41 protein-coding genes, 9 tRNA genes and 1 pseudogene are annotated in these 50,133 nt (G+C 61.2%); 38 read left to right on the top strand and 13 right to left on the bottom strand.

Going from position 1 to position 50,133, the window contains the following annotated elements:
• On the bottom strand, positions 1-227 hold a 227-nt coding region (locus ASC85_RS33220; protein ID WP_236712381.1), incomplete at its 3' end, for a hypothetical protein.
• Between ASC85_RS33220 and ASC85_RS20750 the strand changes: the two genes are divergently transcribed.
• The gene (locus tag ASC85_RS20750; RefSeq protein WP_057451111.1) at positions 226-1,905 is read left to right on the top strand and encodes a methyl-accepting chemotaxis protein; all 1,680 of its coding nucleotides are present in this window, start codon (positions 226-228) and stop codon (positions 1,903-1,905) included. The genes ASC85_RS33220 and ASC85_RS20750 overlap by 2 nt on opposite strands.
• A gap of 317 nt (positions 1,906-2,222) precedes the next feature.
• Here ASC85_RS20750 and trhP read toward each other — a convergent pair whose 3' ends face one another.
• A complete protein-coding gene (trhP, locus tag ASC85_RS20745; RefSeq protein WP_057451112.1) occupies positions 2,223-3,560 on the bottom strand; it encodes a prephenate-dependent tRNA uridine(34) hydroxylase TrhP in 1,338 nt (445 codons plus the stop codon).
• Positions 3,561-3,708: 148 nt separating this feature from the next.
• Here trhP and ASC85_RS20740 point away from each other — a divergent pair, with 148 nt between their 5' ends.
• On the top strand, positions 3,709-4,770 hold the full coding sequence (locus tag ASC85_RS20740; RefSeq protein WP_057451110.1) for an AI-2E family transporter: 1,062 nt from the start codon (positions 3,709-3,711) through the stop codon (positions 4,768-4,770).
• Here ASC85_RS20740 and ASC85_RS20735 read toward each other — a convergent pair.
• The 3 genes from ASC85_RS20735 to pdxR all read right to left on the bottom strand — a co-directional run bounded on the left by ASC85_RS20735 (position 4,767) and on the right by pdxR (position 6,976).
• Positions 4,767-4,949, bottom strand: coding sequence for a hypothetical protein (locus ASC85_RS20735; RefSeq protein WP_003203898.1), 183 nt, complete (start codon positions 4,947-4,949; stop codon positions 4,767-4,769). The genes ASC85_RS20740 and ASC85_RS20735 overlap by 4 nt on opposite strands.
• A gap of 89 nt (positions 4,950-5,038) precedes the next feature.
• Positions 5,039-5,233 carry a hypothetical protein gene (locus tag ASC85_RS20730; RefSeq protein ID WP_003203896.1) on the bottom strand — a complete coding sequence of 65 codons (195 nt, stop codon included), beginning with the start codon at positions 5,231-5,233 and terminating at the stop codon, positions 5,039-5,041.
• A 243-nt stretch (positions 5,234-5,476) separates the two neighbouring features.
• Positions 5,477-6,976: a MocR-like pyridoxine biosynthesis transcription factor PdxR gene (gene pdxR / locus ASC85_RS20725; RefSeq protein ID WP_057451109.1), complete on the bottom strand. Its 1,500-nt coding sequence runs from the start codon at positions 6,974-6,976 to the stop codon at positions 5,477-5,479.
• A 97-nt stretch (positions 6,977-7,073) separates the two neighbouring features.
• Here pdxR and ASC85_RS20720 point away from each other — a divergent pair, with 97 nt between their 5' ends.
• Together ASC85_RS20720 and glyA are read left to right on the top strand one after the other, a co-directional pair.
• Positions 7,074-7,895, top strand: coding sequence for a YggS family pyridoxal phosphate-dependent enzyme (locus ASC85_RS20720; protein WP_057451108.1), 822 nt, complete (start codon positions 7,074-7,076; stop codon positions 7,893-7,895).
• Between the two features lie 96 nt (positions 7,896-7,991).
• Positions 7,992-9,263 carry a serine hydroxymethyltransferase gene (gene glyA / locus ASC85_RS20715; protein ID WP_057451107.1) on the top strand — a complete coding sequence of 424 codons (1,272 nt, stop codon included), beginning with the start codon at positions 7,992-7,994 and terminating at the stop codon, positions 9,261-9,263.
• Between the two features lie 74 nt (positions 9,264-9,337).
• On the opposite strand, the gene ASC85_RS20710 is transcribed toward glyA, so the two are convergent.
• Positions 9,338-9,413: transfer RNA gene (locus ASC85_RS20710), tRNA-Asn, on the bottom strand.
• A 235-nt stretch (positions 9,414-9,648) separates the two neighbouring features.
• Here ASC85_RS20710 and ASC85_RS20705 point away from each other — a divergent pair.
• On the top strand, positions 9,649-9,876 hold the full coding sequence (locus ASC85_RS20705; RefSeq protein ID WP_018612405.1) for a hypothetical protein: 228 nt from the start codon (positions 9,649-9,651) through the stop codon (positions 9,874-9,876).
• A 120-nt stretch (positions 9,877-9,996) separates the two neighbouring features.
• Here the strand turns inward: ASC85_RS20705 and ASC85_RS20700 are convergent, their stop codons facing one another.
• On the bottom strand, positions 9,997-11,193 hold the full coding sequence (locus tag ASC85_RS20700) for an amino acid aminotransferase (RefSeq protein ID WP_003203885.1): 1,197 nt from the start codon (positions 11,191-11,193) through the stop codon (positions 9,997-9,999).
• Between the two features lie 331 nt (positions 11,194-11,524).
• Between ASC85_RS20700 and uvrB the strand changes: the two genes are divergently transcribed.
• From uvrB to ASC85_RS20645, 11 genes are all read left to right on the top strand, one after another.
• A complete protein-coding gene (gene uvrB / locus ASC85_RS20695; protein WP_003203884.1) occupies positions 11,525-13,540 on the top strand; it encodes an excinuclease ABC subunit UvrB in 2,016 nt (671 codons plus the stop codon).
• Between the two features lie 230 nt (positions 13,541-13,770).
• Complete coding sequence (gltX, locus tag ASC85_RS20690; protein ID WP_014337445.1) at positions 13,771-15,252, top strand: glutamate--tRNA ligase; 1,482 nt, start codon at positions 13,771-13,773, stop codon at positions 15,250-15,252.
• Between the two features lie 281 nt (positions 15,253-15,533).
• Positions 15,534-15,609: transfer RNA gene (locus ASC85_RS20685), tRNA-Ala, on the top strand.
• A gap of 79 nt (positions 15,610-15,688) precedes the next feature.
• Positions 15,689-15,764, top strand: a tRNA-Glu gene (locus tag ASC85_RS20680).
• 53 nt (positions 15,765-15,817) lie between these two features.
• A tRNA-Ala gene (locus ASC85_RS20675) sits at positions 15,818-15,893 on the top strand.
• Positions 15,894-15,968: 75 nt separating this feature from the next.
• Positions 15,969-16,044: transfer RNA gene (locus tag ASC85_RS20670), tRNA-Glu, on the top strand.
• A 181-nt stretch (positions 16,045-16,225) separates the two neighbouring features.
• Positions 16,226-16,765 (top strand): TetR/AcrR family transcriptional regulator, encoded by a 540-nt coding sequence (locus ASC85_RS20665; RefSeq protein ID WP_003203880.1) that lies wholly within the window; start codon positions 16,226-16,228, stop codon positions 16,763-16,765.
• Between the two features lie 28 nt (positions 16,766-16,793).
• On the top strand, positions 16,794-17,627 hold the full coding sequence (locus ASC85_RS20660) for an alpha/beta fold hydrolase (RefSeq protein WP_003203878.1): 834 nt from the start codon (positions 16,794-16,796) through the stop codon (positions 17,625-17,627).
• A gap of 45 nt (positions 17,628-17,672) precedes the next feature.
• Positions 17,673-18,122 carry an acyl-CoA thioesterase gene (locus ASC85_RS20655; RefSeq protein WP_003203876.1) on the top strand — a complete coding sequence of 150 codons (450 nt, stop codon included), beginning with the start codon at positions 17,673-17,675 and terminating at the stop codon, positions 18,120-18,122.
• Positions 18,123-18,370: 248 nt separating this feature from the next.
• Positions 18,371-19,330, top strand: a complete 960-nt coding sequence (locus ASC85_RS20650; protein ID WP_057451106.1) for a tRNA dihydrouridine synthase — start codon at positions 18,371-18,373, stop codon at positions 19,328-19,330.
• A gap of 119 nt (positions 19,331-19,449) precedes the next feature.
• Positions 19,450-19,902 (top strand): Hsp20 family protein, encoded by a 453-nt coding sequence (locus tag ASC85_RS20645; RefSeq protein ID WP_003203872.1) that lies wholly within the window; start codon positions 19,450-19,452, stop codon positions 19,900-19,902.
• A gap of 296 nt (positions 19,903-20,198) precedes the next feature.
• Here ASC85_RS20645 and ASC85_RS20640 read toward each other — a convergent pair whose 3' ends face one another.
• On the bottom strand, positions 20,199-23,477 hold the full coding sequence (locus ASC85_RS20640) for an EAL domain-containing protein (RefSeq protein WP_057451105.1): 3,279 nt from the start codon (positions 23,475-23,477) through the stop codon (positions 20,199-20,201).
• 69 nt (positions 23,478-23,546) lie between these two features.
• Positions 23,547-24,437 (bottom strand): LysR family transcriptional regulator, encoded by an 891-nt coding sequence (locus ASC85_RS20635; RefSeq protein WP_003203868.1) that lies wholly within the window; start codon positions 24,435-24,437, stop codon positions 23,547-23,549.
• A gap of 157 nt (positions 24,438-24,594) precedes the next feature.
• Between ASC85_RS20635 and leuC the strand changes: the two genes are divergently transcribed.
• The 19 genes from leuC to ASC85_RS20540 all read left to right on the top strand — a co-directional run bounded on the left by leuC (position 24,595) and on the right by ASC85_RS20540 (position 45,072).
• Positions 24,595-26,013 (top strand): 3-isopropylmalate dehydratase large subunit, encoded by a 1,419-nt coding sequence (gene leuC, locus ASC85_RS20630; protein ID WP_057451104.1) that lies wholly within the window; start codon positions 24,595-24,597, stop codon positions 26,011-26,013.
• An 11-nt stretch (positions 26,014-26,024) separates the two neighbouring features.
• The gene (leuD, locus tag ASC85_RS20625; RefSeq protein ID WP_003203864.1) at positions 26,025-26,669 is read left to right on the top strand and encodes a 3-isopropylmalate dehydratase small subunit; all 645 of its coding nucleotides are present in this window, start codon (positions 26,025-26,027) and stop codon (positions 26,667-26,669) included.
• 144 nt (positions 26,670-26,813) lie between these two features.
• A complete protein-coding gene (locus ASC85_RS20620; protein ID WP_057451103.1) occupies positions 26,814-27,578 on the top strand; it encodes a class I SAM-dependent methyltransferase in 765 nt (254 codons plus the stop codon).
• Positions 27,579-27,644: 66 nt separating this feature from the next.
• On the top strand, positions 27,645-28,727 hold the full coding sequence (leuB, locus tag ASC85_RS20615; protein WP_057451102.1) for a 3-isopropylmalate dehydrogenase: 1,083 nt from the start codon (positions 27,645-27,647) through the stop codon (positions 28,725-28,727).
• Between the two features lie 54 nt (positions 28,728-28,781).
• The gene (gene asd, locus ASC85_RS20610) at positions 28,782-29,894 is read left to right on the top strand and encodes an aspartate-semialdehyde dehydrogenase (RefSeq protein ID WP_003203857.1); all 1,113 of its coding nucleotides are present in this window, start codon (positions 28,782-28,784) and stop codon (positions 29,892-29,894) included.
• A 253-nt stretch (positions 29,895-30,147) separates the two neighbouring features.
• Positions 30,148-31,158: an aspartate-semialdehyde dehydrogenase gene (locus tag ASC85_RS20605; protein WP_053189459.1), complete on the top strand. Its 1,011-nt coding sequence runs from the start codon at positions 30,148-30,150 to the stop codon at positions 31,156-31,158.
• Between the two features lie 210 nt (positions 31,159-31,368).
• Entirely contained in the window at positions 31,369-33,963 is a 2,595-nt protein-coding gene (locus ASC85_RS20600; RefSeq protein WP_057451101.1) for a FimV/HubP family polar landmark protein, read from the top strand.
• Positions 33,964-35,699: 1,736 nt separating this feature from the next.
• Positions 35,700-36,524 (top strand): tRNA pseudouridine(38-40) synthase TruA, encoded by an 825-nt coding sequence (gene truA / locus ASC85_RS20595; protein WP_018610821.1) that lies wholly within the window; start codon positions 35,700-35,702, stop codon positions 36,522-36,524.
• A gap of 63 nt (positions 36,525-36,587) precedes the next feature.
• Positions 36,588-37,220: a phosphoribosylanthranilate isomerase gene (locus ASC85_RS20590; RefSeq protein WP_057451100.1), complete on the top strand. Its 633-nt coding sequence runs from the start codon at positions 36,588-36,590 to the stop codon at positions 37,218-37,220.
• A gap of 252 nt (positions 37,221-37,472) precedes the next feature.
• Positions 37,473-38,393: an acetyl-CoA carboxylase, carboxyltransferase subunit beta gene (gene accD / locus ASC85_RS20585; RefSeq protein WP_003203847.1), complete on the top strand. Its 921-nt coding sequence runs from the start codon at positions 37,473-37,475 to the stop codon at positions 38,391-38,393.
• Positions 38,390-39,697, top strand: a complete 1,308-nt coding sequence (folC, locus tag ASC85_RS20580) for a bifunctional tetrahydrofolate synthase/dihydrofolate synthase (protein WP_057451099.1) — start codon at positions 38,390-38,392, stop codon at positions 39,695-39,697. Before accD ends, folC begins: the two co-directional genes overlap by 4 nt.
• Positions 39,681-40,355, top strand: a complete 675-nt coding sequence (locus tag ASC85_RS20575) for an SPOR domain-containing protein (RefSeq protein ID WP_057451098.1) — start codon at positions 39,681-39,683, stop codon at positions 40,353-40,355. The genes folC and ASC85_RS20575 overlap by 17 nt, the downstream gene beginning before the upstream one ends.
• Positions 40,356-40,444: 89 nt before the next feature.
• The gene (locus ASC85_RS20570) at positions 40,445-41,005 is read left to right on the top strand and encodes a CvpA family protein (RefSeq protein WP_003179770.1); all 561 of its coding nucleotides are present in this window, start codon (positions 40,445-40,447) and stop codon (positions 41,003-41,005) included.
• A 41-nt stretch (positions 41,006-41,046) separates the two neighbouring features.
• Complete coding sequence (purF, locus tag ASC85_RS20565) at positions 41,047-42,552, top strand: amidophosphoribosyltransferase (protein ID WP_003203840.1); 1,506 nt, start codon at positions 41,047-41,049, stop codon at positions 42,550-42,552.
• 58 nt (positions 42,553-42,610) lie between these two features.
• The gene (locus ASC85_RS20560; RefSeq protein ID WP_057451097.1) at positions 42,611-43,822 is read left to right on the top strand and encodes an O-succinylhomoserine sulfhydrylase; all 1,212 of its coding nucleotides are present in this window, start codon (positions 42,611-42,613) and stop codon (positions 43,820-43,822) included.
• On the top strand, positions 43,819-44,592 hold the full coding sequence (locus tag ASC85_RS20555) for an SDR family oxidoreductase (protein WP_003203835.1): 774 nt from the start codon (positions 43,819-43,821) through the stop codon (positions 44,590-44,592). The genes ASC85_RS20560 and ASC85_RS20555 overlap by 4 nt, the downstream gene beginning before the upstream one ends.
• A gap of 103 nt (positions 44,593-44,695) precedes the next feature.
• A tRNA-Val gene (locus ASC85_RS20550) sits at positions 44,696-44,771 on the top strand.
• A 58-nt stretch (positions 44,772-44,829) separates the two neighbouring features.
• A tRNA-Asp gene (locus tag ASC85_RS20545) sits at positions 44,830-44,906 on the top strand.
• An 89-nt stretch (positions 44,907-44,995) separates the two neighbouring features.
• Positions 44,996-45,072, top strand: a tRNA-Asp gene (locus tag ASC85_RS20540).
• 230 nt (positions 45,073-45,302) lie between these two features.
• On the opposite strand, the gene ASC85_RS20535 is transcribed toward ASC85_RS20540, so the two are convergent.
• Complete coding sequence (locus ASC85_RS20535; protein WP_057451096.1) at positions 45,303-46,586, bottom strand: NAD(P)/FAD-dependent oxidoreductase; 1,284 nt, start codon at positions 46,584-46,586, stop codon at positions 45,303-45,305.
• A gap of 183 nt (positions 46,587-46,769) precedes the next feature.
• On the opposite strand from ASC85_RS20535, the gene ASC85_RS20530 reads away from it, so the two are divergent.
• Positions 46,770-46,846, top strand: a tRNA-Val gene (locus ASC85_RS20530).
• Positions 46,847-46,979: 133 nt separating this feature from the next.
• A complete protein-coding gene (locus tag ASC85_RS20525; protein WP_057451095.1) occupies positions 46,980-47,303 on the top strand; it encodes a DUF2388 domain-containing protein in 324 nt (107 codons plus the stop codon).
• Between the two features lie 263 nt (positions 47,304-47,566).
• Here the strand turns inward: ASC85_RS20525 and ASC85_RS20520 are convergent, their stop codons facing one another.
• Positions 47,567-48,427 carry an AraC family transcriptional regulator gene (locus ASC85_RS20520; RefSeq protein WP_430458885.1) on the bottom strand — a complete coding sequence of 287 codons (861 nt, stop codon included), beginning with the start codon at positions 48,425-48,427 and terminating at the stop codon, positions 47,567-47,569.
• A gap of 433 nt (positions 48,428-48,860) precedes the next feature.
• On the opposite strand from ASC85_RS20520, the gene ASC85_RS20515 reads away from it, so the two are divergent.
• Positions 48,861-49,133 (top strand): hypothetical protein, encoded by a 273-nt coding sequence (locus tag ASC85_RS20515; protein ID WP_003203821.1) that lies wholly within the window; start codon positions 48,861-48,863, stop codon positions 49,131-49,133.
• Positions 49,134-49,260: 127 nt separating this feature from the next.
• Here ASC85_RS20515 and ASC85_RS20510 read toward each other — a convergent pair whose 3' ends face one another.
• Both ASC85_RS20510 and ASC85_RS33215 read right to left on the bottom strand, forming a co-directional pair.
• Positions 49,261-49,569, bottom strand: a complete 309-nt coding sequence (locus ASC85_RS20510; RefSeq protein WP_038858737.1) for an addiction module antidote protein — start codon at positions 49,567-49,569, stop codon at positions 49,261-49,263.
• A gap of 2 nt (positions 49,570-49,571) precedes the next feature.
• Positions 49,572-49,864 (bottom strand): annotated as a pseudogene (locus ASC85_RS33215) (type II toxin-antitoxin system RelE/ParE family toxin).
• Between the last annotated feature and the right edge of the window lie 269 nt (positions 49,865-50,133).

Here is a 50,133-nt window from a genome sequence, read left to right as displayed (position 1 = left end):
CCTATACCCCACTCAGACGCCGGATAGATGAAAGCAAGCCAAACACGCATCAAGAACAGTATTGCAGAAAAGGGGGTAACCATAGATGTGGGAGCGAGCTTGCTCGCGATGAGGCCCTTGAATCCAGCGACCCTGCCGACGGACTGTTCACCTTGTCCTACAGTTTTACCGCGCGGTGCCGTTAATACAGCTAACCACGCCATAAAACCTACAAGAGTGAACAGCATGCGCCTGAGCCTGAAGGCTAAAGTCCTGTCCCTTGCGATACTGCCGGTATTGCTGTCCGCCGTGATCATCAGCCTGACCACGGCTTTCATCTTGAAGGAGCAAGCGAGCAAAGAGGTCCAGCAGACCCGCGAACGCCTGCTCAGCGAGGCCAAGGCCACGCTGCAGAACTACGTAGCGGTGGGCCTGACCGCCATCAAGCCGCTCTACGACGCCGCCGCGCCTGGCGATAACGAAGCGCGCGCCCAGGCGATCAAGCTGCTGTCAAACATCAGCTACGGCAAGGATGGCTATTTCTTTGGCTACGACTCCGAGACCATTCGTCTGTTCAAGGCCAACAGCCCCGATGGCGTGGGCAAGAGTTTCAAGGACAACCGCGACCCCAACGGTGTCTACGTCAACCGCGACCTGGTGAAAGTCGCCAAGGACGGGACGCATTACCTGGAATACAGCTCGCCGCTGCCCGGCAGCAAAGACCTGGTGCCCAAACTGGGCTACACCGAATACCTGTCCAAGTGGGACCTGGCAGTCGGTAGCTCGGTCAACCTGGACGGCATCGAAGCCCAGGTCGCGCTGGTGGAAACCAAGGTCCATGAACGTCTGCAAGGCGTGATCTTGAGCATCGTCGGGATCGCCGCGGTGGTATTGCTGGTGATTGCGGTGGTGGGCCTGGTGCTCGCCAACACGATCCTGCGTCCCCTGCACCTGATGAAAGACAACCTCGACGACATCGCTGCAGGTGAGGGTGACCTGACCCGTCGGCTGACCATCACCAGCCAGGACGAGCTCGGCCAACTGGCCGGTTCGTTCAACCGCTTCGTCGACAAGATCCACGGCCTGGTGCGGCAGATCACCGACATGACTTCGCAACTGACCGGGCTGGTGACGCAAGTCTCCGAGCAGGCCCAGCGCTCCGAGCAGGCCATGGAACGCCAGCGCCACGAAACCGATCAGGTCGCCACGGCGATCAACGAGATGTCCTCGGCGGCCCAGGAAGTCGCCCGCAGCGCCCAGGGCGCCGCCGTCGCAGCCCAGCAGACCGACGAGGAAGGGCAATCGGCCAAGCGCGTGGTGGCCGGCAGCATCCAGCAGATTCATGCGTTGGTGAACGATATCCGCAGCAGTGGCGTGTCCCTGGACAGCCTGCAACAGGACGTGGCTTCGATTGTCAGTGTGCTCGGGGTGATTCGTTCGATCGCCGAGCAGACCAACCTGCTGGCCCTCAACGCCGCCATCGAGGCTGCGCGTGCTGGCGAGGCGGGGCGTGGGTTTGCGGTGGTGGCCGATGAAGTGCGGGCCCTGGCCAGCCGGACCCAGCAGAGCACCCAGGAAATCCAGGGCATGATCGATCGCCTGCAATCAGGCACCCACGCGGCGGTGGAAGCGATGCGCCGTTCCAGTGAGGCCGGCGAGGGTACTTCGGAGCGGGCCAACGAGGCGGGCGCCTCGCTGGACACCATGGCGCAACTGATCGGCACCATCAACTCGATGAACGCGCAGATCGCCAGCGCTGCCGAAGAACAGACCGCGGTGGCCGAGGAAATCAACCGCAGCGTGCATCAGATCGCCGTGGCCGTGGACAGCGTCGCCGACGAAACCCAACTCGGCGCCCAGACCTCCCGCAGCCTGGCCGACCTGGGCCAGCGCCTGGGCAAGCTGGTCGGGCAGTTCCGGATCTGATCCCATCGCGGCAGGAGCTGCCGAAGGCTGCGATCTTTCGCTCTCGATCCAGATGTTTTTACCTGGGCAACCGGGTCTTATCGAGAAAGAAGGATCGCAGCCTTCGGCAGTTCCTGCCGGGCAAGTCGTTCCGCCAACTCAAGTCATACACGATTGTGGCGAGGGAGCTTGCTCCCGCTGGGCTCTGTAGGAGCTGTCGAGTGCAACGAGGCTGCGATCTTTCCACAGACACTTGAGTCTCAAGTGAAAGATCAAAAGATCGCAGGCTTCGCCAGCTCCTACAGAGCCCAACGGGGATAAATCCCCTCGCCACAGTTTCATGAACCGGCAGGCAACTCGCGCACATCGCGCATCAACAACCCAAACCGCAGATCCACCGCATCCGGAATCGGTACGTACACCACGTGCCCATCCCCCGGTGCCACCTCGATGCCCTGGCCCTTGGCGTTCTGCAACTGATGCAGGTCGAAGTGGAAATTACCCTTGGGGGTCATCAGTTCCAAATGGTCCCCCAGGCCAAAGCGGTTTTTCACCCGCACTTCGGCCAGGCGTTCGCGCCGTTCGCCGGTCAGTTCGCCGACGAACTGCTGGCGCTCCGATACCGAACTGCCGTTCTGGTAGTTCTGATACTCATCATGCACGTGGCGCCTTAGAAAACCTTCGGTGTAGCCGCGCTGGGCCAGGGACTCCAGGTCGGTCATCAGGTTGCGATCAAATTCCCGGCCGGCCACCGCGTCATCGATGGCCTGGCGATACACCTGGGTGGTGCGCGCGCAATAGAAGTGCGACTTGGTCCGGCCTTCGATTTTCAGCGAATGTACACCCATGCGCGCCAGGCGCTCGACGTGCTGCACGGCGCGCAGGTCCTTGGCATTCATGATGTAGGTGCCGTGCTCGTCCTCGAAGGCTGGCATGGATTCTTCCGGGTGGTTGGCTTCCTGGAGCAAAAACACCTGGTCGGTGGGCGCGCCGAGGCCCAGGGTCGGTTCAGGCTGATAGGTCTGCACAATGTCGCCCACGGCGTTTTCCACCGCCGGTTGCGCCGAATATTTCCAGCGACAGGCATTGGTGCAACTGCCCTGGTTGGCGTCGCGCTTGTTCAAATAGCCGGACAGCAGGCAGCGCCCGGAATAGGCCATGCACAGCGCGCCGTGGACGAACACTTCCAGCTCCATGGCCGGCACCTGCTCGCGGATCTCGGCGATTTCCTCCAGGGACAGTTCCCGGGACAGGATGATCCGGCTCAAGCCCTGCTGCTGCCAGAACTCGACGCTCGCCCAGTTCACCGTGTTGGCCTGCACCGACAGGTGAATCGGCATCTGCGGGAAATGCCGGCGCACCAGCATGATCAGCCCCGGGTCGGACATGATCAGCGCGTCCGGCGCCATGGCGATGACCGGTTCGAGGTCTTTGAGGAAGGTGCGCAGCTTGGCGTTGTGCGGGGCAATGTTCACCACCACGTAGAAGCGCTTGCCCATGGCCTGGGCCTCGGCAATACCCAAGGCCAGGTTCGCATGGTCGAATTCGTTGTTGCGCACCCGCAGGCTGTAGCGCGGCTGACCGGCATACACCGCATCGGCACCGTAGGCGAAGGCATAGCGCATGTTTTTCAGGGTGCCGGCGGGAGCCAGTAGTTCGGGGGCGGCGAGGGTCATGATGGCGTCGGATCGCAAAAGGCGGCGAGGGTAGCCCATGGTCGGCCAGGCCATATTGATCTGGATCAAAGGCACAGGGCAAACGCGAAGGCACTCCGGCGCGTCCTGGCGGACTAATGTTTATCCCGCCTTTGGACATGGAAAGCTGATGAATCGAAAGATGCTGCAAAACAAAGCCCAGATGTTGCTCCTGGTGCTGGTCACCATCGCCTTCATCTGGATTCTGCTGCCGTTTTACGGCGCGGTGTTCTGGGCGGTGATCCTGGGCATCGTCTTTGCGCCGATGCAGCGCCGCCTGCAGTTGAAATTCGGCTGGCACCGCAATGTCACCTCCCTGGTCACGTTGAGTATCTGTGTGGTCAGCGCGATATTGCCGGTGATCATCATCAGTACGTTATTGGTCCAGGAAGGCGCGGCGCTGTACAAGAGCCTGGAAAGCGGAGAGCTGGACATTGCCGATTATCTGGCCCGCTTCAAGGATGCCTTGCCGCCGTACTTTCAGCACCTGCTGGACCGCTTCGGCCTGGGCAACCTGAACGGCTTGCGCGACAAGATTGTCAGGAGCGCGATGCAGGGCAGCGAGTTCTTCGCCACCCAGGCCTTCAGTTTCGGGCAGGGGACCTTTCAGTTCCTGGTCAGCTTCTTCGTGATGATCTATCTGCTGTTCTTCTTTCTGCGCGACGGTGCGGAGTTGGTGCGCAAAGTGCGCACGGCCGTTCCCTTGGCCGAACACCAAAAGCGCCGCCTGCAACTGAAATTCAATCGGGTGGTGCGCGCCACGGTGAAAGGCAACCTGCTGGTCGCCATCAGCCAAGGTGCGTTGGGTGGGCTGATCTTCTGGATCCTGGGGATTCCGACGGTGTTGCCCTGGGCGGTGCTGATGGCGTTCCTGTCGCTGTTGCCGGCGGTGGGGGCGGGCCTCGTCTGGGCGCCAGTGGCGGTGTATTTCCTGCTCTCGGGGGCGATCTGGCAGGGCGTGGTGCTGACGCTGTTCGGAGTGTTCGTGATCGGCCTGGTGGACAACTTCCTGCGCCCGATCCTGGTGGGCAAGGACACCAAGATGCCCGACTACATGGTGCTGGTCTCGACGCTGGGCGGGCTGGCGGTGTTCGGGCTCAATGGTTTCGTGATCGGGCCGCTGATCGCCGCGCTGTTCATGTCGAGTTGGGCCCTGTTCGTCGAAACCACGCCGCGGGTGCAGTTGCCTTAGGCGCTCAGCAGGTACGGGCCGATGCGTTGCGACAGGGCCTGGGCGGCGGGCAGTGAAGTCAGCGGGCCGCTGATGGTCACGCCGTCTTGCACCAGATACCAGCAGGCCAGTAACCCGAGCTCCCGGAGTGGGGCGGGGACGGCGCTGCCAATGACAGACATGATTTGAACCTTGGGCATGGGAAACCTCCATCAATCGATGGGGTTACCTTACGACTCAGTGGGGGTAACGAAAAATCAACCGGCTCAATAGTAGGAATCGATGCCGCTCAATCGACGACCAGATCGAGCATGTGCACCACTTCCTGCTCGTTGAGCAGGCCCTTGCGCACCAGGTTTTCCGCCAGCAGGGAAAGGAACTTGGCGCTGCGGTGGCCTTCCAGTTGCTTGAGTTCGGTCAGCACGTTGTACACCTTGCTGGAGGTGCACAGGCCGACGATACGATGAGGGTTTTGTGTGGGCATACCTTCGTCCTTGTTTTTATGAAGCTGTTGTTGGCGGACAGAGCCAGTTTGCGGCCCGGTCATGACGCTCATGTGACAGCTTGGGTTGTTGGAAAAAAAGAAAGCAGGATCCGGACCATAATGCCTTTTTGGCGCCGGATTATTGTTCCGGCAGCGACCTCGGCCAGGCATATAAGGCCATCGAACTGCTTTTTTACCCACAAAAAAGGGATGCGTATTGAGCGTCGAACGCCATGTGTTGTTCTATTTTTTGCTCAGCGCATTGGCCAGCCGCCGCGTGGCCGCTTCGATTTCATGGGCGGTCAAGGACGAGTACCCCAATAGCCAGCCTTGTTTCTTTTCTTCGCCGGCGTACAGCCGGCTGAGGCCGGGCAGCTGTACACCCACACTGGCCGCTTGGCGGAGGGTCTTTTCCTCCGACCAGCCATCGGCCAGCAGGCAGGGAATCTGCAGCCCGCCTTGTGGGCGCAAGGCGGTAACGATTCCGTCCAGGTGCTTGCCAATGGCATCGAGCAGGGTGGTACGGCGTCCGGCGTAGAGTTTGCGCATGGCCCGGACATGGGCGTTGTAGTGACCGTCTTCCATGAAGCGTGCCAGGGTCAACTGAAGGATCTGCGGTGTGTGGCCGTCCATGATGCTGCGCGCGTAGGTGAAGGCTTTGACCAGTTCGAAAGGCAGCACCATGTAACCCATCCGCAACCCCGGATAGAGGGTTTTGCTGAAGGTGCCGAGATAAATCGTGCGCTGGTATTTGTCCAGGCCCTGCACGCATGCGGTCGGCAGCCCGTCGTAGTGGAACTCGCTGTCGTAGTCGTCCTCGATGATCCACTTGCCATGCTCGGTCGCCCAGTTGATCAGTTCGAGTCGGCGTTCCAACGGCAAGGTTGCCCCGGTGGGGTATTGATGTGAAGGCGTCACATAGACGCAAGGGGCGCCGCTGCGGTCTGCCCGCAGCAGGTCTGTGCGTATGCCCAGTGCATCGACGTCAATGGGCACGACTTTGGTCTCTGCCGTTTCAAAGGCCTTCCTGGCGCCGTAGTAGCCCGGGTTTTCCAGCAGGATTGGTTTGCCGGCATCCACGAGCAACTGTGCGCACAGAAACAGCGATTGGCGAGTGCTGCTCAACACCAGGATCTGCTCGGGGGAGCATTTGGCCCCGCGTTCGAGGTTCAAGTAGGTGGCGATCGCCTTGCGCAGAGGCTCGGCGCCCTGCGGGTCGCCGTGCAGCAGGATGTTACCCCGGTAGTCCTTCATGACCTGGCGTTGCAGGCGTTCCCATAGATCGGTGGGGAAGGTGCGGGTTTCCGGCAGCCCTGTGGCAAAGGCCTTGATGACCTGTTGATCGGCCACGCCGCCACTGTCGAAAATCATCCGGCCGCGCCGGCTCAAGCCCGATCCTGGCGTCGCCTCGCTGCGCTGGGTGTCTTGCAATTTCCTATGCCGGCGCGCAGCCCCGCGCAACTCGGTGCCAACCGTCTCGGATACATAGCTGCCCGAGCCCTCGCGCCGCACGATGAAGCCATCCCGGTGCAATTGCACATAGGCGTTCTCCACCGTGTCACGGGCAACGCCCAGCGTCTTGGCCAGGACCCTGGTTGCCGGCAGCTTCAGGCCAGCGTCAAGGGCGCCATCGAGGATCAATGCGCGCAGGGCGCGCTGAATCCGCTGATGCAGATCCAACATCTGAAATTCGGCATCGTTGAGTCGCATCTTCAGCGTTTCGAGCTCGAAGGTCTTTGCCATGCGGTCTGCTCTATATGAATGAATTGGCCTGCTTTGGCAGGCCAGTTTATCCGTAGACTCTGTCCATCGCTATTGCCCACGAAGGAGCCGCCAACTGATGCAAGTCTCTATTGAAGAGGTCACCCCAGCCCTGCACGAATCCCACGGCCGCTACCCACAGGCCAACAGCGTTGAGGACTTTCGCCGCAATCTGGCGGCAGTGCGGCAGCGCATTTCCAGCGCCTGCCAGCGTGTCGGGCGTGATCCGGCGAGCGTGCGCCTGCTGCCGGTGAGCAAAACCTTTGACGAAGCACACCTGCGCCTGGCCTACGCCGCAGGCTGCCGGCTACTGGGCGAGAACAAGGTGCAGGAAGCGCAGCGCAAATGGGAAGCCATGGCTGATCTGACTGACCTGCAATGGTCGATCATCGGCCACCTGCAAACCAACAAAGTCAAGCAAGTGGCTCGTTTTGCCAGCGAATTCCAAGCGCTGGACAGCCTGCGTGTGGCCGAGGCGCTGGACCGTCGCCTGCAAATCGAGGGACGGCGGATGGATGTGTACGTCCAGGTCAATACCTCGGGGGAGGTCAGCAAGTACGGCCTGCCGCCCGAAGCAGTCGCTGCCTTTTTGCGTGCGCTCCCTGCGTTCTCGGCGCTACGCGTGCGCGGGCTGATGACACTGGCACTGTTCTCGGCCGACGTCGCCCGTGTCCGCCCTTGTTTCGTGCAACTGCGCGAACTGCGCGAGCGCCTGCGCCAGGACGCACCTGTCGGCATCGGGCTGGAGGAACTGTCCATGGGCATGTCCGGCGATTTCGAAATCGCCATCGAAGAAGGGGCGACCGTGGTGCGTGTCGGTCAGGCCATCTTCGGTGCACGCGCCATGCCGGACGCCTATTACTGGCCTACGGCCGATGCCCGGCCGGGCAGTCACGACTAGTCCGAGCCGAAGGAGCCGCTCGGGCAGACTGCTGCCATCGCTGATCGTCAGGCACTGCGCCCGTCTCATTTTTCCCATCCACAGGACCCTATCATCATGTACGACTCATCCCTGACCCTTGAAGCGTTCGACGCCGAGCTATGTGAGGCGATTCACAACGAAGAATGCCGCCAGGAAGATCACGTCGAGCTGATCGCCTCCGAGAACTACGCCAGCCCATTAGTGATGGCGATTCAGGACTCGGTATTCACCAACAAGTACGCCGAAGGTTACCCGGGCAAGCGCTACTACAGCGGTTGCGAGTATGTCGACGTGGCTGAGCGCCTGGCCATCGAGCGGGTCAAGGCGCTGTTCGATTGCGATTACGCCAACGTCCAGCCTCATGCCGGGGCCCAGGCCAACGCCGCCGTGTTCCTGGCACTGCTCAACCCTGGTGACACCGTGATGGGCATGAACCTGGCCCAGGGTGGTCACCTGACCCACGGCAACCCCTCCAATTTCTCCGGCCGCCATTACAAGATCGTTCCCTACGGTCTCGACCCGCAGACGGGGTTGATCAACTACGACGAAATGGAGCGCATCGCCCTTCAGACCCGGCCGAAGATGTTGATCGGTGGTTTTTCCGCTTATTCGCGGTACAAGGACTGGGCACGCATGCGGGCGATTGCCGACAAGGTCGGAGCGATTTTCTGGGTCGACATGGCCCACGTCGCCGGTCTGGTGGCGGCGGGTGAGTATCCGAACCCGTTGCCCCACGCCCATGTGGTCACCAGTACGACCCACAAGACCCTGCGTGGCCCACGGGGCGGGGTGATCCTGTCCAAGGGGCAGGACGATACGTTTTACAAGAAGCTCGACTCGGCGGTATTCCCTGGTGTCCAGGGCGGTCCGTTGATGCACCAGATCGCGGCCAAGGCCGTTGCCTTCAAGGAAGCGCTGGCGCCCGGGTTCAAGACCTATCAGAAGCAGATCGTGATCAACGCCCGGGCCATGGCTGCGGTGCTGCAGCAGCGTGGCTACAGGATTGTCTCCGGAGGGACCGATAACCACATGATGTTGATCGACCTGTCCGACAAGCCTTACACCGGCAAGGACGCCGATGCCGCCCTGAGTAATGCCTACATCACGGCCAACAAAAACTCGGTGCCCAACGACCCCCGTTCACCGTTCGTAACCTCAGGGCTGCGCATCGGCACCCCGGCAGTGACCACTCGCGGGTTTGGAGTGCCAGAGTGCGAGCAACTGGCAGGTTGGCTGTGTGATGTGCTGGATGCGCTGGAATCCGGCGGCAGCGAGCAGGTGGCGCATCATGTGCGCGAACAGGTGGTGGCGCTGTGTCGTCGTCATCCTGTATATCGGCAGCGCTAAAACGAAAAAACCCGCCATAAGGCGGGTTTTTCTGGGGTTTAAGAGATTTTGAAAGCCTTCTCTGGAACCTTGTCTGGCTCCACGACCTGGACTCGAACCAGGGACCCAGTGATTAACAGTCACTTGCTCTACCAACTGAGCTATCGCGGAATGGCGCGTATGTTACTGATTGGAAAAGAGAAGTCAAGCGTCCATTGCCGGACGGCGCATTCCTGGTGTCCTTTGACGGTCAATCAACGATTGGCAGTTACCGCCAGGGCAGGAGAGGACTACCATGGTCGCCCGGAAGTGGCAGGACGCGCTGCCGGCCATTCGCCGACATTAAGGTACGCGCCATGAACCACCTGTTACCCCTTCTCAGTGCCCGCCGCGCCGAGGTGCTCCTGTGAGTACCGCCCAGATCAGCTTGCCCAAGGGCGTGGGACCTCATGCCGAGAAACTGTATGACGCCATCACCCAGGCCAGCACCGCCGAAGAGTTGAACCGCGCCGGTGGCAAGGCCGAGGGTTTTGTCCTGGGGCTGGAAAGCACCAAGGCGATCAAGAGCCAGGTGGCCGAGTCGTTGTATGTCATCTATGACGATGCGGCGAGTCAGCGGGCGACGGAGTTATAGGCTCGACAACAGCGTCATGTCTGGTGCTTTTGTGGCGAGGGGATTACCTGACCTGACCGACACACTCAAAAAAAACGGGAAGCCCAATGGCTTCCCGTTTTTCATCCAGCGCCGAGGGCGTCAGATCACCTGGACGATGGCCTTGGTCACCGCATCGATGTTGTTCTGGTTCAGCGCGGCCACGCAGATGCGACCGGTGTCCAGGGCATAGATGCCGAACTCGTTGCGCAGGCGCGTCACTTGTTCAACGGTCAGGCCGGAGTAGGAGAACATCCCGCTCTGGCGGGCGACGAAGCTGAAGTCGTGGTGCGGTGCGGCCTTGGCCAGCATGTCCACCATCTGGACGCGCATGCCGCGAATGCGCAGGCGCATTTCGGCCAGTTCGGCTTCCCACTGGGCCCGCAGTTCCGGGCTGTTGAGCACGGCGGCGACGATGCTGGCGCCGTGGGTCGGTGGGTTGGAGTAGTTGGTGCGGATCACGCGCTTGACCTGGGACAGCACGCGGGCACTTTCTTCTTTCGATTCGCTGACGATCGACAGGGCGCCGACGCGCTCGCCGTACAGGGAGAACGACTTGGAGAACGAGCTGGAGGCGAAGAAGGTCAAGCCCGACTCGGCGAACAGGCGTACGGCCGCCGCGTCTTCGTCGATGCCGGCGCCGAAGCCCTGGTAGGCCATGTCCAGGAACGGAACGTGGTTCTTGGCCTTGACCACGGCCAGTACGTTTTTCCAGTCTTCCGGGCTCAGGTCCACGCCGGTCGGGTTGTGGCAGCAGGCGTGCAGCACAACGATCGAGCGGTCGGGCAGGGCGTTGAGGTCTTCCAGCAGGCCGCTGCGGTTCACGTCGTGGGTGGCGGCGTCGTAGTAGCGGTAGTTCTGCACCGGGAAGCCGGCGGTTTCGAACAGGGCGCGATGGTTTTCCCAGCTTGGGTCGCTGATGGCGACGACAGCGTCAGGCAGCAGTTGCTTGAGGAAGTCGGCACCGATCTTCAGTGCACCGGTGCCGCCCACGGCCTGGGTGGTGATGACGCGACCGGAGGCGATCAGCGGCGAATCCTTGCCGAACAGCAAGGTCTGCACGGCCTGGTCGTAGGCGGCAATGCCGTCGATCGGCAGATAACCACGGGAAACGTGCTGAGCCACGCGAGCCGTCTCGGCCTCGACAACCGCGCGCAGGAGTGGAATACGCCCCTCTTCATTGCAGTAAACACCTACACCCAGGTTGACCTTGTTGGTACGGGTGTCGGCGTTGAAAGCTTCGTTGAGGCCCAGGATGGGGTCGCGGGGTGCCAATTCGACAGCGGAAAACAGGCTCATTATTGCGCGGCTCTAATGGAGAGTGAGGGGAGGTGTGGCGCTCCAGCCGAATGCACTAGAGCGGTGCACAAACGGGGAGCTAGTATAGAGGCCATCACCCGGCACGGCGACAGGCGATTCGGTTTTTACGCTAAGTTTTTACGATTTTTTTCGACCGTTAGTCCTCTCGCCGCGTCAAAGTCTTCAAGGCGTGTAGGACGTTCGTCTTGAAAGCGAAGGCATTCACCTCCACATTGTGTGCATTCCAGTTTTTTCCTCGGGCGACATCAGTCGTTTCGGTCTTTCTCGTTCCTGTCGGCTGGCCGACAGGGGTGAATCCAGAGGTTATGTCATGTCTGAATTCCAGCTAGTCACCCGCTTCCAGCCCGCCGGCGATCAGCCGGAAGCCATCCGCCTGATGGTCGAGGGCATCGAGGCCGGGCTGGCGCACCAGACGCTGCTCGGTGTGACCGGCTCGGGCAAGACCTTCAGTATCGCCAACGTGATCGCCCAGATTCAGCGCCCGACCCTGGTGCTCGCGCCGAACAAGACCCTGGCGGCGCAGTTGTACGGTGAGTTCAAGGCGTTTTTCCCGAATAACGCCGTGGAGTACTTCGTTTCCTACTACGACTACTACCAACCCGAGGCCTATGTGCCGTCGTCGGACACCTTCATTGAGAAGGACGCCTCGATCAACGACCACATCGAACAGATGCGACTGTCGGCGACCAAGGCCTTGCTCGAACGCAAGGACGCGATCATCGTCACCACGGTGTCGTGTATCTACGGCCTGGGCAGCCCGGAAACCTACCTGAAGATGGTGCTGCACGTGGACCGCGGCGACAAGCTCGACCAGCGCGCCTTGCTGCGGCGCCTGGCGGACCTGCAGTACACCCGCAACGACATGGATTTTGCCCGGGCGACGTTCCGGGTGCGTGGCGATGTGATCGACATCTACCCGGCGGAATCGGACCTGGAAGCGATCCGCATCGAGCTGTTCGACGATGAAGTGGAGAGCCTCTCGGCGTTCGACCCGCTGACCGGCGAAGTGATCCGCAAGTTGCCACGCTTCACCTTCTACCCCAAGAGCCACTACGTGACGCCCCGGGAAACCCTGCTGGACGCCATCGAAGGGATCAAGGTCGAGTTGCAGGAGCGCCTGGAATACCTGCGTTCGAACAACAAACTGGTGGAAGCCCAGCGTCTGGAGCAACGGACCCGGTTCGACCTGGAGATGATCCTGGAGCTGGGCTACTGCAACGGCATCGAAAACTACTCGCGCTACCTGTCGGGCCGTCCGGCGGGCGCGCCACCACCCACGTTGTATGACTACCTGCCGGCCGATGCCTTGCTGGTCATCGACGAGTCCCACGTCAGCGTGCCCCAGGTCGGCGCCATGTACAAAGGCGACCGTTCGCGCAAGGAAACCCTGGTGGAGTACGGCTTCCGCCTGCCCTCGGCGCTGGATAACCGGCCGATGCGCTTCGACGAATGGGAAAGCGTGAGCCCGCAGACGATTTTTGTCTCGGCCACGCCTGGCAACTACGAGGCCGAACATGCCGGCCGCGTGGTCGAGCAAGTGGTGCGGCCGACCGGGTTGGTGGACCCGCAAGTCGAGGTGCGCCCGGCGCTGACCCAGGTCGATGACCTGCTCTCGGAAATCTCCAAGCGCGTGGCGGTGGAAGAGCGGGTACTGGTCACCACGCTGACCAAGCGCATGGCCGAAGACCTCACTGACTACCTGGCCGACCATGGCGTGCGGGTGCGCTACCTGCACTCGGACATCGACACCGTGGAGCGGGTCGAGATCATCCGCGACCTGCGCCTGGGCACCTTCGACGTGCTGGTGGGCATCAACCTGCTGCGTGAAGGCCTGGACATGCCGGAAGTGTCGCTGGTGGCGATTCTCGATGCCGACAAGGAAGGTTTCCTGCGTTCCGAGCGCTCGTTGATCCAGACCATCGGTCGTGCGGCGCGTAACCTCAATGGCCGGGCGATTCTGTACGCCGACCGCATCACCGGCTCCATGGAGCGGGCCATCGGCGAGACCGAGCGCCGTCGCGACAAGCAGATCGCCTTCAACCTGGCCAATGGCATCACTCCCAAGGGCGTGTTCAAGGACGTCGCCGACATCATGGAAGGCGCCACCGTGCCCGGCTCGCGCAGCAAGAAGCGCAAGGGAATGGCCAAGGCGGCGGAAGAGAGCGCCCGTTACGAGGCCGAACTGCGCTCGCCGAGCGAAATCACCAAGCGCATCCGGCAGTTGGAAGAGAAAATGTACCAGCTGGCCCGGGACCTGGAGTTCGAGGCAGCGGCGCAGTTGCGTGATGAGATTGGCAAGTTGCGGGAGCGGTTGCTAACCGTTTGAGTTTTGCAGTGGCTTCAAAGGCCTCATCGCGAGCAGGCTCGCTCCCACAGGAAACCGAGTCATCTGGACTGGATGCGGTCCAATGTGGGAGCGAGCTTGCTCGCGATGGGCGCGACTCGGTCTGACGACTGGCGACACAAATCCCGCTCTCACTGGAGCCCGCCCGCCATCGCCTGTTACCATTCGCCCCCTGTTCGATCTTCGCTTTTATATTCTTTCCGAGACATGCCATGACCACCGTCCGCACCCGCATCGCGCCTTCGCCCACTGGCGATCCCCATGTCGGCACCGCCTACATCGCTTTGTTCAACTATTGCTTTGCCAAGCAGCATGGCGGCGAGTTCATCCTGCGGATCGAGGACACCGACCAGTTGCGTTCGACCCGCGAGTCCGAGCAGCAGATCTTCGACGCCCTGCGCTGGTTGGGAATCGACTGGAGCGAAGGTCCGGACGTCGGCGGCCCGCACGGTCCGTACCGCCAGAGCGAGCGGGGTGACATCTACCAGCAGTATTGCCAGCAACTGGTGGACATGGGCCATGCGTTCCCGTGTTTCTGCACCGCCGAAGAGCTGGACCAGATGCGCGCCGAGCAAATGGCCCGCGGCGAAACTCCACGCTACGACGGCCGGGCGCTGCTGCTGTCCAAGGAAGAAGTCGCCCGTCGCCTGGCGGCCGGCGAGCCCCATGTGATCCGCATGAAGGTGCCGACCGAAGGCGTCTGCGTGGTACCGGACATGCTGCGTGGCGATGTCGAGATCCCGTGGGATCGCATGGACATGCAAGTGCTGATGAAGACCGACGGCCTGCCGACCTACTTCCTGGCCAACGTGGTCGACGATCACCTGATGGGCATCACCCACGTCCTGCGTGGTGAAGAATGGCTGCCATCGGCGCCGAAACTGATCCTGCTCTACGAATACTTCGGTTGGGAGCAACCACAGCTGTGCTACATGCCGCTGCTGCGTAACCCGGACAAGAGCAAGCTGTCCAAGCGCAAGAACCCGACCTCGGTGACGTTCTACGAGCGCATGGGCTTCATGCCCGAGGCGATGCTCAACTACCTGGGGCGCATGGGCTGGTCGATGCCGGACGAGCGCGAGAAGTTCTCGCTGCAGGAAATGGTCGAGCATTTCGACCTGTCGCGCGTGTCCCTGGGCGGGCCGATCTTCGACGTCGAGAAGCTGTCGTGGCTCAACGGCCAGTGGCTGCGGGACCTGCCGGTGGAAGAGTTCGCCGCACGTGTGCAGAAGTGGGCATTGAACCCTGAGTACATGATGAAGATCGCTCCCCATGTGCAGGGCAGGGTAGAAACCTTCAGCCAGATCGCCCCGCTGGCCGGCTTCTTCTTCGCCGGTGGCGTGACGCCGGATGCGAAGTTGTTCGAATCCAAGAAGCTTTCGGGCGACCAGGTGCGCCAGTTGATGCAACTGATCCTGTGGAAGCTCGAAAGCCTGCGTCAGTGGGAGAAGGACAGCATCACCGCGACCATCCAGGCCGTGGTCGAGTCGCTGGAGTTGAAACTGCGCGATGCCATGCCGCTGATGTTCGCTGCCATTACCGGCCAGGCCAGCTCGGTGTCGGTGCTTGATGCGATGGAAATCCTCGGGCCGGACCTGACCCGTTTCCGCCTGCGCCAGGCCATCGATCTGCTCGGTGGTGTGTCGAAGAAGGAAAACAAGGAGTGGGAAAAACTGCTAGGCGCGATCGCCTAAATGGCCCGTAGGAACTGTATAGGAGCTCTGTAGGAGCTGACGAGTGAAGCGAGGCTGCGATCTTTTGATCTTTCGCTTGAGATTCAAATAGCTGGGGAAAGATCGCAGCCTCGTTGCACTCGTCAGCTCCTACACAGCTCCTACGAAACAGGCGAGGCCCCAGTTTTATTGGGGAAGGTGGTAAGTGATTGTTATCCCGGCAAAAAATTTTCAAATTTGTTGAAAATAAATTTGACAGCCCTCCGATACGCCCTTAAGATTCGCCCCGTCCTCAGCGATGAGGGGCTATAGCTCAGCTGGGAGAGCGCTTGCATGGCATGCAAGAGGTCGACGGTTCGATCCCGTCTAGCTCCACCAATTTACACCTCAAGGTCTGGCCACACCGACCTTGAAGCGATCAACACTCAGTGTTGATCAGTTGTATAGAAGGGTTTGCGTCCCCTTCGTCTAGTGGCCTAGGACACCGCCCTTTCACGGCGGTAACAGGGGTTCGAGTCCCCTAGGGGACGCCAGTTTTACAGAAGCGATGTTGCAAGATGTCGCTCCGCCGCGAGGCGAAAAATCTGGGGCTATAGCTCAGCTGGGAGAGCGCTTGCATGGCATGCAAGAGGTCGACGGTTCGATCCCGTCTAGCTCCACCAATTACAGATTCAAGGTCTGGCCACACCGTCCTTGAATCGATCAGTTCTCAGCGCTGATCAAGTCAGAAGGTTTGTGTCCCCTTCGTCTAGTGGCCTAGGACACCGCCCTTTCACGGCGGTAACAGGGGTTCGAGTCCCCTAGGGGACGCCACGATTACCCGCTCTGCGGGATTTTATAAGGGTCATTCAATTCTTGAATGGCCCTTTTGTTTGTCTGGCGTTTGGCCAATTCCCTTATCCTTGAAAATAGACTTCTGACCAGCGGTCAAAATTTCCGCTTGCGGAAAATTATTATAGGAATAATATTTCAATCGTAATATTCGGAGGCGACGATGAGCGATAAAAAGGCACAAACCCGTGAACGTATTCTCAAGGCCGCCAGCGATGCGCTGATCCAGCGTGGGCCGGCTGAGCCGAGCGTGGGCGAGGTGATGGGCGCGGCCGGGCTGACGGTGGGCGGTTTTTATGCCCATTTCGAAAGCAAGGATGCCTTGATGCTGGAGGCATTCAAGCAATTGCTCAATCGGCGCCGCGGCCTGATCGCCGACATGGACGGCGAGCTGACAGGCGAAGAGCGGCGCGCTCTGGTGGCGGCGTTCTATCTGTCACGCAAGCACCGTGACTCCACCGAACACGCCTGCCCGATCCCTGCATCGGTCGGCGAGCTCGGCCGGCTGCCGGATGCGTTTCGTGAAGTGCTCAATGAGCATATCGAGTTGATGGTCGCGCAATTGGCGGCCAGCCCGGAGGACGCCGACAAGGCCCTGGCCGACATCGCCTTGATGGTGGGTGGCCTGGCCCTGGCACGGGCACTGGGCCCTGGAGAGTTATCGGATCGTTTGCTGCGCGCCGCCAAGTCGGCGGTGCGATGAGCTGAGGCGCGAGCCCTGGAGATGAGCGATGAACAGGCTGAGCTGGATTCGTAGCGTCAATGGCACGCTTGGTTGGGTGGCTCCGCGCATGGTGGCCAAGCAGATGCGTTCGCTGTTCATGCGCCCGCGCAACTTGCCGCCGCGGGATTGGGAACTGCCGCTGCTGGCCTCGTCCGAGCGTATCACCTTGCGCTTCGGTCTTTCGGCCTTGCGCTGGGGCAAAGGCCCGGCAGTCTTGCTGATGCATGGCTGGGAAGGGCGGCCGACTCAGTTCGCGGCGCTGATCACGGCCCTGGTTGACGCCGGTTACACGGTGGTGGCGCTGGACGGTCCGGCTCATGGTCGTTCACCGGGTCGCGAGGCGAATGTCCTGTTGTTTGCCAGGGCCATGCTCGAAGCCGCCGCTGAGCTGCCGCCGTTGCAGGCTGTGATCGGGCATTCCATGGGCGGCGCCAGTGCCCTGTTGGCCGTTCAGTTGGGCTTGCGCACCGAGACGCTGGTCAGCATCGCCGCACCCGCTCGCATTCTGGGGGTACTGCGCGGTTTTTCCCGGATGATGGGCCTGCCGCCCAAGGCGCGTTCGGCGTTCATTCGCCAGGTGGAAAGCGATGTGGGCATGCCCGCTTCGAAGATGGATGTAGCGCATTACCAGCTGGACGTGCCGGGGTTGATTGTCCATGCCGAGGACGACACATCGGTTTCGGTGAGGGAGTCGCAGTTGATCCATGAAGCCTGGTTCGACAGTCGTTTGCTGCGACTGCCACAGGGCGGGCACCAGCGGGTACTGGCCGATCCACGGGTCATTGATGGGGTGTTATCACTGCTGGCCGGGCGCAGTCTGCAAGCGCGGCAATCGGCTTGAGCATCCGGTACACTGCCCCGATCCAAATTCGACCGGGAGAGGGGCATGGGCTGGGATCGCGCAACACCGTTCATTATTGATCTTCAGGTCAATGCCGAAGACATCGACGGGCTGGGCCACGCCAACAACGCGGTGTACGTCAGTTGGCTCGAGCGCTGCGCCTGGCGCCATTCCCAGCGCCTGGGCCTGGATCTGGTGGAGTACCGCCGCCTGGACCGGGCCATGGCAGTTGTGCGACATGAAATCGATTACCTGGCAGCCGCCTATGAAGGCGACGAGCTGCAATTGGCGACCTGGATCGTCGACTGGGACCAGCGGTTGAAGATGACCCGGCATTTCCAGCTGATTCGGCCCAGCGACAACACCACGCTGTTGCGGGCCCAGACCACCTTCGTCTGCATCGAATTGTCCACCGGCAGGCCCAAGCGCATGCCGCCGGAATTCATCGAAGGTTATGGTCCTGCGTTGAAACCATCCGGGGTCCTCACCGACTGACCCACCGTCATCGCGAGCAGGCTCGCTCCCACAAGGGATTTGTGCTGAGCGCAGGTTTTTTGAACGCTCGAGAACCCCTGTGGGAGCGAGCTTGCTCGCGATGACGGCGGCACATCCAACATCCTCGCAAACAGACCCACCGCTTTCGCGAGCAAGCTCGCTCCCACACGGGATTGGTGGTGAATTCCGATGTTGTGGGCAAAATCCGGTAAACTGCCGCACGTTTTTTCGTTCGAGTGTGTGTTTCCATGCAAATTGCCCTGGCGCCCATGGAGGGGTTGGTCGACAACATCCTGCGGGATGTCCTGACCCGTGTTGGCGGGATCGACTGGTGTGTCACCGAGTTCATCCGTGTCAACGACCGTCTGCTCACGCCGGCCTATTTCCACAAGCTCGCCCCTGAGCTGCTGGCCGGTGCCCAGACGGCTGCCGGTGTGCCGTTGCGGGTGCAATTGCTCGGTTCCGATCCGGTGTGCCTGGCGGAAAACGCGGCGTTGGCGTGCGAGTTGGGCTCGGAGGTTATCGACTTGAACTTCGGTTGCCCGGCCAAGACCGTGAACAAATCCCGGGGCGGGGCGGTGTTGCTCAAGGAGCCGGAACTGCTCAACGAAATCGTCGAGCACGTGCGTCGTGCGGTGCCAAAACACATCCCCGTCACCGCCAAGATGCGCCTGGGTTTCGATAGCCCGGACGGTGCGCTGGTGTGTGCCACGGCACTGGCCGAAGGCGGCGCGGCGCACATCGTGGTGCATGCGCGGACCAAGGTCGATGGCTACAAGCCTCCGGCCCACTGGGAGTGGATTCCCCGGGTGCAGGAAGTGGTCAAGGTGCCGGTGTTCGCCAATGGCGATATCTGGAGCGTCGAGGATTGGCGCCGTTGCCGCGAAATCAGCGGTGTCGAAGACATCATGCTCGGTCGCGGTCTCGTTTCCCGTCCTGACCTGGCCCGGCAGATCGCCGCCGCCCGGGCCGGTGAGGACGTGGTCGAGATGTCCTGGGCCGAGCTGCAGCCGATGCTCCAGGACTTCTGGGTGCAAGTGGTCGAGCAGTTGACTCCGCGCCAGGCCCCGGGCCGGTTGAAGCAGTGGCTGGCGATGCTGACCCGCAATTACCCAGAAGCGGTGGCGCTGTTTACCGCTTTGCGCCGGGAAACCGACCTGGACGCGGTTGGCCATCTGCTGGGGGTGCAGCGCACCGAAGCGGCCTGAAAAAAATTCAGAAAAAGCTCTTGAAAAGTTTTTGGCGGTCCCTAGATAGGGGTTACGCGATGCCGAATTCGGGTCGCGGAGACAAAAAAACTTGCTGATTTTTTCAGGAGATTTGAATCATGAGTACTGCATTTTCGCTGGCCCCGCTGTTCCGTTCCTCGGTAGGTTTCGACCGTTTCAACGATTTGTTCGAAACCGCCCTGCGCAACGAGCCGGGCAGCAGCTATCCACCCTACAACGTGGAAAAACATGGTGATGACGAGTACCGCATCGTAGTCGCCGCCGCCGGGTTCCAGGAAGAAGACCTGGACCTGCAAGTGGAAAAAGGTGTGCTGACCATCAGTGGCGGCAAGCGTGAAGCCAGTAACGACAGCGTTACCTACCTGCACCAGGGCATCGCCCAGCGTGCGTTCAAGCTGTCCTTCCGGTTGGCCGATCATATCGAGATCAAGTCCGCCGGCCTGAGTAACGGTCTGTTGAGCATCGACCTGCTGCGGGTGATCCCGGAAGAGGCCAAGGCCAAGCGCATCCCGATCAACGGAGCGCAGCAGCAACCCGCACTGCAAAACTGATGCAGGGCAAATGAAGAAGGGCGCCAAATGGCGCCCTTTTTCATTTTGGAGTCATTGCAAGACTACCTGTGGCTAGGGGGGCATGCTCTCGCTGCATCGCGCCCGTAGGAGCCGTGTAGGAGCGGTGTAGGAGCGGTGTAGGAGCTGTCGAGTGCAACGAGGCTGCGATCTTTCCCCAGACACTTGAGTCCCAAGCGAAAGATCAAAGATCAAAGATCAAAGATCAAAGATCAAAGATCAAAAGATCGCAGGCTTCGCCAGCTCCTACAGAGTCCAACGCGAGCTTCATATCCACGTCATGGCAACAACCGCTCAAACGCCTCCAGCGGCAACGGCCGGCTATGCAAATAACCCTGATACAAATGACAACCAAGCCCTTGCAGGAAGTGCAATTGCTCCAGGGTCTCCACGCCTTCGGCAATCATGATCAGGTTGAGGCTGCGGGCCATGGCGACGATGGCGCGGATGATTTCGGCGTCGTTGGGGTCGCTGGTGGCGTCGCGCACGAATGACTGGTCGATTTTCAGTGTGTCCACCGGCAGGCGCTTGAGGTAGGTCAGCGACGAATAGCCAGTGCCGAAATCATCCATGGCAAAGCTCACCCCCAGTTTCTTGAGCCGGCGCATCTTGGCGATGGTGTCCTCCAGGTTCTGGATCACGATGCCTTCGGTGATCTCCAGTTTCAGCAGGGAGAAGGGCAGGCCGTGAGTGACGAGGCTATTTTCGATGCGTTCGACAAAGTCGCTCTGGCGAAATTGCCGTGGGCTGATGTTCACGCACAGGCTGAATTGCTGGGGATCGATCTTGCCCTTGGCGATCAGTTGCTTGAAGCCGTCGCAGGCTTCATCGAGGATCCAGGTCCCGACTTCCAGGATCAGGCCACTGTCCTCCAGCACTTTGATGAATTCGTTGGGCGACTGGGCGCCCAGGTCCGGGTGATGCCAGCGCACCAGGGCTTCGGCGCCGATGATGCGGTTGTCCCGGGCATCGACCTGAGGCTGGAAATGCACGCTGAACTCGCCACGGGCCAGGGCCAGGCGCAGGTCGGTCTCCATGCGCAGCCGTTCGCTGGCGGCTTTTTGCATGGTGGTGTGAAACATCTGCGAGGTGTTGCGCCCCGAGTCCTTGGCGCGGTACAGCGCAATGTCGGCGCGCTTGAGCAAATCGGTGGGCGTGGAACCGTGGTCGGGAATCAGCGCTATACCGATGCTCGGCGTGACCTGCAGTCGCTGGCCATCGAGGAACATCGGCTCCGAGAGCAGTTCGCGCAGGGTGTTGGCCAGGGTCTGCACTTGCTTGCTGACTTCGCTGCGCGAGCCTTCCAGGCCGCTGAGCAGCACCACGAATTCATCGCCACCCAGCCGTGCGACGGTGTCTTCCAGGCGCACGCTGGCTTCCAGGCGCGCGGTGATGATTTTCAGCACGGTGTCGCCCACCGGGTGACCGAGGGAGTCGTTGATGTGCTTGAAGTGGTCCAGGTCGAGAAACAGCAGGGCGCCGCGCAGATTGTGGCGTTTGAGCAGGGCGATCTGCTGGCTCAGCCGGTCCATCAGCAAGGCCCGGTTGGGCAGGTTGGTCAGCGGGTCGTGGTAGGCCAGGTGGCGGATCTGGGCTTCGGCATTGCGCAACAGGCTCACGTCCCGGGCGGTCAGCAGCAGGCATGCGGTTTCATTGAGGGTGATGGGCTCGACTGAGACCTCCACGGTAAGGATTTCCCCCCGTTTATTGCGCCCGAGCATCTCCTGGTGGACTACGCGGCCCTTGAGTTGCAGCTCGGCCAGCAAGGCGGCTCGCTGTTTTTCTTCGGCCCAGATCCCCACTTCATAGACGGTATGCCCGATCACTTCGTCGGCGCGGTAGCCGGTCAGCCGGCAGAAGCCGTCGTTGACCTCGAGGTAGCGACCGCTGTCGAGCTCGGTGATGGTGATGGCGTCGGGGCTGGAATGAAACGCCTTGGCGAATTTCTCTTCACTGGCCTTGAGGGCGGCTTCGGAGCGTTGTTGTTGCGTGATGTCGCGCAAGGTCGTGACGATGCAGGGCTGGCTGCCGACGTTGATTTGCCGGCTGGAAATCACACAGGTCAGCGGCTGGCCGTTCTTATGGTGAACGACGATGGCGACATTGTTCAGCGATTGCTCGCGGATCACCCGTTCGATGCGTTGCAGGCTGCTGCCCGAGGCGTCCCAGAGGCCGATTTCGTCGGCGTCGAGACCGATCACGTCGCTGGCGGTCCAGCCGAAGGTCTGGGTGAAACTGGAATTGATCTCAAGGAACCGGCCGCTGTCCTGGTGAGTGACGCAGATCGGGTCGGGGCTGACCTGGAACAACGTGGCGAATTTTTCCTCCGAGGCGGCCAGGCTCTGTTCGCGCTCCACCTGGTCGGTGATGTCGAGCAAGGTGCCGGCCATGCGCAAGGGGCTGCCGTCGTCGTTGCGGTAGAGGCGGGCGCGGCTTTCCAGGTAGCGCGAGCTGCCGTCCGGCAGTTGCACGCGGTAGGTCAATTGATAGTTGCCCGCCGGGCCTTCGCGCAGGCTGCGATAGGCATTGCGCATGTTGTTGCGTTCTTCCGTGGGGACGCCTTCGAAAAACGCATCGAACGATTCGTGGAACGGCTTGGGCTCCAGGCCATGGAGTTGCGCGGCCCGGGCCGAGCCGTAGAGCATGCCACTGGGAATGTGCCAGTCCCAGGTGCCCAGTTGCGCGGAGTCGAGGGCCAGGTCCAGGCGCTCCTGGCTGTCCTTGAGGGCCTGTTCGGCGAGTTTTTGCTCGGTGGTGTCGAGGAAGGTGCTCAGCAGGTACGGCTGGCCTTCGAGTTCGACTTTCTGCGCACTGAGAATGCCGTTATGAATCTGGCCGTTGCTGGCCCGGAACTCCACCTCCATGCTGATCAGTTCGCCCTTGGCCTTGGTCGCCTCCACCAGTTTCGCCCGCTGCAGGGGGTCAACCCACAGGCCCAGTTCCAGGGTGGTGCGGCCGATCACGTCATGCACCGGCCAACCGAACAGGCTTTCGAAATACTGGTTGGCCTCGCTGATCAGCCCGTCCTCCTGGCGGGTCAGCAAAACCATGTTCGGGCACAGGTGAAAGAGCGTGGCGAAGCGTTTTTCCGAGCTGCGCAGCGCCTGTTCGCGCTCGCGCTGGTGGGTAATTTCACGAATCACCCCAATCATGCGCGGGCGACCGTGCTTGTCGGGCAGCACGCTGCCGCTGATCTCCAGCCAGTGCAAGCTGCCATCGGGCCAGACGATGCGGTGGTGCATGGCCTGTTCCAGTGGCGCTCCGGCCACTGCCGCATGAAAGGCACGCAGGGCCTTGGCCCGGTCTTCGGGTAGCAACAGGTCCAGGTAATCCACATCCGCTGGCAATGGCTGGCGCGGATCGAAGCCGAACAATGCCTGGGTGCCCCGGGACCAACTGATCTGTCCACTGTCGATGTCCCACGACCAGGCCCCCAGCCGCGCACCGTTCAGGGCGGCCAGCAACTGCGGCGCGCTGTCCCAGCTTTGCTCGGACCGTTTCGGGTCGAGCGCCTGGATGCGTGGCATGGGCGGGAGGTGGTCAGCGGGTTTGGGCATTATCTCGCGAGCCTTGAGCGGGTTAGGGCATAAAGCACAAGCGTTCGGGCCCTACAGGCGCGGCACAACCTATGCCCTTGTCCCTGGCAAATCGATTTGTGCGTCCAGTAAGGCCATGAAAGCCCGTGCGGCGTTCGACAGCGTCCGTTCGGTGTGCAAGATATAGCCTAGCTGGCGACTGAGTTGTATGCCCGGCAAAGGAATGCGCGCCACCTGTTCGTCGAGCATGGTGCGCGGCAAGACGCTCCAGGCCAGGCCGATGGAGACCATCATTTTTATGGTTTCCAGGTAATTCGTGCTCATGGCGATGTTCGGCGTCAGGCCCTGGGCTTCGAACAGCCGTCGCACGATGTGATGGGTAAACGTGTTGCCCCCCGGGAAAACCGCCGGATGCAAGGCAATGTCCGCCAGGCTGACCGCGCCGTTTTCCAGCAGCGCATGCTCCGGGGCGACCACGAAATCCAGGGGGTCGTCCCACACCGGCGTGGCACGTACCAGCGTGTGGGGTTCGGGGGCGAGGGTGATGACGGCCAGTTCCGCCCGGCCATGGAGAATTTCTTCGTAGGCCACTTCCGAATCCAGGAACTGGATATCCAGCGCCACCTGGGGGTAGCGTCGGGTGAACTCGCGCAATAACGGTGGCAGGCGGTGCAGGCCGATGTGGTGGCTGGTGGCGAGCGTCAGGCGCCCGGTTACTTCGCCGCTCAGGTTGGTCAGGGCGCGGCGGGTGTCGTCCAGCACGTTGAGGATCTGATAGGCCCGTGGCAACAGGGCTCGGCCGGCCTCGGTCAGGCCCACTTCACGGCCCAGGCGATCGAACAGGCGTACCTTGAGCTGTTGTTCGAGGCCGGCAATGCGCTTGCTGATCGCCGGTTGGGTCAGGTGCAGGCGTTCGCCAGCGCCGGAAAAACTGCCCGTCTCGGCGATGGCTATAAAGGCATTGAGGTTGGCGAGGTCCATGGCGGTTCCGGTTGAATTCCAGTTGGTTATGCAAAGTATGAAAAATATGAATTTGAGTTATTTAATGTAACCCCATAGGATCAGCCTCACAAGCCAAGGGGTTATCGATTCGTTCAAGGCCCGGGGCATAGAAACAAGCTGATGAGGAAACCGTCTGATGGCCGGCAAAACGCTCTACGACAAGCTCTGGGATTCGCATTTGGTCAAACAGCGCGACGATGGCTCGGCGCTGATCTACATCGATCGTCACATCATCCACGAAGTGACTTCGCCGCAAGCCTTCGAAGGCCTGCGCCTGGCCGGGCGCAAGCCTTGGCGTATCGATGCCAACATCGCGACCCCGGACCACAACGTACCGACCACGCCGGAGCGCAAGGGCGGCATCGAAGCCATTGCCGACCAGGTCTCGCGCTTGCAGGTCCAGACCCTCGACGATAACTGTGACGAATACGGCATCGTCGAATTCAAGATGAATGACGTGCGCCAAGGCATCGTCCACGTCATCGGCCCGGAGCAGGGCGCGACCTTGCCTGGCATGACCGTGGTCTGCGGCGACTCGCACACCTCGACCCACGGTGCTTTCGGCGCCCTGGCCCATGGCATCGGCACCTCCGAGGTGGAGCATGTGCTCGCCACCCAGTGCCTGGTCGCCAAGAAAATGAAAAACATGCTGGTGCGCGTCGAGGGCAAGCTGCCGTTCGGCGTGACCGCCAAGGACATCGTCCTGGCCGTGATCGGCAAGATCGGCACCGCCGGCGGTAACGGCCATGCCATCGAGTTCGCCGGCAGCGCGATCCGCGACTTGTCCGTCGAAGGCCGCATGACCATCTGCAACATGTCCATCGAAGCCGGCGCCCGCGTCGGCCTGGTGGCCGCCGATGAAAAAACCGTGGAATACGTCAAGGGCCGTCCGTTCTCGCCAAAAGGCGCGGAATGGGACATGGCGGTCGAAGCCTGGAAAGACCTGGTTTCCGATGCCGATGCCAAGTTCGACACCGTGGTCGAGCTCGACGCCACGCAGATCAAGCCGCAAGTCAGCTGGGGCACTTCGCCTGAGATGGTGTTGGCGGTGGACCAGAACGTACCGGATCCGGCCAAGGAAATGGACCTGGTCAAGCGCGACTCCATCGTCCGCGCCTTGAAATACATGGGCTTGAGCGCCAACCAGGCGATCACCGATATTCAGCTCGACCGCGTGTTCATCGGCTCCTGCACCAACTCGCGGATCGAAGACCTGCGCGCCGCTGCAGTGATCGCCAAGGGTCGCAAGGTTGCTTCGACCATCAAGCAGGCCATCGTGGTGCCGGGTTCGGGCCTGGTGAAGGCCCAGGCGGAAGCGGAAGGGCTGGACAAGATTTTCCTCGACGCCGGTTTCGAATGGCGTGAGCCGGGGTGCTCGATGTGCCTGGCGATGAACCCGGACCGCTTGGAGTCGGGCGAGCATTGCGCCTCCACCTCCAACCGTAACTTCGAAGGCCGTCAGGGCGCCGGTGGCCGTACGCACCTGGTGAGCCCGGCCATGGCCGCGGCAGCGGCTGTCAACGGCCGTTTCGTCGATGTCCGCGAATTGATCTGAAGGAGCGCAGCATGAAAGCTTTTACCCAGCACACCGGTCTTGTCGCGCCTTTGGATCGTGCCAACGTCGACACTGACCAGATCATTCCCAAGCAGTTCTTGAAGTCCATCAAGCGCACCGGTTTCGGCCCGAACCTGTTTGACGAATGGCGTTACCTGGATGTCGGCCAGCCGTACCAGGACAACTCCAAGCGGCCGTTGAACAAGGATTTCGTGCTCAACGCCGAGCGTTACCAAGGCGCCAGCGTGTTGCTGGCCCGGGAGAACTTCGGCTGCGGCTCGAGCCGCGAGCACGCGCCATGGGCCCTGGAAGAGTACGGTTTTCGCAGCATCATCGCGCCGAGCTATGCCGACATCTTCTTCAACAACAGCTTCAAGAACGGCTTGCTGCCGATCATCCTCAGCGATGCTGACGTCGATGAGCTGTTCCAGCAGGTCGAGGCCAACCCCGGCTATCAACTGCAGATCGACCTGGCCGCCCAGACCGTGACCCGTCCTGACGGCAAGGTACTGGGTTTCGAGATCGACGCGTTTCGCAAGCATTGCCTGCTCAATGGCCTGGATGACATCGGCTTGACCTTGCAGGACGGCGAGGCGATTGCCGCGTTCGAGGCCAAGCACCGGGCGAGCCAGCCTTGGTTGTTTCGCGATGCTTGATGGATTGATGTAGGCAGTACCGGCCCTATCGCGAGCAAGCTCGCTCCCACAGGTGTTTTGTGAACGCCACAAATTCCCTGTGGGAGCGAGCTTGCTCGCGATAGGGCCCGCCCAGGCAACACAACACCAAAAAGGAAACCACCCATGACCAGCACCGCCCACAGTCAGGTTGTACAAAAGCAATTCGGTGAACAGGCCTCGGCCTATCTGAGCAGTGCCGTGCACGCCCAGGGCGCTGAATTCGCGCTGCTACAGGCTGCGTTGGCCGGTCGTGGCGATGCCCGGGTGCTGGACCTGGGGTGCGGTGCCGGCCATGTGAGTTTCCACGTGGCGCCGCTGGCCGGTGAAGTGGTGGCTTATGATTTGTCCCAGCAGATGCTCGACGTGGTCGCCACGGCGGCTGCCGAGCGTGGCCTGGGCAATGTCAGCACGGTATGCGGTGCCGCTGAGCGCCTGCCGTTCGCCGACGCTGAGTTCGACTTCGTGTTCAGCCGCTATTCGGCGCATCATTGGAGCGACCTGGGCCTGGCGTTGCGGGAAGTGCGCCGGGTGCTCAAGCCGGGCGGCGTGGTAGCGTTCATCGACGTCCTGTCGCCTGGCATGCCGTTGCTGGACACCTACCTGCAAAGCGTCGAAGTGCTGCGCGACACCAGCCACGTGCGCGATTATTCTGCCGGCGAGTGGTTGCGCCAGGTCAGCGAAGCGGGGTTGCACACCCGCAGCACCTCGCGCCAACGCCTGCGCCTGGAATATCGTTCCTGGGTCGAGCGCATGCGCACCCCCGAGGTGATGCGTGCGGCGATTCTCCAGCTGCAGCGCTCGATGGGTGACGAAGTGCGTGAATATTTTGAGATTGAGGCCGATGGTTCGTTCAGTACAGATGTACTGGTGCTGTGGGCCGAGCGATAGCATTTTTCCCGGCCAGGCGTTGGGTACAAAGCCCAGGCGTGTGCCGACAGAGCAAACGAGGAAAGCATGAGCAAGCAGATTCTGATTCTCCCAGGTGATGGCATTGGCCCGGAAATCATGGCCGAAGCGGTCAAGGTCCTGGAGCTGGCGAACGACAAGTACGGCCTGGGCTTCGAACTCAGCCACGACGTGATCGGCGGCGCGGCCATCGACAAGCACGGCGCGCCCCTGGCCGATGAAACCCTGGACCGTGCCCGTGCAGCCGATGCCGTGCTGCTGGGCGCCGTGGGCGGCCCGAAATGGGACAAGATCGAACGTGACATCCGTCCTGAGCGTGGCCTGCTGAAGATTCGCGCGCAACTGGGTCTGTTCGGCAACCTGCGTCCGGCGATTCTCTACCCGCAACTGGCCGATGCATCGAGCCTGAAGCCGGAAATCGTTGCTGGCCTGGATATCCTCATTGTTCGCGAGCTGACCGGCGGCATCTACTTCGGCGCCCCGCGTGGCACCCGTGAGCTGGATAATGGCGAGCGCCAGGCCTATGACACCCTGCCGTACAGCGAAAGCGAAATCCGCCGTATCGCCCGGGTTGGCTTCGACATGGCCCGCGTGCGTGGCAAGAAACTGTGCTCGGTGGACAAGGCCAACGTGCTGGCTTCCAGCCAACTGTGGCGTGAAGTAGTCGAGCAGGTGGCCAAGGATTACCCGGACATCGAGTTGAGCCACATGTACGTCGACAACGCCGCCATGCAACTGGTGCGTGCGCCGAAGCAGTTCGACGTGATCGTCACCGACAACATGTTCGGCGACATCCTGTCCGACGAAGCGTCGATGCTCACCGGTTCCATCGGCATGCTGCCCTCGGCCTCCCTGGATGCCAACAACAAGGGCATGTACGAGCCGTGCCACGGTTCGGCACCGGACATCGCCGGGCAGGGCATTGCCAACCCGTTGGCGACCATCCTGTCGGTGTCGATGATGCTGCGCTACAGCTTCAACTTGAACGATGCCGCCGATGCGATCGAAAAAGCCGTCAGCGTGGTCCTGGACCAGGGCTTGCGCACCGGTGATATCTGGTCGCAAGGTTGTACCAAAGTCGGTACGCAGCAAATGGGCGATGCAGTAGTCGCCGCGCTGCGGAATCTGTAATCTTTCGGGCCCACCGCTTCGACGGTGGCCCACTTTTGTATAGGTGTAGTTGCGATGAAACGTGTAGGTCTGATCGGTTGGCGCGGCATGGTCGGTTCCGTGCTCATGCAGCGAATGCTGGAAGAGCAGGATTTCGATCTCATTGAGCCGGTGTTTTTCACCACTTCCAATGTCGGTGGCCAGGGCCCGTCCGTGGGCAAGGACACCGGTGCGCTCAAGGATGCCTACAGCATCGAAGAGCTCAAGACCCTCGACGTGATCCTGACCTGCCAGGGTGGCGACTACACCAGCGAAGTTTTCCCCAAGCTGCGTGAAGCCGGCTGGCAGGGTTACTGGATCGACGCCGCTTCCAGCCTGCGCATGCAGGACGACGCGGTGATCGTCCTCGACCCGGTGAACCGCAAGGTCATCGATCAGCAGTTGGACGCGGGCACCAAGAACTACATCGGCGGCAACTGCACCGTCAGCCTGATGCTGATGGGCCTGGGCGGCCTGTTCGAAGCCGGTCTGGTGGAGTGGATGAGCGCCATGACTTACCAGGCGGCGTCCGGTGCCGGCGCGCAGAACATGCGTGAGCTGATCAAGCAGATGGGCGCCACCCACGCCGCCGTTGCCGATGATCTGGCCAACCCGGCCAGCGCCATCCTCGACATCGACCGCAAGGTCGCCGAGGCGATGCGCAGCGATGCCTACCCGACCGAGAACTTCGGCGTACCGCTGGCCGGCAGCCTGATCCCCTGGATCGACAAGGAACTGCCTAACGGCCAGAGCCGCGAAGAGTGGAAGGCCCAGGCCGAAACCAACAAGATCCTGGGTCGCTTCAAGAGCCCGATCCCGGTGGACGGCATCTGCGTGCGCATCGGCGCGATGCGCTGCCACAGCCAGGCGCTGACCATCAAGCTGAACAAAGACGTGCCGATCGCCGACATCGAAGGGCTGATCAGCCAGCACAACCCTTGGGTCAAGCTGGTGCCGAACAACCGCGAAATCAGCATGCAGGAGCTGAGCCCGACCAAGGTCACCGGCACCCTGAACGTACCGGTGGGTCGTTTGCGCAAGCTGAACATGGGCTCGCAATTCGTCGGTGCCTTCACCGTCGGCGACCAACTGCTGTGGGGCGCTGCCGAACCGCTGCGTCGCATGCTGCGGATCCTGCTCGAGCGTTGATCGATTGCTGCTGTGAAAGAACCCGTGCCTTGTGAGAGGTGCGGGTTTTTTATTGGGGGGCGGTTGTGTGTCAGGGCAGGCCTCATCGCGAGCAAGCTCGCTCCCACAGGTTTTGTGGCCACTGAAGACCCCATGTGGGAGCGAGCCTGCTCGCGAAGAGGCCTGCCCAGGAACGGCAAACCCTCCGGCCAATTGCCTGCATACCCACCACCCGGTAAAGTGCCGCTCCCCACGTTTTACCTGAGGTAGACCCATGAGCCAGTCCTTTGATATTGCCGTGATCGGCGCCACCGGTACTGTCGGCGAAACCCTCGTCCAGATCCTCGAAGAGCGGGACTTCCCGGTCGGTAACCTGCACCTGCTGGCCAGCAGCGAATCGGCAGGCAGCTCGGTGATGTTCCGCGGCAAAAACGTGCGGGTGCGCGAAGTCGACGAGTTCGACTTCAGCAAAGTCCAACTGGTGTTCTTCGCCGCCGGCCCGGCGGTGACCCTGAGTTTCGCCCCGCGGGCCACGGCGGCTGGCTGTGCGCTGATTGACCTGTCCGGCGCCTTGCCGCCCGAACAGGCGCCGCAGATCGTGCCGGAAGCCAATGCCCAGGTGCTCGCCGGTTTGAGCAAGCCGTTGCAGGTCAGCAGCCCCAGCGCATCGGCCACGGCCTTGGCGGTCGTGCTGGCGCCGCTGCGCGAATGCCTGGACTTGCAGCGCATCAGCCTGACCGCCAGCCTCGCGGTGTCGGCCCAGGGCCGGGTGGCCGTGAGTGAATTGGCGCGCCAGACCGCCGAGCTGCTCAACGCCCGTCCGCTGGAGCCGAAATTCTTTGATCGGCAGATGGCGTTCAACCTGCTGGCCCAGGTCGGCACCCCGGACGAGCAGGGCCATACGCAGCTGGAAAAGCGCCTGGTCCGCGAGTTGCGCCAGGTGCTGAATCAACCTTTGTTAAAGATTTCCGTCACTTGCATTCAAGCCCCGGTGTTTTTTGGCGATAGCTTTAGCGTGACTGTGCAGTCTGCGAGTCCCATCGACCTGGCCAAGGTCAACGCGGCGTTGGAAGCGGCACCCGGTATCGAGCTGGTGGATGCGGGCGATTACCCGACGGCGGTGGGTGATGCGGTGGGGCAGGATGTGGTCTACGTTGGTCGTGTACGCGGTGGGATCGACGATCCGGCGGAACTAAATATGTGGCTGACGTCAGATAACGTGCGCAAGGGCGCGGCGCTCAATGCCGTGCAGGTGGCTGAGTTGTTGATAAAAGACTTGCTGTAAAAGATACTTGGCATCAATTTGTCGAATGATTCTAGCTGGGCGCTATGCTTGGTCGGAATGCTGAAGGCGAACATCCCTCTGGGGGACTTTCCCGGGGCATGAGTGAAATGATCGCGCGCACCGTCGCTTCGGGGCTGCGCGCAATGCCTTACGGCAGCGGCATCAATACCTTCTCGCTGGCCGAGGAATGTTCAAACAAAGGAAGAGGCTATGGTTCAAGTTCGCAAACTGGTGTTAGCAATAGCGGCCGCCTCGGCGCTGTCCTCCGGTATGGCGCAAGCGCTCGGGCTCGGGGAATTGACCCTGAAGTCGACGCCGAACCAGCCTCTGGTCGCCGAGATCGAGTTGCTCGACGTCCAGCAACTGACCGCCGCCGAAGTCGTGCCGAGCCTGGCCTCGCCCGATGACTTCGCCAAGACCGGCGTCGACCGCCAGGCCTTTCTCAATGACCTGAGCTTCACCCCGGTGATCAACGCCAATGGCAAGAGCGTCCTGCGGGTAACCTCCAGCCGGCCGCTGTCCGAACCGATGGTCAAGTTCCTGGTGCAGGTGATGTGGCCCAACGGCCGTCTGCTGCGCGACTACAGCGTATTGCTCGATCCTTCCAAATTCTCGCCGCAGGCCGCCGACGCCGCCCGGGCGAAACCGCCCCAGGTCGTGTCCACGCCGGTCACCGGGGCGACCAAGCCTTCGCAATACACCACCACGCCGCGCGATACCCTGTGGGAAATCGCCGCCAAGGTGCGTAACGGTGGATCGGTCCAGCAAACCATGCTGGCGATCCAGGCGTTGAACCCGAACGCATTCATCAACGGCAACATCAACCTGCTCAAGACCGGCCAGGTATTGCGCCTGCCGGACCCGGTGCAAAGCACGGCATTGCCGCAACCCCAGGCCATCGCTGAAGTGGCTGCGCAGAACGCCGCCTGGCGCTCGGGTCGTCGTGGCGTGGCGGGTGCCGGCAAGCAGCAGTTGGATGCCACCAAGCGTGGCCGTGGCGAAGGCGCGCCGGCACAGGCTGCCGGCCGCGACAACTTGAGCCTGGTGTCGGCTGACGCAGCGAAGGCGGGCGGCAAGGGCAAGGGCGCTGCCGGCGATGCCCAGGCGCTCTCCAACAAGCTTGCGGTCACCCAGGAAAGCCTCGATTCGGCTCGCCGGGATAACGAAGAACTGAAAAGCCGCATGGCGGATCTGCAGAGCCAACTGGACAAACTGCAGCGCCTGATCGAGCTGAAGAACAACCAACTGGCCAAAATGCAGGCCGAAGGTGCCGCCGTTCCTCCTGCTGGCGAGGCGCCTCCTGCAATGTCCGCAGAGCTGACCCCTGCGCCAGCGGCACAGGCCCCGACGGCTGCACCTGCGCCAGAGGCGGCCCCGGAAGCGACGTCGCCTGCCGCTCCGGTCGAGCCGACGCCGGCCGCGTCCAGCGAGCAGAAATACAACGACCTGCTGACCAATCCGATCCTGCTGGGATTGATTGGCGGCGGCGCGCTGCTCCTGCTGTTGCTGCTGTTGTTGCTCGCCCGTCGCCGCAAGGCCCAGCAGGAAGCGGAAAAGCACTTGCGCATGGCCCGGGCCCTCGAGGAGGAGGCTGACTTCTCCCCGGAGCTCGATCTGCCCCCGAGCAGCTTCGAGGGCATTGACGTTCCGCCACCGAGCGTAAAACTCGAGCCAAAACCCGCGCCTGCTCCTGCGCCAGTACCCAAGCCGGCTCCGGTGATCGCGCCTGTAGTGGTCACACCGCCTATCGCGGCGCCATTGGTGGCTCCGGCTGCCGAGCGCTCCGACGACGTGCTACCCCAGGCTCAGTCCCATATCGATCGCGGCCGCTTGAACCAGGCCGCCGACCTGCTTGAACAAGGCATCAAGGCCGAGCCCCAGCGCAGCGACCTGCGCCTGAAGCTGATGGAAGTCTACGGTCAGCAGGGCGACCGCGACGCCTTCGTCGCCCAGGAACGCCAGTTGGTGGCCAATGGCGAGAATTTCGCCCAGGTCGAGCAACTGAAAAGCCGTTTCCCGGCCATGGTGGTCGCCACCGCCGCAGGCTTGGCCGCCGCGGCAGTGGCAGCAGAGCTGGACGCGCAGTACGTCAAGGAGCTGCTGGAAGACAAGACGCCGACCGATGAGGAGCTGGACAGCGCCTTCGACCTGAGCCTGGATGACCTGGAAACGACCCCGGTCGCGCCGACGCCAGAGCCTGTCGCTGAGCTGGACGCGTTCCCGGAAGACGACGACCTGAGTTTCGAGTCGGTGCTCAAGCAGCAGACTGAGGCCAGCGAAAGCCTGGACGACCTGTCGGAATTCGACCTGGACCTGGGTGCCGATGCGCCGACCCCGATCCCGGCGCTCGACGATGAAGACTTCCTGCTCGACCTGGACGACGATCTCAAGGGCCTGGATTTGCCGGCGACTGAAACGCCAGCCTTGGCCGACACCCCCGCCGACGATCTCGAGCTGCCGGCGGATTTCGATCTGTCCCTGTCAGACGAAATGGACGCGCACGATGCGCCCAAGGATGCCTTCGAGTCCGAGCTGGACGATGTAAACGCCGAGCTGGATCGCCTGTCCGACACTCTGGGCCAGCCGACGTTTACCGCCGAAGATGCCCTGGTCGGTGCTGAAGACGAGCCGGACTTCGACTTCCTCAGCGGTACCGACGAAGTGGCGACCAAGCTCGATCTGGCCCAGGCCTACATCGACATGGGCGACAACGACGGCGCCCGCGACATCCTCGGCGAAGTCCTCAGCGAAGGCGACGCGACCCAGAAGAGCGAAGCGCAGGAGATGTTGTCGCGCCTGGCTTGAGTCAGTGGTTATACAAGAACGGCAGCCGATGAGGCTGCCGTTTTAGTTTGCAGCGGGATTAGCGGGTGTGTTTGGGCTGGCCTCATCGCGAGCAAGCTCGGCTCCCACAGGCATTTGCGGTGAGCGCGGAGCTCATGAACGCTGGAGAATCCCTGTGGGAGCAAAGCTTGCTCGCGATGACCTAGGTACATTCAACATCAATGCAAGCTGACCCACCGCTATCGCGAGCAAGCTCGGCTCCCACAGGGATTTGCGGTGAGCGCGGAGCTCAAGAGCGCTGGAGAGTCCCTGTGGGAGCAAAGCTTGCTCGCGATGACCGAGGTGCATTCAACATCAATGCAAGCTGACCCACCGCTATCGCGAGCAGGCTCGCTCCCACAAGGGGTTTTGGCGGGTAGCGTCGGATCAGCAAAAAAANTACATTCAGTGCTGGTGCAAGCTGACCCACCGCTATCGCGAGCAAGCTCGGCTCCCACAGGGATTTGCGGTGAGCGCGGAGCTCAAGAGCGCTGGAGAGTCCCTGTGGGAGCAAAGCTTGCTCGCGATGACCGAGGTGCATTCAACATCAATGCAAGCTGACCCACCGCTATCGCGAGCAAGCTCGGCTCCCACAGGGATTTGCGGAGAGCGCGGAGCTCATGAACGCTGGAGAGTCCCTGTGGGAGCAAAGCTTGCTCGCGATGACCGAGGTACATTCAACATCAATGCAAGCTGGCACGCCGCTATCGCGAGCAAGCTCGGCTCCCACAGGCATTTGCGGAGAGCGCGGAGCTCAAGAGCGCTGGAGAGTCCCTGTGGGAGCAAAGCTTGCTCGCGATGACCGAGGTGCATTCAACATCAATGCAAGCTGACCCACCGCTNGAGCGCGGAGCTCAAGAGCGCTGGAGAGTCCCTGTGGGAGCAAAGCTTGCTCGCGATGACCGAGGTGCATTCAACATCAATGCAAGCTGACCCACCGGGGGGGGGCGCTATCGCGAGCAAGCTCGGCTCCCACAGGCATTTGCGGAGAGCGCGGAGCTCATGAACGCTGGAGAACCCCTGTGGGAGCAAAGCTTGCTCGCGATGACCGAGGTACATTCAACATCAATGCAAGCTGACCCACCGCTATCGCGAGCAAGCTCGGCTCCCACAGGCATTTGCGGAGAGCGCGGAGCTTAAGAGCGCTGGAGAGTCCCTGTGGGAGCAAAGCTTGCTCGCGATGACCTAGGTACATTCAACATCAATGCAAGCTGACCCACCGCTATCGCGAGCAAGCTCGGCTCCCACAGGCATTTGCGGTGAGCGCGGAGCTCAAGAGCGCTGGAGAGTCCCTGTGGGAGCAAAGCTTGCTCGCGATGACCGAGGTGCATTCAACATCAGTGCAAGCTGACCCGCCGCTATCGCGAGCAAGCTCGGCTCCCACAGGGATTTGCGGTGAGCGCGGAGCTCATGAACGCTGGAGAGTCCCTGTGGGAGCAAAGCTTGCTCGCGATGACCTAGGTACATTCAACATCAATGCAAGCTGACCCACCGCTATAGCGAGCAGCTCGGCTCCCACAGGCATTTGCGGTGAGCGCGGAGCTCATGAACGCTGGAGAGTCCCTGTGGGAGCGAGCTTGCTCGCGATGGCGTCAGCCCATTCAACACAGGATCACCCGCCGGACTGGCATCCCAAGCCATCGGCCTTATAATGCCCGCCTTTGCGTACCTCAGCAGGCTGTAATTTCTTGGCAAACATAGACAACCCGGCCGCCGAAATGGCGGCCGACGGCTTTTTCCGGATCGCCTTGGGCGTTGAATACAAAGGCTCGCGCTATCGTGGCTGGCAGCGCCAGGCTTCCGGTGTATTGACGGTGCAGGAAACCCTTGAAAACGCCCTGTCCAAAGTCGCCGACTCGCCCGTGTCGCTGCATTGCGCCGGTCGTACCGATGCCGGCGTGCATGCCTGCGGCCAGGTGGTGCATTTCGACACCCAGGTCGAGCGTTCGATGAAGGCCTGGGTGATGGGCGCCAACATCAACTTGCCCCACGATGTCAGCGTCAGTTGGGCCAAGGTGATGCCGGCGCACTTCCATGCACGCTTCAAGGCCATCGCCCGGCGGTATCGCTACGTGATCTACAACGATCAGATCCGCCCGGCGCACCTGAACGAAGAAATTACCTGGAATCACCGTCCGCTGGACGTCGAGCGCATGGCCGAGGCCGCGCAATACCTGGTCGGCGTCCATGATTTCAGCGCCTTCCGTGCCGGCCAGTGCCAGGCCAAGTCGCCGATCAAGGAGTTGCATCACCTGCGCGTGACCCGTCACGGCAAGATGATCGTGCTCGACATCCGCGCCAGCGCGTTCCTGCATCACATGGTGCGCAATATTGCCGGCGTGCTGATGACCATTGGTGCTGGCGAACGGCCGGTGGAGTGGATCAAGGAAGTGCTCGACAGTCGTGTCCGTCGCTCCGGTGGCGTCACGGCGCACCCGTTTGGCTTGTACCTGGTACAGGTCGAATATCGCGATGAGTTCGAGTTGCCGGAGCGTTACATCGGGCCACATTTCCTCACGGGCTTCTCGGAACTCGACGGCTGACGCCCTCCGCAGCATTTGCTACCATCCGGGACTTTCACGGATTTGCCTGAGGTTTTACCCACCATGCCGGTCGTTCGCAGCAAGATTTGCGGGATCACCCGCGTCGAGGACGCGTTGGCGGCGGTCGAGGCCGGGGCCGATGCCATCGGGCTGGTGTTTTACGCCAAGAGCCCGCGCGCGGTGACGGTGCAGCAGGCGAGGGCGATTATCCAGGCCTTGCCGCCGTTCGTGACGTCCGTGGGCCTGTTCGTCAATGCCAGTCGTTGCGAGCTGGGCGAAATACTCGATGCGGTGCCGCTGGGCTTGTTGCAGTTCCATGGCGACGAGGCCCCAGCCGATTGCGAAGGCTGGCATCGTCCGTACATCAAGGCGTTGCGGGTCAAGGCCGGGGATGACATTGCCGCCAGTTGCGCAGCTTTCGCCGGTGCCAGCGGCATTTTGCTGGACACCTATGTGGAAGGCGTTCCCGGAGGGACCGGTGAAGCGTTCGATTGGTCGCTGGTGCCCCAAGGCCTGGACAAACCGATTATCCTGGCCGGTGGCCTGACCGTGGACAACGTGGCCCAGGCCATTCGCCAGGTTCGCCCTTACGCGGTGGACGTGAGCGGGGGCGTGGAGCAGAGCAAGGGCATCAAGGACCCTGCAAAGATTCGTGCATTCATGGCCGCTGTGCGCAACAGCCAGTCGTCAATGTGACGGCTGGCAGACTGCCGCCGTCCATACCAGCACTGTACAAAGCAGGCAGGTGCCGCCTCCGGGTGGGCCGATAGCGAAGTGGTAGCCGCCGTGCGGTTGCCGGGATGGCTGAGGAAGGTTGGGTTGTACGCAGGTCATGTTTTGCACTGACCGTGGCGGCCCTTCGACTCGCCGCACAATGAATTTAGCTCAAGGGCATACGCGGGGCCGCGAACCAAAGCGTTCGGGCCGCCGGTACTGGAGAAAGAAAGCATGAGCAACTGGTTGGTAGACAAACTGATCCCTTCGATCATGCGTTCCGAGGTGAAGAAAAGCTCGGTGCCTGAAGGTCTGTGGCACAAATGTCCATCCTGCGAGGCGGTGCTGTACCGTCCCGAACTGGAAAAGACCCTGGACGTTTGCCCCAAGTGCAACCACCACATGCGCATCGGCGCGCGTGCCCGTATCGACATTTTCCTCGATGCCGAAGGCCGTGTTGAGCTGGGTGCCGACCTGGAGCCAGTGGATCGCCTGAAATTCCGCGATGGCAAAAAATACAAGGACCGCCTGACTGCTGCCCAGAAGCAGACCGGCGAAAAAGACGCGCTGATATCCATGAGCGGCACCCTGCTGGGCATGCCGGTGGTGGTCTCGGCCTTCGAATTTTCCTTCATGGGCGGTTCCATGGGCGCCATCGTCGGTGAGCGCTTCGTTCGTGCCGCCAACTACGCTCTGGAAAACCGTTGCCCGATGATCTGCTTCGCCGCTTCCGGCGGTGCGCGGATGCAGGAAGCGCTGATCTCCCTGATGCAAATGGCCAAGACCTCCGCGGTGCTGGCGCGTCTGCGCGAAGAAGGCATTCCGTTCATCTCGGTGCTGACCGACCCGGTCTACGGTGGTGTTTCCGCCAGCCTGGCCATGCTCGGCGACGTGATCGTCGGCGAGCCGAAAGCCCTGATCGGCTTCGCCGGCCCGCGCGTGATCGAGCAGACCGTGCGTGAAAAACTGCCGGAAGGCTTCCAGCGCAGTGAGTTCCTGCTGGAGCACGGCGCCATCGACATGATCATCCATCGCCAGGAGCTGCGTCCGCGCCTGGGCAACCTGCTGGCACAACTGATGGGTCTGCCGACGCCGAAATTCGTCGCCGCACCGATCGAGCCGATCGTGGTTCCGCCAGTGCCTGCCGGGCTATGACCCAACGCACCCTGGGCGACTGGCTTGCCTACCTCGAGCAGTTGCATCCATCGGCCATCGACATGGGGCTGGAGCGCTCGCAAACGGTAGCGTCCCGCATGGGACTGGCCAAGCCGGCGCCCCGGGTCATCACCGTCACCGGCACCAACGGCAAGGGTTCGACCTGCGCCTTCGTGGCCTCGTTGCTGCGGGCCCAGGGGCTGAGCGTCGGTGTCTACAGCTCGCCGCACCTGCTGCGCTACAACGAGCGGGTGCAAGTGAACGGCGTCGAAGCCTCTGACGCCCAGCTGTGCGAAGCCTTTGCCGCTGTGGAAGCCGGGCGAGGCGATACAACCCTCACTTATTTCGAGATGGGCACCCTGGCGGCGTTCTGGTTGTTTGCCCGTGCCGGTCTCGATGCGGTCGTGCTGGAAGTCGGCCTGGGCGGACGGCTGGATACGGTCAACCTGGTGGACGCAGACATTGCACTGGTCACCAGCATTGGCGTGGACCATGCCGATTACCTGGGCGATACCCGCGAATCCGTGGCCTTCGAGAAGGCCGGCATCTTTCGCCAGGGCGCGCCTGCGCTCTGCGGCGATCTCAATCCCCCCCAGCCGTTGCTGGACAAGGTTCGCGAATTGAACTGCCCGTTCTTTCTGCGCGGGCGGGATTTCGACCTGGCGATGACCGAGCAGCACTGGCAATGGCGCGGCAGCGACCTGCGGGGCAATCCGGTGGAATTGCACGATCTGCCCTTGCTGGACCTGCCGATGGAAAACGCCGCCCTGGCGCTCCAGGCCTACCTGTTGCTGGGCTTGCCATGGGATGCCGGGCAAATCGTCCAGGCGCTGCAGGCGACCCGTGTGGTCGGGCGCCTCGATCGTCGTCAGTTCGATTGGCAAGGCAAGCGCCTGAACCTGTTGCTGGATGTCGGCCATAATCCCCACGCGGCGCAGTACCTGGCCGAGCGCCTGGCACGGCGGCCCGTGGTGGGGCGGCGCCTGGCGGTGTTCGGGCTGCTGTCCGACAAGGATCTGGATGGCGTTGTCGAGGCGTTGGGTGCTAGTGTCCAGCATTGGGCGGTGACGCCGCTGGATTCGCCGCGCTCGCGTACCGCGGCGCAGTTGCAGGAGGCTTTGCAGCGCCGCGGCGCTTCAGTGCAAACCTACGCTAGCGTGGCCGCCGCGCTGGAAGGGCAGTGCGCCCTGGCAACGGCTGATGATGAAATCCTGCTGTTCGGATCATTTTTTTGTGTTGCCGAGGCCCTTCAATGGTTGGCCCGGCGCTCCACGGAGGAGGCTGCAGATGGCATTGCTGGATAAGGCGTACAAGCAGCGCATGGTCGGCGCCCTGGTGTTGGTGGCCCTGGCGGTGATTTTCCTGCCGATGCTGTTTTCCCGTCAGGACGAGCAACGCCAGGTCACGGTCGACGCGCCGGCCGCGCCCCAGGCGCCTTCGGTGCCGCCTGTGCAGGTTGAACCGGTGGCAGTGCCCGAGCCCCAGGCATTGCCTCAGGAACCTGTCCCGAGCGACGAGGAGCTGGCCGAGCAATCGGCGCCGTCGATGCCGATAGCACCTGCACCCGCAACGCCTGCGCCTGCCGCACCGAACAAGCCGTCAGTCGCTCCGGCTCCAGCCCCCGTTCCGGCCGCTCCAGTGGTCAAGCCGGCCCCAAGCCAGCCGATTACCGCCGCCACGACCAAGCCGGACACCACGCAAAGCCGGGTGGATGCCAATGGCCTGTCGGTCAGTTGGTCGGTGCAACTGGCCAGCCTGACCAGTCGCGAAAGTGCCGAGAACTTGCAGAAAACCCTGCGCAGCCAGGGCTACAACGCCTACATCCGCTCTGCCGATGGCAAGAACCGGGTGTTTGTCGGCCCGCTGATCGAGCGTGCCGAAGCCGACCGTCTGCGTGATCTGCTCAGCCGCCAGCAGAACCTCAAGGGTTTTGTGGTGCGCTTCCAGCCAGAGCGCGGCTGACAGCGATTTAGCTGATTTGAATCACGCAGCTTACCGACAGCCCTGCGCTCTGCTAAAATGCGCCGCCTTATCCGTCTGTAGGCTGCACCGTGCCATTTACCTGGGTTGACTGGGCGATCGTTGCGATCGTCGCCATCTCCGCATTGATCAGTCTGAGCCGCGGCTTCGTCAAGGAAGCCCTCTCGCTGCTGACCTGGATCATCGCGGGAGTCGTAGCCTGGATGTTTGGTGGTTCGCTGTCCCAGTACCTCGCCGGATACATCGAAACTCCGTCGGCTCGCGTGATCGCGGGCTGTGCCATCTTGTTTATCGCCACCTTGCTGGTTGGCGCAATGATCAATTATCTGATCGGCGAACTGATTCGCGTCACCGGGCTTTCCGGGACGGACCGGTTCCTGGGCATGGCCTTTGGCGCCGCGCGTGGCGCGTTGCTGGTGGTCGTGGCCGTCGGGCTCTTGAGCCTGGGGCCGGTACAGCAGGATACGTGGTGGCAGGAGTCCCGGCTCGTGCCACAATTTCTATTGGTCGCAGACTGGTCCAAAAACCTGATCCTGGGTTGGAGCAGTCAGTGGCTTGCCAGCGGTATCAGCGTACCCGCTGAAATACCGTTCAAGGAACACCTCTTGCCGATGGCCAAAACGCCGCAGTAAGTGTTGTTCAGTTCAGATCCATTAAGTAGGGGTTGCGTCGCATGTGTGGCATCGTCGGTATCGTCGGTAAGTCGAACGTCAATCAGGCGCTGTATGACGCGCTAACCGTGCTCCAGCACCGCGGCCAGGACGCTGCCGGTATCGTGACCAGCCATGACGGCCGGTTATTCCTGCGCAAGGACAACGGCCTGGTGCGTGATGTGTTCCACCAGCGCCACATGCAGCGCCTGGTCGGTCACATGGGTATCGGCCACGTGCGCTACCCGACCGCGGGCAGTTCGACGTCGGCTGAAGCCCAGCCGTTCTACGTCAACTCGCCGTACGGCATCACCCTGGCGCACAACGGCAACCTGACCAACGTCGAACAACTGGCCAAGGAGATCTACGAATCTGACTTGCGCCACGTCAACACCAATTCCGACTCGGAAGTGATGCTCAACGTGTTCGCTCACGAGCTGGCCCAACGCGGCAAGCTGCAGCCTACCGAAGAAGACGTGTTCGCCGCCGTGACCGACGTGCATAACCGTTGCGTCGGCGGCTATGCGGTGGTGGCGATGATCACCGGCTACGGCATCGTCGGTTTCCGCGATCCCCACGGTATCCGCCCGATCGTGTTCGGCCAGCGTCACACCGACGAAGGCGTCGAGTACATGATCGCCTCCGAAAGCGTGTCCCTGGACGTGCTGGGCTTCACCCTGATTCGCGACCTGGCCCCGGGCGAAGCGGTCTACATCACTGAAGACGGCAAGCTGCACACCCGTCAGTGCGCGACCAACCCGTCCTTGACCCCATGCATCTTCGAACACGTCTACCTGGCGCGTCCGGACTCGATCATCGACGGCGTCTCGGTCTACAAGGCTCGCCTGCGCATGGGTGAAAAACTGGCCGACAAGATCCTGCGCGAGCGTCCGGACCATGACATCGACGTGGTCATCCCGATCCCGGACACCAGCCGCACCGCGGCCCTGGAGCTGGCGAACCACCTGGGCGTCAAGTTCCGCGAAGGTTTCGTGAAGAACCGCTACATCGGCCGGACCTTCATCATGCCGGGCCAGGCCGCACGGAAAAAATCCGTACGCCAGAAGCTCAACGCCATCGAACTGGAATTCCGCGGCAAGAACGTGATGCTGGTGGACGACTCCATCGTGCGTGGCACCACGTGCAAGCAGATCATCCAGATGGCCCGTGAGGCTGGCGCCAAGAACGTGTACTTCTGCTCCGCGGCCCCGGCCGTGCGCTACCCTAACGTCTACGGCATCGACATGCCGAGTGCCCATGAGCTGATCGCTCATAACCGTACCACCCAGGACGTGGCCGACCTGATCGGCGCCGACTGGTTGATCTACCAGGACCTGCCGGACCTGATCGAAGCGGTCGGTGGCGGCAAGATCAAGATCGAGCACTTCGATTGCGCGGTATTCGACGGCAAGTACGTCACCGGCGACATCGACGAGGCCTACCTGAACAAGATCGAGAACGCACGTAACGATGCGTCCAAGGCCAAGACTCAGGCGGTCAGCGCGATCATCGATCTGTACAACAATTGATTAACCAACCGGCCCTGAGGGGCCGGTTTGCGTTTAAACCGATTTCAGGAGTGACAGCATGAGTCAGGATTGGGATGCCGGTCGGCTGGACAGCGACCTTGAGGGCGTAGCGTTCGATACCCTGGCGGTTCGCGCGGGTCAGCACCGTACACCGGAAGCCGAACACGGCGATCCGATGTTTTTCACCTCCAGCTACGTGTTCCGCACCGCTGCCGATGCAGCCGCACGGTTTGCCGGCGAAGTGCCGGGCAACGTCTACTCGCGCTACACCAACCCGACCGTGCGGGCTTTCGAGGAGCGCATTGCCGCCCTGGAAGGCGCCGAGCAAGCCGTGGCCACTGCCACCGGCATGGCCGCGATCATGGCTGTGGTAATGAGCCTGTGCAGCGCTGGCGACCACGTGCTGGTGTCGCGCAGCGTCTTCGGTTCGACCATCAGCCTGTTCGAAAAGTACTTCAAGCGCTTTGGCGTGGAAGTCGATTACGTGCCCCTGGCGGACCTGTCCGCTTGGGATGCGGCAATCAAGGCCAATACCAAGCTGCTGTTCGTCGAATCGCCTTCCAACCCCCTGGCCGAACTGGTGGACATCGCCGCGCTGGCGGAAATCGCCCACGCCAAGGGCGCCATGCTGGTGGTCGATAACTGCTTCTGCACCCCGGCGCTGCAACAACCGCTGAAGTTGGGTGCGGACATGGTGGTGCATTCGGCAACCAAGTTCATCGACGGCCAGGGCCGTTGCATGGGTGGCGTGGTGGCCGGTCGTAGCGAGCAGATGAAGGAAGTGGTGGGCTTTTTGCGCACCGCAGGCCCCACCCTCAGCCCGTTCAACGCCTGGATCTTCCTCAAGGGCCTGGAAACCCTCGGCCTGCGCATGAAAGCCCATTGCGCCAATGCCCAAGCCTTGGCTGAGTGGCTGGAGCAGCAGGACGGCATCGAGAAAGTGCATTACGCCGGTCTCAAGAGCCATCCGCAACATGACCTGGCCTTGCGTCAGCAACGCGGTTTCGGCGCGGTGGTGAGCTTTGAGGTCAAGGGGGGCAAGGAGGGCGCCTGGCGCTTCATCGACGCGACCCGGTTGATTTCCATCACCGCCAACCTGGGTGACACCAAGACCACCATCACCCACCCGAGCACCACGTCCCACGGTCGGCTGTCGCCCCAGGAACGTGAATCGGCGGGTATTCGTGACAGCCTGATCCGCGTTGCGGTCGGCCTGGAAGACGTGGCTGACCTGCAAGCCGACCTGGCCCGCGGGTTGGCGGCGTTGTGATCGAGCTGGCTACGCCGCCGAGCGGCACTCATGGCCGGGTTGCACTGGTTACGGGCGCCGCACGGGGCATCGGCCTGGGCATCGCTGCCTGGTTGATCTGTGAAGGCTGGCAGGTGGTGCTGACCGACCTGGACCGCGAGCGCGGTTCCAAGGTGGCGAAGACCCTGGGCGACAATGCCTGGTTCATTGCCATGGACGTGGCGGACGAGGCGCAGGTCGCCACCGGTATCGCCGAGGTGCTCGGGCAGTTCGGGCGGCTCGACGCGCTAGTGTGCAACGCGGCCATCGCCGATCCGCACAACATCACCCTGGAAAGCCTGGACCTGGCCTATTGGAATCGGGTCCTGGCGGTGAACCTGGGTGGGCCGATGCTGCTGGCCAAGCACTGCGCGCCGTATCTGCGCGCCCACAACGGCGCCATCGTCAACCTGGCCTCGACCCGCGCCGCGCAATCGGAACCCGACACCGAAGCCTATGCGGCGAGCAAGGGCGGCTTGCTGGCCCTGACCCATGCCCTGGCCATCAGCCTCGGACCGGAGATCCGGGTCAACGCCGTCAGCCCCGGCTGGATCGACGCGCGCGATCCCTCCCAGCGTCGTGCACAGCCGCTGACCGACGCCGATCACGCCCAGCATCCTGCGGGCAGGGTAGGCACGGTAGAGGACGTGGCGGCGATGGTGGCGTGGCTGTTGTCGCGCAATGCCGGTTTTGTCACGGGGCAGGAGTTCGTGGTGGACGGCGGCATGACCAAGAAAATGATTTATACGTGAGTGCGGTTGCGGGTGCCGTTTGAAACTGTTTTGAAAAAACTTCAACCCTGCTATTGACTTAGCTTCGGTACCTGCGTAAATTTCGCGGCCTCAACGAAGCAAAGGGTGATTAGCTCAGCTGGGAGAGCGTCTGCCTTACAAGCAGAATGTCGGCGGTTCGATCCCGTCATCACCCACCATGTTTTACGAGAGTTTTGCGAAAGCAAGACGGAAGCTGTCAAAAGCCTCCACCGACGCGCAGCGGTAGTTCAGTCGGTTAGAATACCGGCCTGTCACGCCGGGGGTCGCGGGTTCGAGTCCCGTCCGCTGCGCCATATTTTCCGAAGCAGGTTCGCCTGGTTCGAGATCCAGACCCAAGGGTTTGGATCAGACGAGTTAACTGGACGCAAGTCCATAGCGATACGCAGCGGTAGTTCAGTCGGTTAGAATACCGGCCTGTCACGCCGGGGGTCGCGGGTTCGAGTCCCGTCCGCTGCGCCATATCTGCTTCGAGGCCCACTGAACGCCTTGAAGCTAAGAAGCAAGCTGCAAAGCTACTTCTAGTCGATAGCAAAGACCCTGGTCGAAAGACCGGGGTTTTTTGTTTTTGGGATTTGAAATATTGGAACAAGCCCGTGGCGAGGGAGCTTGCTTGTGGCGATGGGATTTAGCGAAACGTCGCACCGCCCCGTTGGGCTGCGAAGCAGCCCTTTGGTGATGTGTTGTCGTTCTCAGAACCCCAATTTATCCCGCAACCCGTAATACCAAGCCCCCATCGCCGCAAATGGCGTACGCAACAACTGACCGCCGGGGAAGGGGTAGTGGGGCAGGTCCGCAAACGCATCAAAACGCTCAGCCTGACCTCGCAGCGCCTCGGCCAGGACCTTACCCGCCAGATGCGTATACGTCACGCCATGGCCACTGCAGCCCTGAGAATAATAAATGTTATCCCCCAGCCGCCCGACCTGCGGAAGACGCGACAACGTCAGCAGGAAATTTCCGGTCCAGGCGTAATCGATCTTCACATCCTTGAGCTGCGGGAAGGCCTTGAGCATCTTCGGCCGAATGATCGCCTCAATGTTCGCCGGATCCCTCGCGCCATACACCACGCCGCCCCCGAAGATCAGGCGCTTGTCGCCCGTCAGTCGGTAGTAATCGAGCAGGTAGTTGCAGTCTTCGACGCAATAATCCTGGGGTAGCAGGCTGCGAGCCAGTTCATCGCCCAGCGGCTCGGTGGCGATCACCTGCGTACCGCAAGGCATGGACTTGGCCGCCAACTCCGGCACCAGATTGCCCAGGTAAGCATTGCCCGCCACGATAATGAACTTGGCCCTGACCTTGCCTTGTGGCGTATGCACAACCGGGCTGGCACCACGCTCGATGCGCACTGCAGGCGACTGCTCATAAATCACCCCGCCCAGCGACTCCACAGCCGCCGCTTCGCCCAAGGCCAGGTTGAGCGGATGAATATGCCCGCCGCTCATATCGAGCATGCCGCCCACATACTCATCGCAAGCCACCACCTCGCGAATACGCCGCTGATCCAACAGCTCCAGCTGGGTATGGCCGAATCGCTCCCATAAACGCTTCTGCGACTCCAGGTGGCCCATCTGTTTAGCGGTGAGGGCGGCGAATACACCGCCGTCCTTCAAATCACACTGAATCTGATACTTCGCCACCCGCTCACGAATGATCCGTCCACCCTCGAACGCCATGTTGCCCAGCAACTGCGCCTGCTGAGGGCCGACGCTACGTTCGATCACATCAATGTCGCGGCTATAGCTGTTAACGATCTGCCCGCCGTTGCGACCCGAAGCCCCAAAACCGATCTTCGCCGCCTCAAGCACGGTGACCTTGAAACCGTTCTCCAGCAAAAACAGTGCAGAGGACAGGCCGGTGTAACCAGCGCCGATCACGCAAACATCCGTCTCGACGTCATCCTGCAGGGCAGGGCGCGGAGGAACCGGATTGGCCGACGCGGCGTAATAGGACGCTGGATAGGATGTGTTCGCCATTCTGCAACCTCTGTTTTATATTTTTTACGAATGCAGCGATCCTACCCGAGATAAAAATCGGCCGCCAGCTACCGCAAAATCTTCGTTGCCTTAGTGAAATTAAATATTTTGCATATTCATAGGGTTAGGTGAAAAAAAGGTGTTGACACCCCTCCGGAATTCCGTAGAATGCCGCCTCACAGCAGGCACGTAGCTCAGTTGGTTAGAGCACCACCTTGACATGGTGGGGGTCGTTGGTTCGAGTCCAATCGCGCCTACCAAACAAAATCCGCTCTGCTGGGCGGTCTAGAAGGGCTCACCGAAAGGTGGGCCCTTTTTTGTTGGCGTTTGGAAAGCGTTTTGGAAAAACGGCCACCGATATCAACCCTTTGATCGCAATGGAAGTATCGAAGTATGGGTTCATGGAAGACCTTGGTAATCGCCATCACCGTATCAATCAGCGCTTATACAGCCGCGGAACCTAAGGGCTCGTATGAAAACTCGATGATGATGATTACGTTAGCTCCAACCACTGTCCTTTCTGCAACTACCGGGCTTTCTGAGGTGGCTGCAAGAAACTTCAAGCCCGCCAAGGCCGACGCGCTTGCATTCATTGGCTCAGATGGCGAGATTCGCGGCGCTCAGTTTGAGCAGGCACTACGCTATTACCATACGGCATACACGCCACCGCTGATGTCTGACCAGCAATTCGCCCAAGCAATCGCGGCCTCTTTCTGATGCCGAGCTGGCCCCTTCGATACGCCAGGTTTCTCGTTCTACTTTCCGCCACGCTCCCTGAACGTGGTACAGCACCGCTTAATCCGTCAAGCAGACCGGATAAGCCTGGTCTAAAAATCATCAGGGCCTCGTCCCTGGTTCAGTAGCCGTCCGGTAGATACGTCTTGACGAAATCACCTTAGGCCGATGGCGCGGGCAAGACGCTCTTGTTGACGGTTGCCTTGGAGCCTTTACGAGCGTTGGGGGGAAGGCTGCTTGCTTCGCTATTGCAGCGGAACATACACATCAGTTTGCCAGCGATCCTGCGGTGTCTCGGGGTAGATGCTCAGGTAATGGAAGAACAGCGGCTGGTCACGAAGTTCCTCTCCACTGGCAGGAAGCCAATCGCGGTAAATTGGATAGATCGTTTCGCCGATGTGATCCGGTGACCCCTCATGTCGCACCACGACGCAGCGACCGCCGGGAATGACGATTTCGCGAACGCCGAACTCATTCGGCGCCACGGCCTCGTGAATTTCGCCGCAGATTGCGAAGCGGAATTCCTGCGCAGGTGTCGTATCGGGGTTGCCATAGGGAATGCCAAAGCTGCGACTCGACGCCACCGGCGACTGTCCGCTCTGCTTACGCCACTCGATGAACTTGCGCACGCTCTCATTGACGAGCCCGGCGGGCCCGCAGTGTTCAAATGCTGCGACCCTGACTTCAGGGATTTGCACGATTCGTATTTGCATGATGATAGTCCTGGAAAAATGAGGGATTGCGAACACCGCATTCCAGACCTGCCAGTTCGGCTCCTTCCTGAACGCACTCGGCGTCATACCGAACGCTCGCCTGAACGCCCTGCAAAATGCCTCCGGACTTTCGAAGCCGGCACCGAGTGCGGCCTCCAGTACCGAATGATCAGCGACGGCGGCCAGGCGATGCGCCGCGCGTCGTAATCGCATCAGTTGCACATAACGTGAAACAGGCACGCCTACGAACGCGGTGAATTGTCGATGGAAGTGAAATGCCGAAAAGTTCGCCACATGGCTCAACGTATTCACCGACAGATCACCTTCGAGATTCTCATTAATGTAGGCGAGGACGGCGTTGAAGCGTTTTGTGTAAGCGAAGTTGGGCGACATGTCAGACACTGGGAAAAGGCTCCTGGAAGTACGGTCGGCGATAGAGTCGACTATAGCGACGTGAACGCGCCTAGCCGCGTTTGCTCAAGGCACGTTTTGGGTTGGCACGTGCGATCTCATTCAAGGCGATATGAAGGCCGGGGGCATTTCAGGTGAGCACTTCTGGCCGTTCGCTGCTGGTGTTCACTACCTCGCGTGCTTCCGTCTCCTTTCCCCTACGTCCCTTCGCTGTAACTTATGAGGGCTCAAGCGAGCACCTCGAGGGGCATTGACGCAAATTCCTACACAAACCTCGGAAACCAGCGCATTGCAGTATCAGGGTGGGGCAACTTATTGTTTCTCTGTCGCCCAGATGGCGATTCGGGTTTGGCGACTCGATTGAATGAAGCGCAGAAGCTCCTGCTCCTAAATCAATTGAATGAAGGTATTACCCATGACCCGATACATGCCCATCACCGGCATCGACTGCATCCCCGCAACTCTGCTCATCGACACTGAAGCGCCTCTGGACGTTCTTTTCGAAACCGCCGATTACCGCATCCGCACGGTGACCCAAGTCTTGGAAAATATCGCGTTTCGCTCGGACATCAGCTCAGACACGGTGGTTCTGACTGATTTTTGTAAATTGCTGACCACATCGTTACGCGATGGTTGTGATGTCATGGATGTGATTGGAAGACGATTGCGGGCGCAGGCGGCAGAATAATGAAGAAGGGCGACTTATAAGCCGCCCGTTTCATAAGAGGAGAACAGGGGCAGACTACGATTATGAGACGGGCCGATTTTACAAGCGAACTCAAAATCGTGGTTTGTCCCGGTGTCTAATCCGTTCGTCAGGCAGGTGAATGATTAGCGGCATGCCCAGGCTGCGCATGAAGATCAATGCCTAGCGCATGAATGACCTTGAGTACGGTATCAAATCTCGGCTTTGATCCGGGCGCGAACGCCTTGTACAAGCTTTCTCGTCCCATGCCAGAGTCCTTAGCGATCTGCGCCATACCGCGGGCCTTGGCGACATAGCCGATCGCGCGGAGAAACTCCTCGCTATCACCATCAGCCAGCACTTGGGAAAGGTATTCACTGATGGCTTCGTCGCTATCGAGTAGTGCCGCCATGTCAAATGTCGTCAGGTGTTGGCTCATGTTCAAATCTCCTTTGCCAGTTTCTTCGCTCGCCGGATATCAGCACTCTGTGAAGACTTGTCACCACCCGCCAGTAGCACGATGACCACTCCACCGCGCATGGTGAAATAGACCCGGTAGCCAGCGTCTACATCCACACGCAACTCTGAAATACCATCACAGACAGGTTTCACATCGCCGGGATACCTGCTGCGGCGCGATCAATGCGGCGGGCGATAGCGATTTTTGCTCGCAAATCACGGACCGATGAATGCCAAGCAGTGACCGTCTGCGTTTGCTGGATGAGATAATTCATGGCTGGAGCGTATCCAGTTGGATACAGGAAGTCAAAATGCTGATTTTGGTCGCCCCCCAATATTCTCAATCCGATGGTGGGGAGAAACAGAGACAGACCAGGATCTGAGGATGAGCGAACTCAAAACCGTAGTCTGTCCCCAGTCTTTGCGTACGCGGCGAAGAGGAGTCGTAACCGTCCGCCCAGCACCCTCTCCTGACAGCCCTCCAAATTGGCCAAGATAGTGGACACCATTTTTTAGTGGACACTATCTTGGATACAGTTGCCCC

The sequence above is a fragment of the Pseudomonas sp. Root401 genome (assembly GCF_001425105.1).
In the GTDB taxonomy this organism is placed as follows: domain Bacteria; phylum Pseudomonadota; class Gammaproteobacteria; order Pseudomonadales; family Pseudomonadaceae; genus Aquipseudomonas; species Aquipseudomonas brassicacearum.
This window is presented reverse-complemented; position numbering and strand designations above follow the sequence as displayed.

What these genes read in the sequence shown, in the direction of transcription:
- ASC85_RS20750 (WP_057451111.1), top strand. Translation starts at nt 226, where the DNA reads ATGCGCCTGAGCCTGAAGGCTAAAGTCCTGTCCCTTGCGATACTGCCG.
- trhP (WP_057451112.1), bottom strand. Translation starts at nt 3,560, where the DNA reads ATGACCCTCGCCGCCCCCGAACTACTGGCTCCCGCCGGCACCCTGAAA.
- ASC85_RS20740 (WP_057451110.1), top strand. Translation starts at nt 3,709, where the DNA reads ATGAATCGAAAGATGCTGCAAAACAAAGCCCAGATGTTGCTCCTGGTG.
- ASC85_RS20735 (WP_003203898.1), bottom strand. Translation starts at nt 4,949, where the DNA reads ATGCCCAAGGTTCAAATCATGTCTGTCATTGGCAGCGCCGTCCCCGCC.
- ASC85_RS20730 (WP_003203896.1), bottom strand. Translation starts at nt 5,233, where the DNA reads ATGCCCACACAAAACCCTCATCGTATCGTCGGCCTGTGCACCTCCAGC.
- pdxR (WP_057451109.1), bottom strand. Translation starts at nt 6,976, where the DNA reads ATGGCAAAGACCTTCGAGCTCGAAACGCTGAAGATGCGACTCAACGAT.
- ASC85_RS20720 (WP_057451108.1), top strand. Translation starts at nt 7,074, where the DNA reads ATGCAAGTCTCTATTGAAGAGGTCACCCCAGCCCTGCACGAATCCCAC.
- glyA (WP_057451107.1), top strand. Translation starts at nt 7,992, where the DNA reads ATGTACGACTCATCCCTGACCCTTGAAGCGTTCGACGCCGAGCTATGT.
- ASC85_RS20700 (WP_003203885.1), bottom strand. Translation starts at nt 11,193, where the DNA reads ATGAGCCTGTTTTCCGCTGTCGAATTGGCACCCCGCGACCCCATCCTG.
- uvrB (WP_003203884.1), top strand. Translation starts at nt 11,525, where the DNA reads ATGTCTGAATTCCAGCTAGTCACCCGCTTCCAGCCCGCCGGCGATCAG.
- gltX (WP_014337445.1), top strand. Translation starts at nt 13,771, where the DNA reads ATGACCACCGTCCGCACCCGCATCGCGCCTTCGCCCACTGGCGATCCC.
- ASC85_RS20665 (WP_003203880.1), top strand. Translation starts at nt 16,226, where the DNA reads ATGAGCGATAAAAAGGCACAAACCCGTGAACGTATTCTCAAGGCCGCC.
- ASC85_RS20660 (WP_003203878.1), top strand. Translation starts at nt 16,794, where the DNA reads ATGAACAGGCTGAGCTGGATTCGTAGCGTCAATGGCACGCTTGGTTGG.
- ASC85_RS20655 (WP_003203876.1), top strand. Translation starts at nt 17,673, where the DNA reads ATGGGCTGGGATCGCGCAACACCGTTCATTATTGATCTTCAGGTCAAT.
- ASC85_RS20650 (WP_057451106.1), top strand. Translation starts at nt 18,371, where the DNA reads ATGCAAATTGCCCTGGCGCCCATGGAGGGGTTGGTCGACAACATCCTG.
- ASC85_RS20645 (WP_003203872.1), top strand. Translation starts at nt 19,450, where the DNA reads ATGAGTACTGCATTTTCGCTGGCCCCGCTGTTCCGTTCCTCGGTAGGT.
- ASC85_RS20640 (WP_057451105.1), bottom strand. Translation starts at nt 23,477, where the DNA reads ATGCCCAAACCCGCTGACCACCTCCCGCCCATGCCACGCATCCAGGCG.
- ASC85_RS20635 (WP_003203868.1), bottom strand. Translation starts at nt 24,437, where the DNA reads ATGGACCTCGCCAACCTCAATGCCTTTATAGCCATCGCCGAGACGGGC.
- leuC (WP_057451104.1), top strand. Translation starts at nt 24,595, where the DNA reads ATGGCCGGCAAAACGCTCTACGACAAGCTCTGGGATTCGCATTTGGTC.
- leuD (WP_003203864.1), top strand. Translation starts at nt 26,025, where the DNA reads ATGAAAGCTTTTACCCAGCACACCGGTCTTGTCGCGCCTTTGGATCGT.
- ASC85_RS20620 (WP_057451103.1), top strand. Translation starts at nt 26,814, where the DNA reads ATGACCAGCACCGCCCACAGTCAGGTTGTACAAAAGCAATTCGGTGAA.
- leuB (WP_057451102.1), top strand. Translation starts at nt 27,645, where the DNA reads ATGAGCAAGCAGATTCTGATTCTCCCAGGTGATGGCATTGGCCCGGAA.
- asd (WP_003203857.1), top strand. Translation starts at nt 28,782, where the DNA reads ATGAAACGTGTAGGTCTGATCGGTTGGCGCGGCATGGTCGGTTCCGTG.
- ASC85_RS20605 (WP_053189459.1), top strand. Translation starts at nt 30,148, where the DNA reads ATGAGCCAGTCCTTTGATATTGCCGTGATCGGCGCCACCGGTACTGTC.
- ASC85_RS20600 (WP_057451101.1), top strand. Translation starts at nt 31,369, where the DNA reads ATGGTTCAAGTTCGCAAACTGGTGTTAGCAATAGCGGCCGCCTCGGCG.
- truA (WP_018610821.1), top strand. Translation starts at nt 35,700, where the DNA reads ATGGCGGCCGACGGCTTTTTCCGGATCGCCTTGGGCGTTGAATACAAA.
- ASC85_RS20590 (WP_057451100.1), top strand. Translation starts at nt 36,588, where the DNA reads ATGCCGGTCGTTCGCAGCAAGATTTGCGGGATCACCCGCGTCGAGGAC.
- accD (WP_003203847.1), top strand. Translation starts at nt 37,473, where the DNA reads ATGAGCAACTGGTTGGTAGACAAACTGATCCCTTCGATCATGCGTTCC.
- folC (WP_057451099.1), top strand. Translation starts at nt 38,390, where the DNA reads ATGACCCAACGCACCCTGGGCGACTGGCTTGCCTACCTCGAGCAGTTG.
- ASC85_RS20575 (WP_057451098.1), top strand. Translation starts at nt 39,681, where the DNA reads ATGGCATTGCTGGATAAGGCGTACAAGCAGCGCATGGTCGGCGCCCTG.
- purF (WP_003203840.1), top strand. Translation starts at nt 41,047, where the DNA reads ATGTGTGGCATCGTCGGTATCGTCGGTAAGTCGAACGTCAATCAGGCG.
- ASC85_RS20560 (WP_057451097.1), top strand. Translation starts at nt 42,611, where the DNA reads ATGAGTCAGGATTGGGATGCCGGTCGGCTGGACAGCGACCTTGAGGGC.
- ASC85_RS20535 (WP_057451096.1), bottom strand. Translation starts at nt 46,586, where the DNA reads ATGGCGAACACATCCTATCCAGCGTCCTATTACGCCGCGTCGGCCAAT.
- ASC85_RS20525 (WP_057451095.1), top strand. Translation starts at nt 46,980, where the DNA reads ATGGGTTCATGGAAGACCTTGGTAATCGCCATCACCGTATCAATCAGC.
- ASC85_RS20520 (WP_430458885.1), bottom strand. Translation starts at nt 48,427, where the DNA reads ATGTCGCCCAACTTCGCTTACACAAAACGCTTCAACGCCGTCCTCGCC.
- ASC85_RS20515 (WP_003203821.1), top strand. Translation starts at nt 48,861, where the DNA reads ATGACCCGATACATGCCCATCACCGGCATCGACTGCATCCCCGCAACT.
- ASC85_RS20510 (WP_038858737.1), bottom strand. Translation starts at nt 49,569, where the DNA reads ATGAGCCAACACCTGACGACATTTGACATGGCGGCACTACTCGATAGC.